We start from the raw sequence: 57,671 nt of genomic DNA, 5'->3' as shown, positions 1-57,671 counted from the left end.
GTAGGCGGAAAGAATGAAACATGAGTCAAACCTCGTAAATTGAGTGCTGCACATATTGGTACTGGAATTGACGTGTGAAGTCAACCTTAAGTACAAGGGTATTTCTGTGAAGTCAGAAGGGCGATGTGCTGTGATTTTTCGGCTGCGCAGAGCAATGACATTAATTAGCAACAGAATAAGTGAATCCATCCACTTAAAAAATCGTTTAGAAAATAGAATTTATTTTAAATGGTTGATAATTAAAATTTTAAGTTGCTAATGTGCATTGCTGATAAAACAAGATTAGGCTTGTTGTTAAGAAGAATATGATGTGATCGGGCCGTTTTATAGATAATCACGCCAGAAAGTAATTACCACAAAAGATTGTGGACTGAGTGGTCAGGCAATATGAAAATCATATTTCTTAGAACACGCTGCAAATAATCTATAAACCAGCATTTTCCTCTGTGGTTATGACGAAGCATTAGTTTAATCCTCGCAGGCAATAATCACGCATCAGTGCCTTTATTGCCGGATCGGGCGCGACGTGGCGTCCTGGCGTTTGCAGGGCGGGTTGTCTGCGGTTATGGTAATCGACCTACTCTCATATAATTAACTCAAGTAGATTCCCTGTACCTGGAAGGTGGACAGAACGCCGCCTTCTGAGCATAAACATAAGGTTTTGATCTTAATTGGCGATCGGGGGCCGGATATCAGTGGCGTGCGGGAAACGCGAACGTCAGTGGATTCAGTCCCTCAAGCCTGGAGGCAGAAAATGGAGATGTTGTCAGGAGCCGAAATGGTCGTCCGTTCGTTAATCGATCAGGGCGTTAAGCAGGTATTCGGTTATCCGGGCGGAGCGGTGCTCGATATTTACGATGCGCTGCAAACGGTCGGTGGTATTGACCACGTATTGGTCCGTCATGAACAAGGCGCGGTGCATATGGCCGATGGCCTTGCGCGTGCGACCGGTGAAGTGGGCGTGGTGTTAGTGACTTCCGGTCCGGGCGCCACCAACGCGATTACCGGTATTGCAACCGCCTATATGGATTCGATCCCAATGGTAATTCTGTCGGGTCAGGTGCCTTCGTCACTGATTGGTTACGATGCGTTCCAGGAGTGCGACATGGTCGGCATCTCCCGCCCGGTGGTGAAGCACAGCTTCCTGGTGAAAAACGCCGAAGAGATCCCAACCGTGTTGAAAAAGGCCTTCTGGCTGGCAGCAAGCGGTCGCCCGGGGCCGGTGGTGATCGATCTGCCAAAAGATATCCTGAATCCCGCCAACAAGCTGCCGTACGTCTGGCCGGAAACAGTGAGCATGCGCTCATACAATCCGACCATTCAGGGCCACAAAGGACAGATTAAGCGCGCGCTGCAAACATTACTGGCAGCACACAAGCCGGTGATTTACGCCGGCGGCGGCGCGATTATGTCGGGCTGCGAAGCCGAGCTGCTGCAGCTGGCAGAGCAACTGAATATTCCGGTAACGACCTCGCTGATGGGCTTGGGCGTGTTCCCTGGCACACATCGTCAGTGCGTCGGCATGCTGGGTATGCACGGCACTTACGAAGCCAACATGACCATGCACAATGCCGATTTGATTTTCGGTATTGGCGTGCGCTTCGACGACCGCACCACCAACAATCTGGCGAAGTACTGCCCGAACGCCACCATCATGCATATCGATGTCGATCCGACGTCGATCTCCAAAACGGTCAGCGCCGACATTCCAATCGTTGGCGATGCGAAGCAGACGCTGGCACAGATGTTAGAGCTGCTGGCGCAAAGCGATGCGAAGCAGGAACTTGATAGCCTGCGCGACTGGTGGCAGACCATTGAAGGCTGGCGCGGTCGCAAGTGCCTGGAATTCGATCGTACCAGCGACAAAATCAAACCGCAGGCAGTCATCGAGACCATCTGTCGTTTGACCAAAGGCGAAGCTTACGTGACGTCTGACGTTGGTCAGCATCAGATGTTTGCCGCACTTTACTACCAGTTCGACAAGCCGCGTCGCTGGATCAACTCCGGCGGCTTAGGCACCATGGGCTTCGGCTTGCCTGCAGCGTTAGGTGTGAAGATGGCGCTGCCGGATGAGACGGTTATCTGCGTGACCGGCGATGGCAGTATCCAGATGAACATTCAGGAGCTGTCGACCGCACTGCAGTACGATTTACCGGTGCTGGTATTAAACCTCAACAACGGCTTCCTCGGCATGGTTAAGCAGTGGCAGGACATGATTTACTCGGGCCGCCACTCGCAGTCCTACATGCAATCGCTGCCTGACTTCGTGCGTCTGGCCGAAGCGTATGGGCATGTGGGCATTTCCATTGCGCATCCGGCGGAGCTGGAAGAGAAGCTGCAGCTGGCACTGGATACGCTGGCGAAAGGACGTCTGGTGTTTGTCGATGTAAACATTGACGGCAGCGAGCACGTTTACCCGATGCAAATTCGTGGTGGTTCGATGGATGAGATGTGGCTGAGCAAAACGGAGAGGACTTAATTATGCGTCGTATTTTATCGGTTCTGCTGGAAAACGAATCCGGTGCATTGTCCCGCGTAGTGGGGCTGTTCTCTCAACGTGGCTATAACATCGAAAGCCTGACTGTGGCACCGACCGATGATCCCACTTTGTCACGCATGACCATTCAAACGGTCGGCGACGCGAAAGTGCTGGAGCAGATCGAGAAGCAGCTGCACAAGCTGGTGGACGTGCTACGTGTCAGCGAGCTGGGTCAGGGCGCTTACGTTGAGCGTGAGATTATGCTGGTGAAAATCCAGGCCAGCGGTTACGGCCGTGAAGAAGTGAAGCGCAGCGCGGAAATTTTCCGTGGGCAGATTATCGATGTCACGCCAACGCTTTACACGGTTCAGCTGGCAGGCACCAGCGATAAACTCGATGCGTTTCTTAACACCGTGCGTGACGTGGCAGAAATTGTCGAAGTGGCGCGCTCAGGAATTGTGGGTGTGTCGCGCGGCGATCGCGTGATGCGTTAATCACCCAAAGTAACGATTTCATCTGATTCTAACCCGGCGAAATGCCGGGTTTTTTTATTTTATGCGCTTAACCAGGATGCGAGAGAAAAGCGGTTGCTCGGCGTAGTGTTCTGCGGTTAGATGTTACAAATGTTTTACCCATAGCTACTCTGCGGATATTTTCGTCAGCGCTGGCTTATCAGAATTAAGGTGTCACCGTGAAACTGGATGAAATTGCGCGCCTGGCAGGCGTGTCGCGCACCACGGCCAGCTATGTAATTAATGGCAAAGCGCGGCAGTATCGTGTCAGCGAAAAAACCGTCGAAAAAGTGATGGCGGTGGTGCGTGAACACAACTATCACCCCAATGCCGTCGCGGCTGGGCTGCGCGCCGGGCGCACACGTTCAATTGGCCTGGTGATCCCCGATCTGGAAAACACCAGTTACACGCGCATTGCGAATTATCTGGAGCGTCAGGCGCGTCAGCGCGGCTATCAGCTGCTGATTGCCTGCTCAGAGGATCAGCCAGACAACGAAATGCGCTGCATCGAGCATCTGTTGCAGCGCCAGGTTGATGCCATCATTGTTTCAACTTCACTGCCACCAGAGCATCCGTTCTATCAGCGTTGGATCAACGATCCGCTACCGATTATCGCGCTGGACCGTGCGCTGGATCGTGAACACTTTACCAGCGTAGTGGGTGCCGATCAGGATGATGCGCAGGCGCTGGCGGCTGAATTGCGTCAGCTACCGGTGAAAAATGTGCTGTTCCTCGGCGCGCTGCCTGAGTTGTCGGTCAGCTTCCTGCGTGAGTTAGGTTTCCGCGATGCGTGGAAAGATGATGAGCGGCCAATTGATTACATCTACTGCAACAGTTTCGATCGGGCCGCCGCTGCGGCGCTGTTTGAGAAGTACCTCGAAGATCATCCGATGCCGGAGGCACTTTTCACCACATCGTTTGGGCTGCTGCAGGGCGTAATGGACATTACGCTGAAGCGTGATGGTCGCCTGCCGACGGATTTAGCGATCGCCACCTTTGGCGACCATGAATTGCTGGATTTCCTCGAGTGCCCGGTGCTGGCGGTGGGGCAACGTCACCGCGACGTGGCTGAGCGCGTGCTGGAACTGGTGTTAGCCTCGCTAGATGAACCACGTAAACCCAAGCCGGGTTTAACCCGTATTCGTCGCAATTTATTCCGCCGCGGACAATTAAGTCGCCGCTTTAAATGAAATGCTGGGCAGTTCGCTGCCCAGCATTTATTAATCCTGTCGATATTTTGAAACCTTAGGGCGTAAATAAGCGTAAATAATCGCCACTCCAGCTAACAATTTAACCTTGCTGACTTTTCTTAATTGTTTACATGTTCACCAGTGAGGCGTGGCAGAGCTGGCGCGATGATGCTGGGCTTCCTTTCAGAAATCCCCTAAAATGCCGCCGCTGTCGCAGATTGCGGGGCAATTATATTTTTGCGCCGGAGCGCTTTATTTTTCGCCATTTATCCTCGTGCAGAAATTTTTATTCAATTATTCATCAGGTTAATTTTTTATTTTACGAATCCATGTCGATTAATTCCCTCATTGATTAATTTCACCCGATGTAAATAGTGATATTCACTTGCCGTTGCGGCTTGACAAGGATTTCATCGGCTCCGTAAACTCGTTTCGTGGTAAAAAGTGGGATAAAGTGGTGAAAACGGGTGATTGAGGGGTAAGGCTGGCATGTTCCGTGGAGCAACGTTAGTCAATCTCGACAGCAAAGGACGATTAGCAGTACCAACGCGCTATCGAGAATTGCTTGTCGCAGAGTCTCAGGGGCAAATGGTATGCACCATTGACCTCCACCAGCCATGCCTGCTGCTTTATACCCTGCCCGAATGGGAAATCATTGAGAAAAAGCTGTCTCGCTTATCCAGCATGAATCCTGCCGAGCGTCGCGTACAGCGACTGCTGTTGGGACATGCCAGTGAATGCCAGATGGATAATGCGGGTCGTTTGTTGTTGGCGAACACGTTACGTCAACATGCCGGCCTGACCAAAGAAGTGATGCTGGTTGGACAGTTCAATAAGTTTGAGCTGTGGGATGAACAGACCTGGTATCAACAAGTTAAGGATGATATTGACACAGAACAGTCGGCTCAGGAGCCTTTATCTGAGCGGTTGCAGGACTTGTCGCTATAGCTATGCAGGAAAATTTCAAACACACCACAGTGCTGCTGGATGAGGCGGTAAACGGCCTCAATATCAGGGAAGACGGCATTTATATTGATGGCACTTTTGGTCGCGGCGGTCACTCGCGCTTAATCCTTTCGCAGCTTGGTGAGAAAGGGCAACTGATAGCGATTGATCGCGATCCGCAAGCGATAGCCGCAGCCGCTGAGATAAACGATCCGCGCTTCTCGATCGTCCACGGGCCGTTTTCGGCTTTGGCAGAATACGTTGAAGAGCGCGGGCTGACCGGCAAGATCGATGGCGTTCTGCTCGATCTGGGCGTTTCTTCTCCGCAACTGGATGATGCCGAACGTGGCTTCTCCTTTATGCGTGATGGGCCACTGGATATGCGTATGGATCCAACACGCGGGCAATCGGCCGCCGAATGGCTGATGAGCGCAGAGGAGGCGGATATCGCTTTCGTGATCAAGACCTACGGTGAAGAGCGTTTCGGTAAACGGATTGCGCGCGCCATCGTAGAGCGTAACCGCGACCAGCCGATGACACGCACCAAAGAGCTGGCGACGGTGATTGCCGCCGCCATGCCCGTCAAAGACAAATTTAAGCACCCGGCAACGCGTACTTTCCAGGCGATTCGTATCTGGATCAACAGTGAGCTGGAAGAGATCGATACCGCGCTGAAAGGGGCCTTGTCGGTGCTCGCGCCAGGCGGCAGGTTGTCGATCATCAGCTTCCACTCACTGGAAGATCGCTTAGTGAAGCGTTTTATGCGCGATCAGAGCCGCGGTCCGCAGGTGCCAGCAGGCATTCCGATGACGGAGTCGCAGCTTAAAGCCTTAGGCGGCCGTGAGCTGAAAACGCTGGGCAAATTGATTCCTGGCGAAGCCGAAGTGAACGAAAACCCACGTGCGCGCAGTTCGGTATTGCGTATCGCGGAGCGAACGGCCTCATGATTGGCAACGAGCGCCACAGCTTACCCGGTGTCATTGGTGGGGACTTGTTGCGATTTGGCAAGATCCCGCTGTTGCTGTTGATCGCGGTGCTGGTGTCCTCGGTAATGGTCGTGACCACCACGCATAAGACGCGCCTGTTAACGGCGCAGCGTGAACAGCTGGTGCTGGAGCGTGATGCGCTCGATATCGAATGGCGCAACCTGATTCTTGAAGAGAACGCACTGGGCGATCACAGCCGCGTAGAGCGGATAGCAACCGATAAACTGCAAATGCAGCATGTTGATCCTTCGCAGGAAAATATTGTGGTGCAGAAATAAGGAATCGCAGAACTCAATGAGTGGCGCAGGCAAAACGCTGAAGTTTAAAAAACAAGAAGATAAGGCCAGCTTTGTAAGCTGGCGCTTTGCGTTACTGTGCGGGTGCATTTTACTGGCGCTGGGCGGACTGCTGTCGCGCGTAGCGTGGCTGCAGGTGATCAACCCTGACAAGCTGGTGAAAGAGGGCGATTTGCGTTCGCTGCGCGTGCAATCGGTGCCAACCGCGCGCGGTATGATCAGCGATCGTGCCGGTCGTCCGCTGGCGGTGAGCGTGCCGGTGAATGCGATCTGGGCCGATCCGAAAGAGCTGACCGAACACGGCGGCGTCTCGCTGGATAGTCGCTGGAAAGCGCTGTCGGATGCGTTATCGATTCCGCTCGATCAGCTTGCTGCACGTATCAATGCCAACCCGAAAGGGCGCTTTGTCTATCTGGCGCGTCAGGTGAATCCAGCGATTGGCGAGTATGTGAAAAAGCTTAAGCTGCCGGGCATCTATCTGCGTGAAGAGTCGCGCCGCTACTATCCGGCGGGCCAGGTGACCGCGCACCTGATTGGTTTCACCAACATTGATGGCCAGGGCATTGAAGGCATCGAAAAAAGCTTCGATAAATGGCTGACCGGCGCACCGGGTGAACGTACGGTGCGTAAAGACCGCAACGGCCGCGTTATTGAAGATATCTCCTCGGTAGATAGCCGCGCCGCGCACAACCTGACGCTAAGCATTGATGAACGTCTGCAGGCGCTGGTGTACCGCGAACTGAATAATGCCGTGGCGTTCAACAAAGCCGAATCAGGCACCGCGGTGCTGGTGGATGTAAACACCGGCGAAGTGCTGGCGATGGCGAACAGCCCCGCTTACAACCCGAATAATCTCAGCAACACGCCGAAAGACGTGATGCGTAATCGCGCTATTACCGACATCTTCGAGCCAGGTTCCACCGTGAAACCGATGGTGGTGATGACGGCTTTGCAGCGCGGTGTGGTGAAAGAGAACAGCGTACTGAATACCGTGCCGTACCGCGTCAATGGTCATGAGATCAAAGACGTGGCGCGCTACAACGAATTGACCCTTACCGGGGTTTTACAGAAGTCGAGTAACGTCGGGGTTTCACGTTTGGCGTTAGCGATGCCCTCCTCAGCACTTGTAGATACTTACGCGCGCTTTGGACTGGGTAAACCGACCAATTTGGGGCTGGTCGGGGAAAGTAGTGGCTTATACCCTCAAAAACAACGGTGGTCTGACATAGAGAGGGCCACCTTCTCTTTCGGCTACGGGCTAATGGTAACGCCGTTACAGTTAGCGCGAGTCTACGCAACCATTGGCAGCTACGGCATCAATCGCCCGCTGTCGATCACCAAAGTTGACCCGCCAGTGGCGGGTGAACGCGTTTTCCAGGAAGACCTGGTGAAAACGGTGATGCACATGATGGAAAGCGTTGCGTTGCCTGGCGGTGGTGGGGTTAAAGCCGCCATCAAGGGCTATCGCATTGCCATCAAAACCGGTACCGCCAAGAAAGTTGGACCGGATGGACGTTACGTCAACAAATACATTGCTTATACCGCAGGCGTTGCGCCTGCCAGCCGTCCTCGTTTTGCGCTGGTGGTGGTGATCAACGATCCCCAGGCCGGTAAATATTATGGTGGTGCGGTTTCAGCACCGGTGTTTGGCGCCATCATGGGCGGCGTATTGCGTACCATGAATATCGAACCTGATGCGCTGCCAACAGTTGATAAGAACGAGTTGGTGAAGAATAGAAGTGAGGAATCAAGTGACAGATCGTAACCTGCGCGACTTACTGGCCCCGTGGGTGCCGGGTGCGCCGGCGCGTCCACTCCGTGACATGACACTAGATAGCCGCGCGGCGGCTTCTGGCGATCTGTTTATCGCCGTGGCGGGTCATCATGCTGATGGACGTCGTTTTATTCCGCAGGCTATTGCACAAGGCGTAGCGGCAGTGATTGCCGAAGCCGAAGGCGAAGCCAGCGATGGAGATATCCGCGAGATGCATGGCGTCCCGGTTATCTATCTGGCGCAGTTGCAGCAGCGTCTCTCTGCACTGGCCGGACGCTTTTATCAGCAGCCTGCAAGCAAACTGAAATTGATTGGTGTTACTGGCACTAACGGCAAAACCACCACCACGCAACTGATGGCGCAGTGGGCCAATCTGCTCGGTGAAACCGGCGCAGTGATGGGCACGGTAGGCAATGGCCTTTACGGTCAACTGGTGGCAACTGAAAACACCACCGGTTCTGCGGTGGATGTGCAGCATGTGCTGAATGATTTAGTCGGGCAGGGCGCAACCCTGACGGCAATGGAAGTCTCCTCACACGGCTTGGTGCAGCATCGCGTTGCCGCCTTGCCGTTTGCGGCCGCGGTATTTACTAACCTGAGCCGCGATCACCTCGATTATCACGGTGATATGCAGAGTTATGAATCCGCTAAATGGTTACTGTTCTCTGAGCATCAGGTCGCTGAAGCCATCATCAATGCGGATGATGAAGTGGGGCGTCGCTGGCTGGCGAAATTGCCGGATGCGGTAGCGGTCACCATGGAAGACAATCTGCAATCGGGCTGTCATGGCCGCTGGCTGAAAGCCACGGCGGTGGATTATCACGACGGCGGTGCGCATATTCAGTTCAGCTCCAGCTGGGGCAACGGCGAGTTTGATAGCCGGCTGATGGGCGCTTTCAACGTGAGCAACCTGTTGCTGGCGCTGGGTACGCTGCTGGCGCTGGATTACCCGCTTGATGCGCTGGTTGCCACTGCACCGCAGCTGCAGCCGGTGTGTGGTCGCATGGAAGTATTCACTGCACCAGACAAACCTACGGTGGTTGTCGATTACGCTCACACGCCGGATGCGCTGGAAAAAGCGCTGGAAGCGGCGCGTCTGCACTGTAAAGGCCAGCTGTGGTGCGTGTTTGGCTGCGGTGGCGATCGTGACAAAGGCAAACGTCCGCTGATGGGCGCGATTGCTGAGCAATTCTCCGACATCGTCGTGATTACCGACGATAATCCGCGCAGCGAAGAGCCGATGGCGATTGTGAATGACATTCTCACCGGCTTACTCGATCCGGGCCGCGCACGCGTGGTTTCCGGTCGTGCGCAGGCGGTCACCAATGCCGTGATGCAAGCTGGCGCCGATGACATCGTGTTGGTGGCCGGAAAAGGCCACGAAGATTATCAAATCATTGGCAACCGCCGTTTGGATTACTCCGATCGCGACACCGTCGCCCGTTTGTTGGGGGTGATGGCATGATTCCCGTTTCTCTCAATACGCTGGCCGAAATCAGCGGCGGTCAACTGCACGGCGCGGATTTAACCCTTGCCGATGTCACCACCGATACCCGAAAGGTCACCGCCGGCAGCCTGTTTGTGGCGCTGGTGGGTGAACGTTTTGATGCTCACGATTTTGCTAACGATGCCATTGCCAACGGTGCGCAGGCGCTGCTGGTCAGTAAGCTGCTGCCGGTTTCTGTCCCGCAGGTGGTTGTGGCTGATACGCGGATTGCTTTTGGGCAACTCGCCGCGTGGGTACGCCAACAGGCGAATGCTCGCGTGGTTGCGTTGACCGGTTCATCTGGCAAAACCTCGGTCAAAGAGATGACCGCCGCGATTTTGCGTCAGTGTGGCGAAACGCTTTACACGGCTGGCAACCTGAACAACGACTTCGGCGTACCAATGACACTGCTGCGTCTCACCAAAGAGCATGCTTACGCGGTGATCGAATTAGGTGCCAACCATCAGGGTGAAATTGCCTACACCACCGATCTGGTGCGTCCGGAAACTGCGCTGGTGAATAACCTTGCTGCTGCCCATCTGGAAGGCTTTGGCTCGCTGGCGGGTGTGGCGAAAGCCAAAGGCGAAATTTTTGGCGGCTTGCCGGTACACGGTACCGCGATCGTCAACGCTGACAGCAACGATCTGGCCAACTGGCAATCACAGTTTGCAGATAAAACCTTGTGGCGCTTCTCGCCGCAGCCGATGGCTGATGCAGAGTTCCGCGCCAGCGAAATCGTGCTGCGAGCCGATGCCACGCTGTTCACGCTGCATACGCCACGCGGTGATATCGCCGTGGAGCTGCCGCTGCCGGGCCGTCATAACATCTCGAATGCGTTAGCCGCGGCAGCGTTGGCATTGTCAGTAGATGCGCCGCTGTCGGCGATTCAAGCTGGCCTTAAAACCTTGCAGGCTGTTCCTGGTCGACTGTTCCCGATTCGCCTGGCGGCCAATCAACTGCTGCTGGATGACAGCTACAACGCCAATGTCGGTTCGATGACTGCCGCCGCACAGGTGTTAGGCGATATGCCGGGCTACCGCGTGATGGTAGTGGGCGATATGGCTGAATTGGGTGATGAAGCCGAATTGTGTCATCGCCAGGTCGGTGATGCGGCCAAAGCGGCAGGTATCGATCGCGTGCTGAGCATTGGGACTCTGAGCCAGCTGATTGGCGAAAACAGCGGTAAAGGCGAGCATTTCGCCACAAAAACCGCGCTAACTGAACGTTTACGCACATTGCTGTCCGAACATCAGGACATCACTATTTTGGTTAAAGGTTCACGTAGTGCCGCCATGGAGCAGGTAGTACAGAGCTTACAGGAGAAAGGAACATGCTAGTCTGGCTGGCCGAACATCTGGTCGCATTTTATTCCGGCTTTAACGTCTTCTCGTATCTGACGTTTCGCGCCATTGTCAGCCTGCTGACCGCCTTGTTCATTTCTCTGTGGATGGGCCCGCGCCTGATTGCCTGGCTGCAGAAGCTGCAGATCGGTCAGGTGGTGCGTAACGACGGTCCAGAGTCACACTTCAGCAAACGCGGCACGCCAACCATGGGCGGCGTGATGATCCTCACCTCAATCACCATTTCGGTGCTGATGTGGGCCTATCCGTCTAATCCATATGTCTGGTGCGTACTGGTGGTGCTGGTCGGTTTTGGCATCATCGGCTTTGTGGATGACTATCGTAAGGTGGTGCGCAAAGACACCAAAGGCCTGATCGCGCGCTGGAAATATTTCTGGATGTCAGTAATTTCGCTGGCGGTTGCGTTCGCGCTGTTTATCGCCGGTAAAGATACGCCTGCAACGCAGCTGGTGGTGCCGTTCTTTAAAGACGTGATGCCGCAGCTGGGCCTGTTCTACGTGGTGCTGGCCTACTTCGTGATTGTTGGTACCGGCAACGCGGTTAACTTAACGGATGGTCTTGATGGCTTAGCCATTATGCCAACGGTGTTCGTGGCAGCAGGCTTTGCGCTGGTGGCGTGGGCGACCGGTAACGTCAAGTTTGCCGAATATCTGCACATTCCTTATTTACGGCACGCGGGCGAATTAGTGATTGTCTGCACCGCGATTGTCGGAGCTGGACTCGGATTTTTGTGGTTCAACACCTATCCAGCGCAAGTGTTCATGGGCGATGTCGGCTCATTGGCGCTGGGTGGCGCGCTCGGCACCATCGCCGTGCTGCTGCGTCAGGAATTCTTGCTGTTAATCATGGGCGGCGTGTTTGTGGTCGAAACGCTGTCGGTGATTCTGCAGGTGGGATCGTTCAAGCTGCGCGGTCAACGTATTTTCCGCATGGCGCCGATTCACCATCACTATGAATTGAAAGGCTGGCCGGAGCCGCGCGTCATTGTGCGCTTCTGGATTATTTCGCTGATGCTGGTGCTGATTGGCCTGGCAACGCTGAAGGTACGTTAATCATGGCTGACTATCGGGGCAGAAAAGTCGTCATCATTGGATTAGGCATTACTGGCCTCTCCTGTGTTGATTTCTTCCTCGCGCAAGGCGTAACGCCACGCGTGATGGATACCCGTGTCTCGCCGCCGGGGCTGGACAAACTGCCAGCTTCGGTGGAGCGCTATGTTGGCGGTATTAATAGTGATTGGCTGCTGGCCTCCGATCTGATTATCGCCAGCCCCGGGATCGCGCTGGCGCATCCTGCATTAAGCGAAGCAGCCGATGCCGGGATTGAAATCATCGGCGATATTGAGCTGTTCTGCCGTGAAGCGCAGGCACCGATTGTGGCAATCACCGGTTCGAACGGCAAAAGCACTGTCACGACGCTGGTGGGCGAAATGGCGCGCGCAGCAGGTTGGCAGGTGGGCGTGGGCGGCAACATCGGTTTGCCAGCGCTGACGCTGTTGAAATCGCCAGCACAGCTTTATGTGCTCGAACTCTCCAGCTTTCAGCTGGAAACCACCCACAGCTTAAAAGCGGCGGCGGCGACAATCCTCAATCTTACCGAGGATCACATGGATCGCTATCCGCTCGGCATGCAGCAGTATCGTGCCGCCAAGCTGCGCATTTACGAAAACGCCAGCGTCTGCGTGGTGAATGCTGACGATGGCATGACCATGCCGGTGCGCGGTGTTGATCAGCGCTGCGTAAGCTTCGGCATCAACCTCGGCGATTATCATCTTAATCAGCAGCAGGGCAGCACCTGGCTGCGGGCGAAGGGCGAGAAAGTCCTGAACACCGATGAGATGACGCTGGTCGGCCAACACAATTACACCAACGCGCTGGCAGCGCTAGCATTGGCCGACGCGGTGAATATTCCACGCGCTTCCAGCCTGAAAGCATTAACCACATTTACCGGCCTGGCGCACCGCTTCCAGCTGGTGCATGAAGCCCACGGTGTGCGCTGGATTAACGATTCCAAAGCCACCAATGTTGGCAGCACCGAAGCGGCGCTGAATGGCTTGCAGGTGAAAGGTACCTTGTGGCTGCTGCTGGGCGGCGACGGCAAGTCGGCTGATTTCAGCCCGCTGGCGCGCTATCTGCAGGGCGACAACGTGAAGCTGTTCTGTTTTGGTCGAGATGGTGATGCGTTAGCGGCATTGCGTCCGGAGATCGCCACGCGCACTGAAACCATGCAGCAGGCGATGACGCAGATTGCCGCCCAGGTTAAAGCCGGCGATATAGTGCTGTTATCACCGGCCTGCGCCAGCCTTGACCAGTTCCGTAATTTTGAACAGCGCGGCGATCAGTTCGCGCAACTGGCGAAGGAGTTGAGCTGATGCGCATTCCTGGAGCCGGTATCGCCAACTATCTGTCGTTGCGCCTGCGTGAATGGGTGATGGGCGCGCGCGACAATGATGATGCGCCGGTGGTGCTGTACGATCGCACGTTGCTGTGGCTGACCTTTGGGCTGGCGCTGATCGGTTTTGTGATGGTGACGTCGGCGTCGATGCCGGTCGGTCAACGTCTGAATGAAGATCCGTTCTACTTTGCCAAGCGTGATGCATTCTATATCGCTTTGGCGTTTGGTATGGCGCTGGTGACCTTGCGCATCCCGATGGATTTCTGGCAGCGCTACAGCAACGTGATGCTGATGGTTTCCGTGGTGATGCTGCTCATCGTCCTGGTCGTCGGTAGCTCGGTGAACGGTGCATCGCGCTGGATTGCCCTTGGCCCGCTGCGTATTCAGCCGGCCGAGCTTTCGAAGTTGACGCTGTTCTGCTATCTCGCCAGCTATCTGGTGCGCAAAGTCGAAGAGGTGCGTAACAACTTCTGGGGTTTCTGTAAGCCGATGGGCGTGATGGTGGTGCTGGCCGTGCTACTGCTGGCGCAGCCGGATCTCGGTACCGTCGTTGTGCTGTTTGTTACCACGCTGGCGATGCTGTTCCTCGCCGGGGCGAAAATGTGGCAGTTCCTGGCGATCATCGGCTCCGGCATTTTCGCCGTGGTGCTGCTAATCATTGCCGAACCGTACCGTATGCGCCGTGTGACCTCCTTCTGGAACCCGTGGGAAGATCCCTTCGGCAGCGGCTACCAGCTGACGCAATCGTTGATGGCGTTTGGGCGCGGTGAGTTCTGGGGGCAGGGCTTAGGCAACTCGGTGCAGAAACTGGAATATCTGCCGGAAGCACATACTGACTTCATCTTCTCCATCATCGGTGAAGAGTTGGGTTATGTCGGTGTGGTTTTAGCGCTGTTGATGGTATTCTTCGTCGCTTTTCGCGCGATGTCGATTGGTCGCCGTGCTCTGGAGATCGATCAGCGCTTCTCAGGCTTCCTCGCTTGCTCAATTGGCGTGTGGTTTAGCTTCCAGGCGCTGGTTAACGTGGGTGCAGCTGCTGGCATGCTGCCGACGAAAGGTCTGACGCTGCCGCTGATCAGTTACGGTGGTTCGAGTCTGATCATCATGTCGACCGCCATCGTGTTTTTATTACGCATAGATTATGAAACGCGTCTGGCAAAAGCGCAGGCGTTTACCCGAGGTGCACGATGAGTGGCAAACGGTTGATGGTCATGGCAGGCGGTACTGGCGGACATGTGTTCCCGGGTCTGGCCGTTGCCCATCACCTGATGGAACAAGGCTGGCAGGTGCGCTGGCTGGGAACCGCTGACCGAATGGAAGCGGATTTGGTGCCGAAACACGGCATTGAAATTGATTTTATCCGCATCAGCGGTTTACGCGGTAAAGGTGTTAAAGCGCAGTTGCTGGCACCGGTACGCATCTTCAATGCATGGCGCCAGGCGCGTTGCATCATGAAGAGCTGGCAGCCGGATGTGGTGCTGGGAATGGGCGGCTACGTTTCGGGTCCTGGCGGCTTAGCGGCGTGGAGCTGCGGTATTCCGGTGGTGCTGCATGAGCAGAACGGCATTGCCGGACTGACCAACAAGTGGCTGGCGAAGATCGCCACCAAAGTGATGCAGGCGTTTCCGGGGGCGTTTCCAAATGCTGAAGTGGTTGGCAATCCGGTGCGTACCGACGTGTTAGCGCTGCCGTTACCGGCAGAGCGACTGAGCGCACGTTTCGGCCCGATTCGCATGCTGGTGGTTGGCGGCAGCCAGGGCGCGCGCATCCTTAACCAGACCGTGCCGCAAGTGGCCGCAGCGTTGGGCGAAGCCATTACGGTTTGGCATCAAACCGGTAAAGGCGGACTGGAAACCGTGCAGCAGGCTTACCGCGCAGCGGGTCAGCCGCAGCACAAAGTCACCGAGTTTATCGATGACATGGCCGAAGCTTACGCCTGGGCCGATGTCGTAGTGTGCCGTTCGGGCGCATTGACGGTAAGTGAAGTGGCGGCCGCAGGTTTACCGGCAATCTTCGTACCGTTTCAGCACAAAGATCGTCAGCAGTACTGGAATGCGTTGCCGCTGGAAAAAGCGGGCGCAGCCAAAATTTTCGAGCAGCCGCAGTTCACCGCGGCTGTGGTAGCGGACACGCTGCGTCACTGGGATCGCGCCACATTGTTGGCGATGGCAGAAAAAGCCCGTCAGGTCGCGATTCCCGATGCAACCGAGCGGGTTGCAAATGAAGTGGCGCGCGTCGCGAAGTAAATTAATCGGCCAGTTGATTTGGCCCGTACCTTCAGCAGGTACAAACGGGAAAAACAGGTAATTGAAACAGATGAATACACAACAATTGGCAAAACTGCGTTCTATTGTGCCCGAGATGCGTCGCGTCCGGCACATTCACTTTGTCGGCATCGGTGGTGCTGGCATGGGCGGTATTGCCGAGGTGTTGGCGAACGAAGGCTATCACATCAGCGGTTCTGATCTGGCGCCGAACGCGGTGACACAGCATCTGGCTGCGCTGGGTGCGACGATTTATTTCAACCATCGTCCGGAAAACGTCACCGATGCCAGCGTTGTCGTGGTGTCGACGGCCGTAGCGCAGGATAACCCTGAACTGGTTGCCGCCCGTGAGCAGCGTATTCCCGTGATTCGTCGTGCTGAGATGTTGGCTGAACTGATGCGTTTCCGTCACGGCATCGCCGTTGCGGGCACGCACGGTAAAACCACCACCACCGCGATGGTGACCAGCATTTACGCGGAAGGTGGACTGGATCCCACCTTCGTTAACGGTGGCTTGGTTAAAGCCGCAGGTACGCATGCGCGCCTGGGCAGCAGCCGTTATCTGATTGCTGAAGCAGATGAAAGTGATGCGTCCTTCCTGCATCTGCAACCGATGGTGGCAATTGTCACCAACATCGAAGCGGATCACATGGACACTTATCAGGGCGATTTCGAGAACCTGAAGCAGACGTTCATTAACTTCCTGCACAACCTGCCATTCTATGGACGCGCGGTAATGTGCGTGGATGATGCAGTGATTCGTGACCTGATCCCGCGCGTAGGCCGCCAGGTAACCACCTACGGCTTTAGCGATGACGCGGATGTGCGTATTGAGAATTACGAGCAGCGTGGCGCACAAGGCCACTTCACCATTATTCGTCAGGATAAGCCGGTGCTGAAAGTGACGCTGAATGCGCCGGGCCGTCATAACGCGCTGAACGCGGCCGCCGCGGTAGCTGTTGCCAGCGAAGAGGGGATTGAAGATAACGCGATTCTGGCCGCGCTGGAGAGCTTCCAGGGCACCGGACGCCGCTTTGACGTGCTGGGCGAGTTCGATACCGCCGCCGTCAATGGTAATCCAGGCAGTGCGATGCTGGTCGACGATTACGGCCACCATCCCACCGAAGTGGATGTCACCATCAAAGCCGCACGTGCGGGCTGGCCTGACAAGAAGCTAGTGATGGTGTTCCAGCCGCATCGCTACACGCGTACGCGTGACCTGTTTGATGATTTCGCGAATGTGCTGTCGCAGGTGGATGTGTTGCTGATGCTGGATGTCTATCCGGCGGGTGAAGCGGCGATTCCAGGCGCTGATAGCCGCTCGCTGTGCCGCGCGATTCGTAACCGTGGCAAAGTTGATCCGATTCTGGTCTCTGAGCATGACGCGCTGCCAGATGCGCTGGCACCGTTGCTGTCGGGCGACGATCTGGTGATCGTGCAGGGTGCAGGCAACATCGGCAAGATTGCCCGCAAGCTGGCCGAAAACGAATTACAGCCTGCCGTTAAGTCGGAGGCGCGCTATGACTGAGAAGGTTGCAGTATTGATGGGCGGCACCTCGGCCGAGCGTGATGTGTCGCTGATGTCCGGTGCGGCAGTGCTGGCCGGACTGCGTGAAATGGGCATTGATGCGCATGCAGTCGATACGCGTGATGTGTCGGTGCTTGACCTGAAACAGCAAGGCTTCGCTAAAGCGTTTATTGCTTTGCACGGTCGTGGTGGTGAAGACGGCACGCTGCAAGCGGTGCTGGAGTTTCTGCAACTGCCCTATACCGGCAGCGGTGTGATGGCTTCCGCCATCACCATGGATAAGCTGCGCAGCAAATTGCTGTGGCAGGGCAGGGGATTACCTTCAGGCAAATTTGTCTGGCTGACGCGTCAGCAGCATGAACAAGGTTTAAACGCGGATACCACCAAAGCCATTGAGGCGCTGGGTTTACCGCTGTTTGTCAAGCCAAGCTGCGAAGGTTCTAGCGTCGGTATCAGCCGCGTGAACCATGCGGATGCATTACCCGCGGCGCTTGAAGAAGCCTTTCGTCATGATGATGACGTGCTGATCGAAGCTTTTCTGAGCGGCGCGGAATACACCGTGGGCATCGTGGGTGAGCAAATTCTGCCTTCTATCAGAATTAAAACCGCCAGCGAGTTCTATGACTATGAAGCTAAATACATTTCTGACGATACTGAATACTTCTGCCCGAGCGGATTAAGCGCCGAGCAGGAAGCAGAATTGCAGACGTTGGTGTGGTCAGCCTGGCGCGCATTGGGTTGCAGCGGCTGGGGTCGCGTGGACGTGATGGCTGACGGTGAGGGCAACTTCCAGCTGCTGGAAGTGAATACTTCGCCCGGCATGACCAGCCACAGTTTAGTGCCTATGGCCGCGAAGCAAGCGGGATACAGCTTCCCGCAGCTGGTGGCGCGTATTCTGGAGCTGGCTGACTGATATGTCTCAGGCAGCGATACGAGTACGCAATCGCGAACCTCAGGAGCGGACACGCTCCGGGCGCAGCAACGGTGCGCGACTGTTTGGCATGGTGTTCCTGCTGATTGTGTTGGGCATTATGGTGGCGGGTGGCCTCGTGGTGCTGAAGTGGATGAATGACGCGTCACGCTTGCCGTTATCAAAGCTGGTGGTGACCGGGCAAACCCACTACACCACGCATGATGATATTCGTCAGGCCATTTTATCGCTTGGCGCGCCGGGAACCTTCATGTCGCAGAACGTGGATATCATCCAGCAGCAGATTGAGCGTTTACCCTGGATTAAGCAGGTCAGTGTGCGCAAGCAGTGGCCTGATGAGCTGAAGATAAATCTGGTGGAGTATGTTCCGGTTGCACGCTGGAATGACTCACATATGGTGGACGCCGCTGGCGTCTCCTTCAGCGTTCCGGCCAGTCACGTTGGCAAAGAAACGTTGCCGATGCTGTACGGTCCGGAAGGCAGTGAAAACGAGGTGTTAGCCGGCTATCACACCATGAGTGATGTATTAAAGGCTAACAAGTTTACCCTGAAGGTCGCGTCGATGACGGCGCGGCGCTCGTGGCAATTAGTGACCAGTGACGATGTGCGCATCGAACTAGGTCGAAGCGATACCATGAAGCGTCTGAACCGTTTTATTGAGCTTTATCCGGATTTGCAGCAGCAGGGCCAGAGTCAGAACCAGCGCATCACGTACGTTGATTTGCGCTACGATTCGGGCGCCGCAGTCGGTTGGGCCGCTGCACCGATAGAGCCACAGGACAGTAATCAGCAACAGAACCAGGCACAGGCTAAACCACAATGATCAAGGCAACGGACAGAAAACTGGTAGTAGGACTCGAAATTGGCACCGCGAAGGTGTCCGCCCTGGTTGGGGAAATTCTGCCCGATGGTATGGTCAATATTATTGGGGTGGGCAGTTGCCCGTCTCGCGGCATGGATAAAGGCGGCGTAAACGATCTGGAATCGGTGGTGAAATGCGTACAGCGCGCCATCGATCAGGCTGAATTGATGGCGGACTGCCAGATTTCCTCGGTCTACCTTGCTTTATCGGGCAAACATATCAGTTGCCAGAACGAAATCGGGATGGTTCCGATTTCGGAAGAGGAAGTGACTCAGGATGATGTAGAGAACGTGGTGCATACGGCGAAATCCGTTCGCGTACGTGATGAGCATCGTATTCTGCATGTTATCCCGCAGGAATACGCCATCGATTATCAGGAAGGCATTAAGAATCCAGTGGGACTTTCTGGCGTACGTATGCAGGCGAAAGTACATTTGATCACGTGCCACAACGATATGGCAAAAAATATTGTCAAAGCCGTTGAACGTTGCGGCCTGAAAGTTGACCAACTGATTTTTGCCGGGTTGGCATCCAGTTTCTCCGTACTGACGGAAGATGAACGTGAGCTGGGCGTCTGTGTTGTTGATATCGGTGGCGGTACAATGGATATCGCTGTCTATACTGGCGGTGCACTGCGTCACACTAAAGTGATCCCGTATGCCGGGAACGTGGTAACTAGCGATATCGCTTACGCTTTTGGTACACCGCCGACCGACGCAGAAGCGATTAAAGTGCGTCACGGTTGTGCATTGGGCTCGATTGTCGGCAAAGACGAAAATGTCGAAGTGCCGAGCGTAGGTGGACGTCCACCACGTAGCCTGCAGCGTCAAACGCTGGCTGAAGTCATCGAGCCGCGTTACACCGAACTGTTGAATCTGGTCAACGACGAGATTCTGCAATTACAGGAGCAGCTGCGCCAGCAAGGCGTGAAACACCATCTGGCGGCCGGTATCGTGCTGACCGGTGGTGCGGCGCAGATTGAAGGTTTGGCAGCCTGCGCACAGCGCGTGTTCCACACGCAAGTGCGCATCGGACAGCCGCTTAACATCACCGGCCTGACGGACTATGCGCAGGAGCCGTATTACTCTACGGCGGTTGGCCTGCTGCATTACGGCAAAGAGTCACACATGAACGGTGATGCAGAAACGGAAAAACGTGCTTCAGTGGGCAACTGGTTCAAGCGAATCAACAGCTGGCTGAAGAAAGAGTTTTAATTTTTGAAAAAGGAGATCATGCTGGCAATGTTTATGATCTCCAGGCGACAGGCACATAACGGAGAGAAATCATGTTTGAACCTATGGAATTAACCAATGACGCGGTGATTAAAGTCATCGGCGTCGGCGGTGGCGGTGGCAACGCCGTAGAGCACATGGTACGCGAGCGTATCGAAGGTGTGGAATTCTTCGCTGTGAACACCGACGCGCAAGCGTTGCGTAAGACAGCGGTCGGCCAGACGATCCAGATCGGGACCAATATCACCAAAGGTCTTGGGGCAGGTGCGAACCCAGAAGTGGGCCGTAACTCTGCAGAAGAGGATCGCGAAGCACTGCGTGCTGCGCTGGATGGTGCAGACATGGTGTTCATCGCAGCTGGCATGGGCGGCGGTACCGGTACTGGTGCAGCGCCAGTTGTGGCTGAAGTGGCAAAAGATTTGGGTATCCTGACCGTTGCGGTGGTGACTAAGCCGTTCAACTTTGAAGGCAAAAAGCGTATGGCTTTTGCTGAGCAAGGTATCGCTGAACTGTCTAAGCATGTCGATTCACTGATTACTATTCCAAACGACAAGCTGCTGAAAGTTCTGGGTCGCGGTATTTCTCTGTTGGATGCGTTCGGCGCAGCCAACGACGTATTGAAAGGCGCTGTACAGGGTATCGCTGAACTGATTACCCGTCCTGGCCTGATGAACGTTGACTTTGCGGACGTGCGTACCGTGATGTCAGAAATGGGTTACGCCATGATGGGTTCAGGCGTGGCATGTGGTGAAGATCGTGCGGAAGAAGCGGCAGAAATGGCTATCTCTTCTCCGCTGTTGGAAGACATCGATCTGTCTGGCGCGCGCGGCGTGCTGGTCAACATTACTGCGGGCTTCGACCTGCGTCTTGATGAGTTTGAAACCGTGGGTAACACCATCCGCGCCTTCGCTTCTGACAACGCAACCGTGGTTATCGGTACTTCTCTGGATCCAGAGATGAACGACGAACTGCGTGTGACCGTAGTTGCAACCGGCATCGGCATGGATAAGCGTCCGGAAATCACGCTGGTGACCAACAAGCCGGCCACTCAGCCAGTGATGGATCATCGCTACCAGCAGCACGGCATGGCGCCGCTGCCGCAGGAGCAGAAACCGGCTGCGAAAGTGGTGAATGACCAACCGGCGGCATCCAGCAAAGAACCCGATTACCTTGATATTCCAGCCTTCTTGCGTAAGCAGGCTGATTAAGAATATCCCGAGAATTGGGATTCTCCGCTCTTTGTGCTAAAGTATTCGCCCGCTGGTAATTTATACTGGCGGTCGGACAGGTAATATTGCGAGATAAAGCGATGATCAAACAAAGGACATTAAAACGTATTGTTCAGGCGACTGGTGTCGGTTTACATACCGGCAAGAAAGTCACACTGACGTTACGCCCTGCGTCGGCTAACACCGGGGTCATCTATCGTCGCACTGACTTGAATCCACCGGTAGATTTCCCGGCTGATGCAAAATATGTGCGCGACACCATGCTGAGTACTTGCCTGGTGAACGATGAAGGCGTGCGTATTTCAACCGTTGAACACCTGAACGCCGCATTGGCGGGCTTGGGCATCGACAACATTATTGTTGAAGTTGATGCACCGGAAATCCCGATCATGGATGGCAGTGCCGCGCCTTTTGTCTATTTGCTGATGGACGCTGGCATCGAAGAGCTAAGCAGCGCGAAGAAATTCGTACGCGTTAAGCAAACGGTGCGTGTGGAAGATGGCGATAAGTGGGCCGAGATCAAGCCGTATAACGGTTTCTCACTCGACTTTACTATCGACTTCAAACATCCAGCGATCGACTCAAGCTCGCAGCGTTACCAGCTCAACTTCTCGGCTGAGAACTTTGTTCGCCAAATCAGCCGTGCGCGCACCTTTGGCTTTATGCGTGAAATCGAATATCTGCAGTCTAAAGGCCTGTGCCTGGGCGGTAGTTTAGATTGTGCGATTGGCCTTGATGATTTCCGCGTATTAAACGAAGACGGTCTGCGCTTTGAAGACGAATTTGTTCGTCATAAAATGCTCGATGCGATCGGCGACCTGTTCATGTGCGGTCATAATGTTATTGGCGCGTTTACCGCCTTTAAATCGGGCCATGCGTTGAACAACAAGTTGCTACAAGCGGTTCTGGCTAAACAGGAAGCCTGGGAATGGGCGACCTTCGAAGATGAAGCTGAACTGCCACTGGCATTCAAAGCACCAAATTTAGTTCTGGCGTAAGTCAGACATAAAACGGCAGGTTTCGCTGACACCCTCTCCGGTCAGTTAAACCTGCCGTTTTTTATTGCCTCATTTTTATTCCTGCCAAGCCGATCTCAATTCGCTGTAGCAACTGGCGAAACCCTGTACAAAAAAACGTGAATTCCGCCGAAGCCCCTTTAATCACTGGTGTCGAAGCCCCACATAAGTGCTATCATCTGGCGCTCACATAAGCTGGGTAACGCAGATTTTTGCTACCGCTTTATTACTTTATTCAATGCATTGTGGACGGATTGTGATCGGGATTTTCTCACGCTGGCGACAATTAGGCAGACGCTATTTCTGGCCACATCTCCTGTTGGGGATGGTGGCGGCCAGTTTAGGTTTGCCTGCCTGTGCGCAAAGTTCTGAGCCGAAAGCAAATGATTCGCCGATCAGCAGCCTGTTTGTCGGCAATGTTGTCCACTTTGACCATCTGATTCGTCTGCAGGAAAGCGCGCGTCGACCGAATTTCAACGTCGATTACTGGCACCAGCATGCGATTCGCACCGTTATTCGCCACCTTTCCTTTAGTATGACGCCGCCCGCTCAGGCGGAAGCCGATCAAGCTGTGCCGCTGGCGGCACAAAAGCTGGCGTTGATAGGTTCGCTTCAGGCGTTGCTGACTTCTCCGGCGCAATCGCTGACTGTTGTTGAGCCGCAACAAAACCTGCGTCACAACGAACCACAAATCCTTTCCTCTGCTGATTGGCAGGCTGCTATTCATGGCATCCGCGCCGGGCCTTTCATTGCTTAACTGCTAACGTTTTTTCCACATCCTGAATCAGATTTTGCAGCCCGTGAAATCACGGCTGAATTGAGAAAAATTTATCATGTTAATCAAATTATTAACTAAAGTATTCGGCAGCAGCAATGATCGTACTCTGCGCCGTATGCGCAAAATCGTCGACGTCATCAATAAGATGGAGCCGGATTTCGTAAAGCTCTCTGACGATGAACTGAAAGCGAAAACTGACCTGTTCCGTGAGCGCCTGAAAAAAGGCGAAAGCCTTGAGAGCCTGATTCCTGAGGCCTTTGCCACCGTACGTGAAGCAAGTAAGCGCGTCTTCGGTATGCGTCACTTTGATGTGCAGCTGATTGGCGGCATGGTGCTCAACGAACGTTGCATCGCAGAGATGCGCACCGGTGAAGGTAAAACCCTGACCGCGACCCTGCCCGCTTACCTGAACGCGCTGAGCGGCAAAGGCGTGCACGTTGTTACCGTCAATGACTATCTGGCGCAGCGTGACGCCGAAAATAACCGTGCACTGTTTGAATTCCTTGGCCTGACCATCGGCATTAACCTGCCAAACATGCCAGCCGTGGCGAAGCGTGCAGCTTATGCCGCTGACATCACCTACGGCACCAACAACGAATACGGCTTCGACTACCTGCGCGACAACATGGCGTTCAGCCCGGAAGAGCGCGTGCAGCGTAAGCTGCATTACGCATTGGTGGATGAAGTCGACTCAATCCTGATCGATGAAGCTCGTACGCCACTGATCATCTCTGGTCCGGCGGAAGACAGCTCTGAGCTGTATACCAAAGTTAACAAGATCATCCCGCATCTGGTGCGTCAGGAAAAAGAAGACTCTGAAACCTTCCAGGGCGAAGGCGATTTCTGGGTCGATGAAAAAGCGCGCCAGGCACATATGAGCGAGCGCGGCCTGGTAAAAGTTGAAGAGCTGCTGGTTAGTCAAAACATCATGGTAGAAGGCGAGTCACTCTACTCACCGACCAACATCATGCTGATGCACCACGTTACTGCGGCGCTGCGTGCTCATGCACTCTTCACCCGCGATGTTGATTACATCGTTAAAGATGGCGAAGTGGTCATCGTTGATGAACACACCGGCCGTACCATGCAAGGTCGCCGCTGGTCAGATGGTCTGCATCAGGCGGTTGAAGCGAAAGAAGGCGTGGAAATCCAGAATGAAAACCAGACGCTGGCTTCCATTACCTTCCAGAACTACTTCCGTATCTACGAGAAACTGGCCGGTATGACCGGTACCGCAGATACCGAAGCATTCGAATTCAGCTCCATCTACAAGCTCGATACTATCGTGGTGCCAACCAACCGTCCGATGGTGCGTAAAGATATGGCCGATCTGGTCTACATGACCGAGAAAGAGAAGATTGACGCCATTATCGAAGACATCCGTGCCTGCACTGCTAAAGGGCAGCCGGTGTTAGTGGGTACAATTTCGATTGAGAAATCTGAAGTCGTTTCCAATGAACTGACGCGCGCGGGCATTAAACACAGCGTACTGAATGCCAAATTCCATGCCAGCGAAGCGGATATCGTTGCTCAGGCGGGTCAACCTGCAGCGGTTACTATCGCAACCAACATGGCCGGTCGTGGTACCGATATCGTGCTGGGCGGGAGCTGGCAGGCTGAACTCGCCGCAATGGACGAGCCAACCGAAGAGCAGATTCAGGCGATGAAAGAAGCGTGGAAACTGCGTCACGATGCGGTGCTGGCTGCAGGCGGTTTGCACATTATTGGTACTGAGCGTCACGAATCTCGCCGTATCGATAACCAGCTGCGTGGTCGTGCGGGTCGTCAGGGTGATGCCGGTTCTTCACGCTTCTACCTCTCGATGGAAGATGCATTAATGCGTATCTTCGCTTCAGATCGCGTATCGAACATGATGCGTAAACTGGGCATGAAGCCAGGCGAAGCAATCGAGCATCCATGGGTGACTAAAGCGATTGCCAACGCGCAGCGTAAAGTGGAAAGCCGCAACTTCGATATTCGTAAACAGCTGCTGGAATACGATGACGTTGCCAACGATCAGCGTCGCGCCATCTACAGCCAGCGTAACGAACTGCTGGATGTTTCTGATGTGTCTGAAACCATCAATAGCATCCGTGAAGATGTCTACAAAACTACCATTGATACCTACATTCCGCCGCAGTCACTGGAAGAGATGTGGGATGTTGCCGGCCTGGAAGAGCGTCTGCGTAACGACTTCGATCTCAACTTGCCTATTGCTGAGTGGTTGGATAAAGAGCCCGATCTTCACGAAGAGACGCTGCGCGAACGTATCATGACCCACGCCGCGGAAAGCTATGCTGCCAAAGAAGAAGTGGTTGGCGAAGAGATGATGCGCAACTTTGAGAAAGGCGTGATGCTGCAAACGCTGGATTCGTTGTGGAAAGAGCATCTGGCAGCGATGGATTACCTGCGTCAGGGCATCCACCTGCGCGGTTATGCCCAGAAAGATCCGAAGCAGGAATACAAGCGTGAATCCTTCTCTATGTTTGCGGCGATGCTTGAATCACTGAAGTACGAAGTGATTAGCACCCTGAGCAAAGTTCAGGTGCGCATGCCAGAAGAAGTGGAAGCGATGGAGCAGCAGCGTCGTGAAGAAGCTGAGCGTTTAGCGCAACAGCAGCAGCTGAGCCATGTTGATGATGCCACCGCAGCAGCCGAAGCGTTAGCCGCACAAGGCGGGGAGCGTAAAGTGGGCCGTAATGATCTCTGCCCATGTGGTTCCGGCAAAAAATACAAGCAGTGTCACGGCCGTCTGGCCTGATAAAAAAAGGAGCCTTCGGGCTCCTTTTTTTTTGCTGACGATTTAGCGTGTTATCGCCATGAGTTTCTCTTCGTTTAGGCGCACGCCATGATACGGCAGCGTGACCAGCAAACCATCCGGTAAGCCAGCTCGCTTCAACAGCGCCCGGCTTTGGAACAGTAGCTGATGGTAATTGTTATCGCTGATGCTCGGATAGCTCTCATTCCAAACGGTGGCAATAATCTGACGCTTCGAGGTAATCCGCAGCAACAGACAGGAGAAGAATCGTTTTTGCGCTTCATTCAACGAAATAACTTTGTGTTCAGGCCACCATGTTAAGGTGTTCTTTGCGCTGTCTAACGTCAGGATGTCATGAAATACCAGATGGCGTAGGGCATGTAATTGTTCCGGCGTAGTTTGCGCCAGAAACGTTGTTTCTTTGAATTCCATAGGTAGTCGGGTTTAACAGAAGAAAGTGCTGCGAGTATTCCCAACATTCCCGGTTGCGATCCTTACGACATGTCTTAATCACTGGCTTTTGTAGGGCGTGGGACGTCACTTTCCGCTCAACGGTTAACATCACTCGATGTCTGATTTACACTCAGCGCTCATTTTATTAAAAAAGCGGAATCCAGCTTATGAAACACCTGCAGGTTGCGGTGGGCATCATTCGCAATACAGAACGTCAAATCTTCCTTGCCCAGCGTGCGGCAAGCTCCTATATGGCGAATAAGTGGGAGTTTCCCGGCGGAAAAATTGAACAAGATGAATCTGCCGAGCAGGCGCTCAAGCGTGAGCTGATGGAAGAAACCGGTATTGAAGTCACGTCGGCAAGCGCGATTGGTCAGGCCGATCACAGTTATGAAGATCTGCGCGTTACGCTGCATTTCTTCCTGGTTGAAGGCTGGAACGGCGAACCTTATGGTCGTGAAGGTCAGCCACAGCGTTGGGTCGAACAGCAGGATTTGGTCGCGGATGAATTTCCGCCTGCGAACCATGAATTGATCAGCCGATTAGTGGCTGGCGAGATTTAAGTGAAGGGGCGCTAAGCCCCTTACTTTTTACTGCTGTTCTTCGCTCCAGTCATCGCTGTCCATCTGGTCACCGCTGTTGGGAATACGTTTCTCTTCTGCTGCCCATTCACCTAAATCAATCAGCTGGCAACGTTTGCTGCAGAATGGCCGCCACGGGCTCAACTCATCCCAAATCACATCGCGACGACAATTGGGGCAAGGTACGGTAATTATCTCTTCCGGCATAACTTCCTCTAACAACAAGCTAATTCAAAATTCAGTCGGGCTGGTACTTCTCCACGTTCGCTGTCTAATGGCAGGAAACGAATCGCATAACGGCTTTTGTGACCCGAGACTTGTGGGTACAGCGCGTCTTCCAGAGTTAATTGCAGGCGCAGTAAATCGGATCCTTCGGCGTTATCCTGATAAAAACCGTTGAGGCTGGTTTGATGACGAAATATGCCAGACTGACGCACCAAATCGAGGATCATCGTCAAACTATTACGCAGCGGATTCAGTGATGCCAGCCAGCCATTCACCTGAACATCTCGCACCGCTTGCTCCTGATGCAGCCAGATGTGCAGGCTGGGTAGATCGAAACTGCAGCAGCCGCCGGGAATGCTCAAACGCTGACGTACCAGAGCAACCAGGCGATCTTCACGTAACTGTTGGCCCATGCGCGGTGCCGCCATGAGTTCGCTTGAGCATTGCTTCAGCTGCTGACGCAGATCATTCACGCGCAGTTCATCAATGCCTGGCACATCCAGCCAGGCGCGTAATTTTTGTTGCTGGCGCTCCAGTTCTTTTAACAATTCAGTGCGCATATCTCCGCGCTCAAAAATATCCAGTAAATCGCTAAGAATACGGAAAACGCCGAGTGCTGATACCGAACCGTTAACCGGCACCGTTTCATGCAGCTGATCAATCAGATATTCGACGCGCAGCCAGGTGCGCATCTTCTCATTCAATGGGTGTTCAAACAGAACAATTGTGCTCATGATGTTAATCCTTTCCGGTTGCTGCCAGGCGTAGATAGCGCTGGTGAAGCTCAGCAACGCGCGGTAGCACCTGTTCAGGCGTACCACTGTTATCAATGATGTCATCCGCACAGGCCCGACGCTGTTCGCGACTAGCCTGTGCGGCAAGAATATTTTTCGCCTGACTTAGCGAAATACCATCTCGCTGTTGGGTGCGTTGCAACTGCGTGGCGGTATCCACATCCACGACCAACACGCGATCGGCCTGATGCTGTAAGCCGTTTTCGACCAACAGCGGCACCACCCAAAGCACATAAGGTGAGGTGGCCAATAATTTTAATTGTTGCGTGCGGGCGTTGATGAGTGGATGAAGCAGCTGATTGAGCCAGTTTTTCTCTTGTGGCTGTTGGAAAATAATTTCACGAAGCCGCGCACGATAGAGCGTGCCTTCTGCCGTCAAAATGGTATCTCCATGACGCTGAGCAATCGCCTTTAGGGCAGGCGTTCCGGGCTCAACAACTTCTCTGGCAATGACGTCAGCGTCAATAATATCAACGCCTAGCGCTGCGAAAGCGTTGGCAATAGTGGTTTTACCACTGCCAATGCCGCCGGTGAGCGCAACGGTATAAGGCATAGCGTTCTCGCAAAATTTATATCGTGAGCGGCGATTAACCACAGCAAGATGAGAGCATGATCACAATCAATTTTCTCAGCTAAATTTAAGGGATTGTAGCCTAAATAAAGTGAAATTCGCAGTCTTGTCGCGGAACGAATGGCGCGTATGATAACGACACTGGAGCCGTGAGCGCTACCCGAACCGCGGTTCGTCGTCACTAACCAGGATAATCAGCTATGCGCATTGAAGAAGATCTAAAACTGGGCTTTAAAGATGTTTTGATCCGCCCAAAACGTTCCACTTTGAAAAGCCGTTCCGAGGTTGAGCTGGAACGCACCTTCACCTTTAAACACTCAGGCTTGAACTGGAGTGGCATACCGATTATTGCCGCCAACATGGATACCGTCGGTACTTTCACGATGGCTGAAGCCCTGGCGAGTTTTAACGTACTGACCGCAGTGCATAAACATTACAGCGTGCAAGAGTGGCAGGCATTTGTACAACGCGTGCCAGCGGCGGTGCTGAGTCATGTGATGGTCTCATCTGGTACATCAGAATCAGATTTCACGAAGTTATCCGCCATTCTGGCGTTATCATCGCAGCTCAACTTTATCTGCATCGACGTTGCTAACGGCTACTCTGAGCACTTCGTTCAGTTCCTGCTGCGCGTGCGTGAAAGCTTCCCAGGTAAAACCATCTGCGCAGGCAACGTGGTTACCGGTGAAATGGTGGAAGAGCTGATTTTGTCTGGCGCAGATATCGTCAAAGTGGGTATTGGCCCCGGCTCAGTGTGCACTACACGCGTGAAGACCGGCGTTGGTTATCCTCAGCTTTCTGCCGTTATCGAGTGCGCAGATGCGGCACACGGTTTAGGCGGACAGATCGTCAGCGACGGCGGCTGCTCGGTTCCAGGTGACATTGCCAAAGCTTTCGGGGGCGGTGCAGATTTCACCATGCTCGGCGGCATGCTTGCGGCACATGACGAGTGTGAAGGAACCATCGTCGAAGAACAGGGTGAGAAATTTATGCTGTTCTACGGCATGAGCTCCGAATCGGCGATGAAACGCCACGTTGGCGGTGTTGCGCAATACCGTGCGGCGGAAGGCAAAACCGTGCGGTTGCCGGTGCGCGGCCCGGTTGAGGAGACGGTTAAAGATATCCTCGGCGGTTTACGTTCGGCCTGTACCTACGTCGGTGCTGAACGATTGAAAGAGCTGACGAAACGCACTACCTTTATCCGCGTCGCTGAACAAGAGAACCGCGTGTTCACTCGCTGATCTCTGCCAACGGGCGCGCATCGAGCGTGCCCGTCATCGAATGGCATCACCAAGACCAAATACCGGCAGATACATTGCAATCACTAAAGTGCCAACTATCCCGCCGATTACCACCATCATCATCGGTTCCAGCGATGCCGCCAGAGCATCAGCGCGCGCTAATGTTTGCGCCTCATGCCACTCCGCCAGCCGTGCCAGCATCACATCTAATGCACCCGCTTCTTCACCCACTCGGATGAGTTGGGCACAAAGAGGTGTAAACAGCAGATGCTGTTGCAGCGCCTGATGCAGCGGCGCACCCGCAGCAATGTGTTGCTGCAACTGAACGATGGCATCGCGCCACAATCGCGATACCAAGGTCACTTCAACCGCCTGCAGGCTTTGCAACAAGGTCAAACCGGATTGTTGTGTAAGTTGCAGGATGGCGTATATCTGGCTGAGCTGCCCGCCGCGCCACAGCGAAGATAACAGTGGCATGCGCAGTAACCATTGATGTACGCGCTTTTGCCACGGTACCGAACGTCGATAAGTCTGCTGCACAATCATCAGTAATACGGCACCTACCAGCGACAGCGGCAGCGCGGCCTTCTGCAGCAGTTCTGACAGCGACATCACTGCAGCAGTAAAAGCGGGCAGCGGCGCATCAAAACTGGCATAGACAGAGACAAATTCTGGCAAAACAAACAGCAGCATGCCAGCACTGACCGCGAGCGCTACCAGCAAGATAAACAGGGGATAGCGCAGCGCCTTCACCACTTTTTGCCGTAAGTATTGCTGCTTGCTTTGCTGCTGCGCCAGTTGGCGACAGCACTCGTCTAGTTGGCCGGTTAATTCACCCACTTGCATCAAAGCGGGAAACAGCGGGGGAAAGATTTGCGGCCACTCCTGCAAGGCTTGCGAGAAGGGCTCACCGGCGATGACGCGGCGCTGCAATCCTTTCAGTAATACCCGCCAACCGGCATGAGGATGGCCTTCTGCCAGCAGAATCAGACTTTCCGCCAGCGGCAAGCCGGCCTTTAGCAGCGTCGCCAGTTGCCGCACCAAATCGATTTTTTGCTGCCACTTCCAGTCGCGCGAACGCCAGCATTTTCCACGCTGCCAGTTTACCGGCAGCATGCCGCGATCGGAGAGTTGATTGAGCAACGCATCCTGGCTGGCATTTAGTGATTCGCCCTCCTGCAGCACGCCCATGGTATCAAGAGCCTGCCAGCGGAAATGATAGAGATTAGCCATCGCCCAGTCCCACCACGCGCTGCATCTCTTCAAAAGAAGTATCGCCGCGACTTACTGCTTCCAGCCCCGCAGCCAGCAATGTTTTCATTCCCTGTTCATTTGCCAGCGTTAACAGATGTTCCAGCGGCATATCTGCCGAGATAGCATTTTGCAATTTGCTGGTTAGCGGCAAGACTTCAAACAGCGCCAGCCGCCCGTAATAGCCGGAGAAGCAGTGATCACAGCCCGGCGCTCGCCAGGTTTGCAGTGTGCCCGGCCAGAGTTCGGCCGGCAGATGGGCGATGGCTTGTCCCGGCTGACGGCAATGCACGCACAAGCGTCTGACCAGACGCTGCGCCACCACCAACTGCAAAGCGGGGCCCAGCAGATAACCGGGAATATCCATCTGGCGCAGGCGCGTCAGGGTTTCAGCAGTCGAGTTAGTATGCAGTGTGGAAAGCACCAGATGGCCGGTCTGCGCTGCTTTGACGGCGATGCTGGCCGTTTCGGCATCACGGATTTCCCCCACCATAATCACATCGGGATCCTGGCGCAGTAGTGCGCGCAGCACACGATTGAAATCGAGCCCGCTACGCGGCTGGATCTGTGTTTGATTAATACCATCCAGCGGGATCTCAACCGGATCTTCCACGCTACAAACGTTCTTCTCTGGCACATTAAGCGCGCTTAACCCGCTATAGAGCGTGAAGGTTTTACCGCTGCCGGTCGGTCCGGTGACCAGAATCAAACCCTGCGGTTTCGCTAGCGCGTTTTTCAGTAAACGCAGCTGTGCTGCGGGCATGCCGAGTTTATCGAGGGTGATGGCGCTGTTTTCACTTTGTAGTAGCCGCACCACGGCTTTTTCGCCCTGGCTTACCGGTAGCGTTGAGAGACGAAACGCCGCCAGTTTGTCCTCTATTTCCAGCGTAAACTGTCCGTCCTGCGGCAGACGCCGTTCGGCGATATCCAATCCTCCGAGAATTTTCAGGCGCGCCAGAATCGCAGCGGGTTGTGCTTCAGAAGGCTGAGGTAGTTTGTGCAACACGCCATCGATGCGCAGACGCACCCGCAGTCCATGGCGCTGCGGTTCAAAATGCACATCTGAGGCGCGCCGCTGAATGGCCTGGCGCAAAATCTGATCGACCGCGTTAATCGCTGACTCAGCGCTGGCCTGTTCACGTGGTGCTGCAGCGACATCCGGCTCGTGCAGCAACTGCTCAAGCCGTGCCGCAGGCCAGCACTCGACCTCCACCTTGCACTGGCTGGCGAACTGTAGCGCTTCCAGCAGCAGCGGATCGGGTGTGTCGGCTACCGCTACGCGCAGTAGCGTGGCGTCATGGTGCAGAATCACCGCCTGATAACGGGCGCACAACGTGTGCAGCGCACTATTAGGTTTGTCCATCAGTTGGCATCCTTGTCGGCAAAGCGAAACTGCTCGAGGCAGCTATCGCGCAGGCTGCTGTTATCGCTGGTACAAGTGCGTTGCCAGCTCAACGTGCCATCCGTTGCGCTCCAAATCGGCAGCATTTCAACCGTTAATCCGCTGAGACTTTCCTGGCCGGTCAGGTTGATGGTTCCGTTGACCACGCTCAGCGTTGCCACATAGCGCGAACCTTTGGCCACCGGAATGCCGCGTTCTCCTGCCTGACACTGCGCCGGTCCGCCGCGCTCAATGGCACAGAGTTCTACTGCTGTTTTGTACGGCACCATGGTTTGCAGCATGTCGGTGAGCGCTGCGCGTTGCAGGTAGTTTTGATAAGCCGGTAAACCGATGGCGCTGAGAATGGCGACGATGCCAATCACAATCATTAATTCGATAAGGGTAAAACCGCGTTGTCTGTCCATAGTGAGGCTCCTTGTTGTGGAGCCGCTACGGTAGAAAAGGGCGAGGGAAAGCGGAAGTCATGGCTGCGCGAGGCTGGAAAGCATCGCGCAGAGAATCGTCAGATTTACAGCGGAGATAACAGCATTTTGGAAGCCAGCTCGCATATCTGCCGCACTAACACGCGGCAGAACGGGGCATTAAAGCTCGCGGAAACGCATCGACAGATCCAGCGCGCGCACATGTTTGGTCAGCGCGCCGACAGAGACATAATCAACGCCGGTCTGGGCAATTTGTGGCAGCGTGGTTTCGGTTACGTTGCCAGAGACTTCCAGCAGCGCGCGTTTGTGGGTTAGCGCAACCGCTGCATGCATCATCTCAAGGCTAAAGTTGTCGAGCATGATGATGTCCGCTCCGGCATCGATGGCATCCTGCAGTTCCGTCAGCGATTCAACTTCAACTTCTACCGGCACATCCGGCGACAGCCACAGCGCTTTTTCTACGGCGTTACGCACCGAGCCGCTGGCGATAATGTGGTTTTCTTTTATCAGGAAAGCATCCGAAAGGCCTAAACGGTGGTTATTACCGCCACCGCACAACACCGCATATTTCAGCGCGGTACGCAGGCCTGGCAAGGTCTTGCGTGTATCAAGCAACTGGGTTTCGCTGCCCGCCAGCAGGGCGACATAACGGCTAACCTCGGTGGCCACGCCAGAGAGCGTCTGCACGAAGTTGAGTGCGGTGCGTTCTGCGGTTAACAGCAGGCGCGCCGGGCCGGTAAGCTCGAACAGCAGCTGATCGGCAACCAGCGCTTGTCCATCTTCTACATGCCAGTTAAGAGTGACTTTATTACCGAGCTGGATAAAGACTTCCTCTACCCAGCGTTTACCACAAAAAACACCGGCTTCACGGGTGATGACTTTTGCCACCGCCTGCTTTTCTGCTGGCAGCAGCAACGCGGTGATATCGCGATCCGCATCCACTTCGCCACCTAAATCCTCCTGAAGCGCCCGGGCAACGGCTTCCGGGATATCCTGTTCTATACGTTTAATCAGTTCCTGACGGCGATGATCGGGATCGTAACGACGCGTTGCCATGGTTTTGCCCCTCCACAAGACGAATTTCGTGCGCTCACCTTAGCCTGATCTATCGACCATTGCCAGTTGCTGGCGGTGAAATGTTTAGTATCCTGAACTCGGCTGCGTCGGCGCATTAAGTCGCAAGTCTGCTGGATGAAACATGTTATTCTCAGCCTGATTTTGCTTAGGATTTAACAGCATGAAACTGGAAGAGGGCTGGATTACCAGCGCGCGTAAAGTACCTTCACCACACTTCAATCAGCGTCCAAATGATGAAGTGCCCTCGCTGTTGGTGATTCACAACATCAGTTTACCGCCCGGTGAGTTTGGCGGGCCGTGGATCGATCGCTTATTTACCGGCACGTTGCCTGCCGATGCGCATCCCTATTTTGCGGACATCGCCCATTTACGCGTGGCGGCGCACTGTTTAATTCGTCGCGACGGCGAGCTGGTGCAATACGTCTCTTTCGATCAGCGCGCCTGGCACGCCGGCGTGTCGCAGTTTGAAGGACGTGAAAGCTGCAACGATTTTTCCATGGGCATTGAACTGGAAGGCACTGATACGCTGCCCTATACCGATGCCCAGTACGCGACTTTGCAACAGGTGACTCAACTCCTGCTGCAGCACTATCCGTTGACGCCAGCGCGCATCACCGGCCATAGCGATATCGCACCAGAGCGGAAAACCGATCCCGGTTCCTCTTTTGACTGGTTGCGCTATAAAGAATCCATCAGGCAGGAGAATCCCTGAGACAGCAGGAGCGGGTATGACGTTGTTTAGCTTGTTATTAGTTTTAGGTTGGGAACGCCTGTTTAAGTTGGGTGAGCATTGGCAACTGGACCATCGGCTGGAGCCGCTGTTTCGTGGCCGCCAGCGTTTTTCCCTGCTGCGCACGCTGATGATGACAGTGATAGCGATGCTGATCGTCTGGCTGGTGGTGTGGAGCCTGAAAGGCATCTTGTTTGGCGTGGCGCAACTGCTGTTCTGGATTTTGGTGGGATTGCTGTGTATTGGCGCGGGTTCGGTGCGACTGCACTATCACAGCTATCTCAAAGCCGCGAGCCATGACGATGAAGCGGCGCATCAGGCGATGGCGGCTGAACTGACGCTGATTCACGGCGTGCCGGTTGAGTGCAGCGAGCGCGAGTTCCTGCGTGAACTGCAGAACGCGCTGATTTGGATTAACTTCCGCTTCTATCTTGCACCGCTGTTCTGGTTTGTGGTCGGTGGACCTTACGGCCCGGTGCTGCTGGTGGGTTATGCGTTTCTGCGCGCCTGGCAGAGCTGGCTGGCGAAGCATCAGACGCCGCTGGCGCGCTCGCAGTCTGGCGTTGATCGTCTGCTGCACGTTTTGGACTGGATCCCCGTGCGTTTGGCCGGCGTGGCTTACGCGCTGCTCGGCCACGGCGAACGTGCGCTGCCAGCGTGGTTTGCCGCGCTGGGCGATCTGCATCGCCCGCAATATCAGGTGCTGACCAGCCTGGCGCAGTTCTCGCTGGCGCGCGATCCGCACATGGATAAAGTCGAAACGCCACGTGTTGCAGTGGCGTTGGCGAAACGTATTTCTCTGGTGCTGGTGGTGGTGGTCGCGCTGTTGACGATTTACGGCACGCTGGTGTGATCGGCTGGCGGCACGCCAAAATCCGGTGTGCCGTCTTCACGCCAGTCGAAATATTTCAAGCGCGTATGGCGATTCGGATCCCACAGCGGATCGCCCTCAATTTCGGTGTAATTGCGCGCGTGATACACCAGCATCGCTCTTCCCGCTTCATCCACCGTAAAGCTGTTGTGTCCCGGTCCGTATTGCTGATTATCCCAGCTGGTGGCAAATACCGGCCGCGCGGATTTACGCCAGGCGTTGATGTTGAGCGGATCGGCTAACACATCAATGCTTAATATCCCCAGACAGTAATTTTCATCGGTCGCGCTGGCGGAATAGGTGACAAACAGCTGGTCGCCATGCTGAATCACCGCCGGTCCTTCGTTGACGCTGAATCCCGCGCACTCCCATTCATACTCCGGTCGGCTCAGCATCAGTGGGGCGCTTTTTAGCGTCCACGGATTGAGCAACTCGGCAAGATACAGGTTAGAGTTTCCGGGAATCGCCGGATCTTTTTGCGCCCACAGATACCAGTGTTTACCTTGATGGTGGAAGTAGGTGGCGTCCAGTGAGAAGGAGTCGATGGGCGTATGTACGCGGCGGCAGGGCTGCCAGTTACCGCTCAGCGGATCGGCATCATTACACACCAGCGCATACATGCGGTGCTGGAACAGGCCATCTTTTATCGCCCGCGTCGGTGCGGCAGCGAAATAGATCACCCATTGCCCGTTGATGTGATGCAGTTCTGGCGCCCAGATCAGCGCGCTAAACGGGCCGGTATCCGGTTTGTGCCACACCGTTACCGCTTCTGCCTCAATCAGGCCAGCCAGCGTTGAGGCATAGCGAATCTCCAGTCGGTCATATTTCGGCACCGAGGCGATAAAATAGTAGCCATCGGCATGGCGCAGAATAAAGGGATCGGCGCGTTGCGTAATAAAAGGATTGGGCCAGCTCATTTGATCTCTCCTGGTTGCGCGGTCGCAGAGGACGCGATAGGGGATTCGTGGTGTGAATGGGCACGGCGCAGCGCCAGATCGGCCTGAATCGTACGCATTAAGTTGCGATCCACTTTCATTAAACGCACCACGCCGGCAGTGATCAGATATCCCACGCCCGGAATGACCGTGAACAGCAGCATGATGCCGTTAATCGCGTTGGGGGCCTGCTGTTTTGCGCCGGCATCGTAGCCATAAATCGACAGCAGGAAACCGACCATCGCCCCCGCCACCGCCAGCCCCACTTTGAGGAAGAACAGGTTGCCGGAGAAGCTCATACCAGTGATGCGTTTGCCGGTTTTCCATTCGCCGTAATCATCCACGTCGGCCATCAGCGACCAGTGCAGCGGCGAGGGAATCTGGTGCAGGATATTCAGCAGGAAGTAGGCGATGACCACCGCGACGGTGGCGTGCGGATCAATCCAGTAGAAGCCGCACGAGAACAGCGCCAGCGCGATGTTGGTCCAGAAGAACACCTTGAGCTTGCACCAGCGATCGGTGAGGATTTTTGCCAGCGTGCTGCCGAACATCATGCCGATGACGCCAAGGCTGATAAACAGCGTGGCAAAGTGCGTTGATTGCCCCATCACCCAGGTGACGTAGTACATGGTGGCGGCCATGCGGATAAAACCGGGGCAGACGTTGCAGAAGGTCAGCAGCAGAATGCGCACCCACTGATCGTTTTTCCACACGTCGCGCAAATCTTGTTTCAAATCATCGTTGCTTGGCGTCGCGGGATGAATGCGTTCACGCACATTGGCAAAACAGAACAGGAACATCGCCAAACCGATCAGCGCTAGCACGCCCATGGCCATTTGGTAACCGCGCGCTTTGTTGTCGCCGCCAAACCATTCGGCCATCGGCAGCAGCGAAAGTGAGAGGATCAGCGTGGCAATGCCCACCATCACAAAGCGATAGGACTGACATGACACGCGCTCACCCGGATCGTTGGTGATCACACCGCCCAGCGAGCAGTAAGGAATGTTGATGGCGGTGTAAGTGAGTGACATCAGAAAGTAAGTGACAAACGCCCAGATAACCTTGTTGTCATAGCTCCACTCCGGCGTGGTGAACATCAGCACGCTAAACAGCACGTAAGGCACGGAAACCCACAGCAGCCACGGACGGAAGCGGCCCCAGCGACTTTGCGTACGATCGGCAATGGCGCCCATGATCGGATCGGTTACCGCATCAAGTACGCGTACCGACAGTAATAGTGTACCGACCAGCGCCGGGGCTAAACCAAACACATCAGTGTAGAAATAATTGAGGAACAGCATGATGGCACCGCCAATCATGTTGCATCCGGCATCGCCCATGCCATATCCCAGTTTCTCTCTGAACGAGAGGGCTGCTCCTTTCATTGATCGTCTCCAGCGATATGATGAGCAGGAATTATCTGTGCAAAATCAGTAATCTGCTGGGGAGCAAATGGTCGGGTAGATGGACAAAACGCGCGGGCGGGGAAAAGTGTGAGCCAGATCAGAAGTGCTGCCCGGCATCAGTGTGCCGGGCAGGGAACAACATTACGCTTTCTGTAGTTTGTTCTTGATGGTGTAACCGATAGCCAGAATCACCAGCCATACCGGAATCAACCATACCGATATCGCCATGCCTGGCGTCATCAGCATAATGACCAACACACCGGCGAGGAACACCAGGCAAATCCAGTTACCCAGCGGATAGAGCACCGCTTTGAAGCGCGTGGTGACACCTTGCTGATCTTTCTTTTTACGGAATTTCAGATGCGCGAGGCTGATCATCGCCCAGTTGATCACCAGTGCGGAAACCACCAGCGCCATCAGCAGGCCAAAGGCTTCGCCTGGCATCAGGTAGTTGATCAGTACACACAGCAGGGTCGCCACGGCTGAGACCAGAATGGTGGCGACCGGCACGCCGCGACTGTCCACTTTCAGCAATGCTTTCGGCGCGTTACCCTGTTGCGCCAGGCCGAACAGCATGCGGCTGTTGCAGTAAACGCAGCTGTTGTAGACCGACAGCGCCGCCGTCAGGATTACCACGTTCAGCGCGTTGGCCACAAAGGCATCGCCCAGCTCATGAAAAATCAGCACGAACGGGCTGGTATCCGCCGTCACGCGCGTCCACGGCAGCAGCGAAAGCAGCACCGCCAGTGAGCCAATATAGAAAATCAGAATACGCCACAACACCTGATTGGTGGCTTTCGGGATGCTCTCTTGTGGATTGTCGGCTTCTGCGGCAGTGATGCCCACCAGCTCCAGACCACCAAACGAGAACATAATGATTGCCATCATCATCACCAATCCGGTCATGCCGTGCGGCAGGAAGCCGCCCTGATCCCACAGGTTGCTGACGCTCGCCTGCGGGCCTCCGTTGCCGCTAAACAGCAACCAGCCACCGAACAGAATCATGCCGATGACCGCGACCACTTTGATAATCGCGAACCAGAACTCCATCTCACCGAACACTTTGACGTTGGTCAGGTTAATGGCGTTGATCAATACAAAGAAGATGGCGGCGGTGGCCCAGGTAGGAAAATCCGGCCACCAAAATTGTACGTACTTGCCCACAGCGGTGAGTTCGGCCATGGCAACCAGCACATACAGCACCCAATAGTTCCAGCCCGAGGCGAAACCGGCGAAGTTGCCCCAATATTTGTAGGCGAAGTGACTGAAGCTGCCGGCAACCGGCTCTTCAACCACCATCTCGCCGAGTTGGCGCATGATCAGAAAGGCAATAAAACCGGCAATCGCATATCCCAGAATCACGGCCGGACCGGCCGATTGAATCACTGATGCGCTACCCAGAAACAGGCCAGTACCTACGGCTCCGCCCAGCGCAATCAGCTGAATATGGCGATTCTTTAAGCCGCGGTGCAGCGTGTCGCCATGCTGTTGTTCCATACAAACCTCGTGATGTTGTTATTGTGCACCTGCAGTGCGCGCACTGTAAGGCTGTTTACCTTAATGTATTCTTTTCTTTACGGTATCTGGCGTGCTGTGTGCATGCATGAGCTACCACGGCGTTCAGAATAGTGATAAGCGCGTCAGTTTGCACCTGCTTTTGCTTTTTGTGCTGAGAGATGACTGAAAAAGCAGCAGCATCCTCTGCGCGCCCGTCGCAGTATTTTTGCCATGAAAAAAGGGTGAACACGAATAGGTTTCCCTTATGGTTGAACCGTTTTCTGGACGCTAACTCAGTGTAAGGTTAGGTAAAAGTGCAATTCATTAACATTTGCCGTGTGCGGGGGATTTCTCGCTTGATGCCGGTAGGTTAGCGCACCAGCGCTGCGATCATCCCCTGAAGTGTGACCGCACCCATATAGACACAAGGTGAATACTTTGTTACTTTACCGGCACCATTTTTCAATTGGTATTACCAATTTACTCCGGACGTTTGGCTGATAAGAAGGGAAGATGGCCTACAGTAAAATTCGCCAACCCAAGCTCTCCGATGCGATCGAGCAACAGCTGGAATCCCTCATTATGGAAGGGACGCTCCAGCCGGGTGAAAAACTGCTCCCCGAGCGTGAACTGGCGAAACAGTTTGATGTCTCACGTCCATCCCTGCGCGAAGCGATTCAGAGCCTGGAAGCCAAAGGCCTGCTGCTACGTCGTCAGGGCGGCGGCACCTTCGTCCAAAAAAATCTCTGGCAAAGCCTGAGCGACCCGCTGGTCGGTCTGCTTGCCGAACATCCAGAATCTCAGTTTGACCTGCTGGAAACCCGCCATGCGCTGGAAGGCGTGGCAGCCTATTACGCGGCACTGCGTGGCACCGATGAAGATCTGCAGCGCATCCGCGACTGCCATGTTCATATTCAGCAGGCACAGGACAGCGGCGATCTCGACGCCGAAGCGGATGCAGTGATGAAGTATCAGATCGCTGTCACAGAAGCCGCCCATAATGTGGTGTTGCTGCATCTGCTGCGTTCCATGGGCCCTATGCTGGAACAAAACGTCCGTCAGAATTTTGAATTGCTCTACGCTCGTCGGGAAATGCTGGCGAAAGTGAGCGGTCACCGCGCCAGTATCTACGAGGCGATTGTGGCTCGTGAGCCAGAACAAGCACGCGAGGCATCTCATCGTCACCTGGCGTTCATTGAGGAAATCTTGCTGGATAGAAGTCGGGAGCAGAGTCGTCGTGAACGCTCCCTGCGTCGTTTACAGCAACGTAAGGAATAACGCACGGCAACGAACGTGCGGAAAACACGACGGGCCTGTCTTCTTGTGCTGTGAACCAGAAGCAAAGCACAAGAAGACAGGCTCCTGATAATTTCAACGTATTAGACACAGATAAGGAATACACCCCATGTCAGAACGTTTACAGAATGACGTGGATCCGATCGAAACTCGTGATTGGCTACAAGCGATCGAATCGGTCATCCGTGAAGAAGGTGTTGAGCGCGCGCAGTATCTGATTGATCAGGTAATGAGTGCAGCACGCAAAGGTGGCGTGAAAGTTGCCGCAGGTTCCTCTGCAATCAGCAACTACATTAACTCTATTGCTGTTGAAGATGAGCCGGACTATCCGGGCAACACCTCTCTTGAACGTCGTATCCGTTCCGCAATTCGTTGGAACGCCATCATGTCGGTGCTGCGTGCGTCGAAGAAAGATCTGGAGTTGGGTGGCCATATGTCCTCCTTCCAGTCTTCCGCGACCATTTATGAAGTGTGCTTTAACCACTTCTTCCGCGCGCGTAGCGACAAAGACGGCGGCGATCTGGTTTTCTTCCAGGGTCACATTTCTCCAGGTATCTACGCCCGCGCCTTCCTTGAAGGTCGTCTGAGCGAAGACCAAATGAATAACTTCCGTCAGGAAGTGCAGGGCAAAGGTCTCTCTTCTTACCCGCACCCGAAACTGATGCCGGACTTCTGGCAGTTCCCAACCGTATCAATGGGCTTGGGTCCGTTGAACGCGATCTATCAGGCGAAATTCCTGAAGTATCTGGAACACCGCGGTCTGAAAGACACCTCAGCACAAACCGTTTACGCCTTCCTCGGTGATGGCGAGATGGATGAGCCGGAATCCAAAGGTGCGATCACCATCGCCACCCGCGAGAAGCTGGACAACCTGGTGTTCATCATCAACTGTAACCTGCAGCGTCTGGATGGCCCGGTCACCGGTAACGGTAAGATCATCAACGAGTTGGAAGGCATCTTTGCCGGTGCTGGCTGGAACGTGATCAAAGTGATTTGGGGCGGTCGTTGGGATGAACTGCTGCGTCAGGACACCAGCGGCAAGCTGATTCAGTTGATGAACGAAACCGTTGATGGCGATTACCAGACCTTCAAATCCCGTAACGGCGCATACGTGCGTGAGCACTTCTTCGGTAAATATCCGGAAACCGCAGCTCTGGTGAAAGACTGGTCAGACGAAGAGATCTTCGCGCTGAACCGCGGCGGCCACGATCCGAAGAAAGTCTACGCTGCACTGAAAAAAGCGCAGGAAACCAAAGGTCAGCCAACGCTGATTCTGGCCCATACCATCAAAGGTTATGGCATGGGTGACACTGCTGAAGGTAAAAACATCGCGCACCAGGTTAAGAAGATGAACATGGATGGCGTTCGCTACATCCGCGATCGCTTCAATGTGCCGGTGGCCGATGACAAAATCGAAGAGCTGCCATACGTCACCTTCGAAAAAGGTTCTGAAGAGTACAACTATCTGCACGGTCAGCGTGAGAAGTTGGGCGGCTACCTGCCAACGCGTCAGGCGGAGTTCAGCGAGAAGCTGGAAATGCCAACGCTGGAAGAGTTCCGTCCACTGCTGGAAGAGCAGAATAAAGAGATCTCCACCACCATCGCCTTCGTGCGTGCATTGAACGTGATGCTGAAGAACAAGTCGATCAAAGATCGTCTGGTTCCAATCCTTGCCGACGAAGCCCGTACCTTCGGTATGGAAGGTCTGTTCCGTCAGATTGGTATCTACAGCCCGAACGGTCAGCAGTACACCCCGCAGGACCGCGAGCAGGTTGCGTACTATAAAGAAGACGAGAAAGGCCAGATTCTGCAGGAAGGGATCAACGAGCTGGGCGCGGGTTCATCCTGGCTGGCGGCGGCGACCTCTTACAGCACCAACAACCTGCCGATGATTCCGTTCTATATCTATTACTCGATGTTCGGCTTCCAGCGCATCGGCGATCTGATGTGGCTGGCCGGCGATATGCAGGCACGCGGCTTCCTGGTGGGCGGTACTTCAGGTCGTACTACGCTGAACGGCGAAGGCTTGCAGCACGAAGATGGTCACAGCCACATTCAGTCGCTGACTATCCCGAACTGTATCTCTTACGATCCGTCTTACGCGTACGAAATCGCGGTCATCATGCAAGATGGCCTGGTGCGTATGTACGGCGAAGCGCAGGAAAACATCTACTACTACATCACCACGCTGAACGAAAACTACCACATGCCTGCGATGCCGCAGGGTGCGGAAGAGGGTATCCGTAAGGGTATCTACAAGCTGGAAACCGTAGAAGGTAGCAAAGGCAAAGTGCAGCTGCTGGGTTCAGGTTCAATTCTGCGTCACGTGCGTGAAGCCGCGCAGATCCTGGCGAAAGATTACGGCATCGCTTCTGACGTCTACAGCGTAACCTCGTTCACCGAGCTGGCGCGTGATGGTCAGGATTGTGAGCGCTGGAACATGCTGCACCCAACCGATGAGCCGCGCGTACCTTACATCGCGCAAGTGATGAACGAAGCACCGGCCGTCGCATCGACCGACTACATGAAGCTGTTCGCAGAACAGGTTCGCAGCTACGTGCCTTCCAGCGATTATCGCGTGTTGGGTACCGATGGCTTCGGTCGTTCTGACAGCCGTGAAAACCTGCGTCACCACTTCGAAGTGGATGCATCGTATGTGGTTGTGGCTGCGCTGGGTGAGCTGGCTAAACGCGGTGAAATCGATAAGAAAGTGGTGGCTGAAGCCATCACCAAATTCAATATCGACGCCGATAAAGTTAACCCGCGTCTGGCATAAGAGGTAAGAGAGTAATGGCTATCGAAATTAACGTACCGGACATCGGGGCAGACGAAGTTGAAGTCACCGAAATCCTGGTAAAGGTGGGCGACAAAGTTGAAGCTGAACAGTCGCTGATCACCGTGGAAGGCGATAAAGCCTCCATGGAAGTGCCTTCGCCGCAGGCGGGCGTGGTTAAAGAGATCAAAATCTCGACCGGCGACAAAGTCGAAACCGGCTCGCTGATTATGATTTTTGACGCAGAAGGTGCCGCAGAAGCGGCGCCAGCGCCAGCCGAAGAGAAGAAAGCGGAAGCCGCTCCTGCTCCAGCTGCTGCCGCTGCTGCGGTCAGCAAAGAAGTCAACGTACCGGACATCGGCGGCGACGAAGTTGAAGTCACTGAGATCCTGGTCAAAGTGGGCGACACCGTAACGGCTGAGCAGTCGTTGATCACTGTTGAAGGCGACAAAGCCTCAATGGAAGTCCCGGCACCGTTCGCGGGCGTGGTGAAAGAGATCAAAATCTCCACCGGCGACAAAGTGAACACCGGTTCACTGATCATGGTGTTCGAAGCAGAAGGCGCAGCGCCGGCGGCTGCTCCAGCAGCTAAACAGGAAGCGGCTCCAGCAGCAGCACCTGCGGCTTCTGGCGCTAAAGACGTCAACGTCCCAGACATTGGTGGCGACGAAGTTGAAGTCACCGAGATCCTGGTGAAAGTGGGCGACAAAGTCGCTGCTGAGCAATCCCTGATCGTGGTTGAAGGCGACAAAGCCTCAATGGAAGTGCCTGCACCGTTCGCCGGTACCGTGAAAGAGTTGAAAGTGGCGACTGGCGATAAAGTCAGCACCGGTAAACTGATCATGGTGTTCGAAGTGGAAGGCGCGGCACCGGCTGCGGCGCCTGCGGCTAAGCAGGAAGCGGCTCCAGCGGCAGAAGCCGCGAAACCGGCAGCGGCCCCAGCAGCAGCGAAAGCGGATGCGAAAGGCGAGTTCGCTGAGAACGATGCTTACGTACACGCGACGCCGGTGATTCGTCGCCTGGCGCGCGAGTTCGGTGTTAACCTGGCGAAAGTCAAAGGTACCGGCCGTAAAGGTCGCATCCTGAAAGAAGACGTGCAGACTTACGTCAAAGACGCGGTGAAACGCGCTGAAGCGGCTCCGGCTGCAGCAGCCAGCGGCGGAAGCCTGCCAGGTCTGTTGCCTTGGCCGAAAGTGGACTTCAGCAAGTTCGGCGAAATTGAAGAAGTGGAACTGGGTCGTATCCAGAAAATCTCGGGTGCCAACCTGAGCCGTAACTGGGTGGTGATCCCGCACGTTACGCACTTCGACAAAACCGATATCACCGATCTGGAAGCGTTCCGCAAACAGCAGAATGCCGAAGCAGAGAAACGCAAACTGGATGTAAAATTCACGCCAGTGGTGTTCATCATGAAAGCCGTTGCCGCTGCTCTTGAGCAGATGCCACGCTTCAACAGTTCACTGTCTGAAGATGCACAGAAACTGACGCTGAAGAAATACATCAACATCGGTGTGGCGGTTGATACGCCAAACGGTCTGGTGGTTCCGGTGTTCAAAGATGTGAACAAGAAAGGCATCACTGAACTGTCCCGCGAGCTGATGGCGATTTCGAAGAAAGCGCGTGATGGCAAGCTGACCGCCGGCGACATGCAGGGCGGTTGCTTCACCATCTCCAGCCTTGGCGGCCTGGGCACCACGCACTTCGCGCCAATCGTCAACGCGCCGGAAGTGGCTATCCTTGGTGTTTCCAAGTCAGCGATGGAGCCGGTGTGGAACGGTAAAGAGTTTGAGCCGCGTCTGATGATGCCGATCTCACTCTCCTTCGACCACCGCGTGATCGACGGTGCTGATGGTGCGCGCTTTATCACCATCATCAACAACACACTGTCCGACATTCGCCGTCTGGTGATGTGAAGTTAATCAAGGCCGGCGAAAGCCGGCCTTGTTGTAAGCATTCAATGTTGCCGCGGTTGGCAGTTTGTTAACAATTCTGTAAACTCTCGCGGTGAAATGTCCCGGCGGATATAGGGCATTAGAGCTTGGGAAAAGCTTTTTCCTGACTGCCGGTAATCAAACAAGAGGTCATGATGAGTACAGAGATTAAAACTCAAGTCGTGGTACTTGGGGCAGGTCCTGCAGGTTACTCTGCAGCCTTCCGTTGCGCTGATTTAGGTCTGGAAACCGTAATCGTTGAGCGTTACAGCACCCTCGGCGGTGTTTGTCTGAACGTAGGCTGTATCCCGTCAAAAGCGCTGCTGCACGTCGCCAAAGTGATCGACGAAGCAAAAGCCCTGGAAGAGCACGGTATCGTGTTTGGCCAGCCGCAAACTGACATCGACAAAATTCGTTCGTGGAAAGAGAAGGTGATCAACCAGCTCACTGGCGGCCTCGCGGGTATGGCGAAAGGTCGTAAAGTGAAAGTGGTGACTGGCCTCGGCAAATTCACCGGTGCTAACACGCTGGTGGTCGAAGGTGAAGGTGGCGCAACCACCATTAACTTCGATAACGCGATCATCGCGGCCGGTTCTCGTCCAATCGAACTGCCATTCATTCCGCACAATGATCCGCGCGTGTGGGACTCAACCGATGCGCTGGAACTGAAAGAAGTGCCGAAGCGTCTGCTGGTTATGGGCGGCGGCATCATCGGTCTGGAAATGGCCACCGTTTATAAAGCGCTGGGTTCAGAGATCGACGTGGTTGAGATGTTCGACCAGGTGATCCCGGCTGCTGATAAAGACGTAGTGAAAGTCTTTACCAAGCGTATCAGCAAGAAATTCAACCTGATGCTGGAAACCAAAGTGACCGCTGTTGAAGCGAAAGACGACGGTATCTACGTATCGATGGAAGGTAAAAAAGCGCCAGCTGACGCACAGCGTTATGATGCGGTGCTGGTGGCGATTGGTCGCGTACCGAACGGTAAAGGCCTTGATGCGGGTAAAGCAGGCGTGGAAGTGGACGATCGCGGCTTTATCCGTGTCGACAAGCAGATGCGCACCAACGTACCGCACATCTACGCTATCGGTGACATCGTGGGTCAGCCAATGCTGGCGCACAAAGGTGTGCACGAAGGCCACGTAGCGGCGGAAGTGATCTCGGGTCTGAAGCACTACTTCGACCCGAAAGTGATCCCATCCATTGCTTACACCGAGCCAGAAGTTGCCTGGGTGGGTCTGACCGAGAAAGAAGCCAAAGAGAAAGGCATCAGCTACGAAGTGTCCACCTTCCCGTGGGCAGCTTCAGGCCGTGCTATCGCGTCTGATTGTGCAGACGGCATGACTAAACTGATCTTCGACAAAGAGACTCACCGTGTTATCGGTGGTGCGATTGTCGGTACCAACGGCGGCGAGCTGCTGGGTGAAATCGGTCTGGCGATTGAAATGGGCTGTGATGCCGAAGATATCGCTCTGACCATTCACGCGCACCCAACGCTGCATGAGTCTGTCGGCCTGGCTGCCGAAGTGTTCGAAGGTAGCATCACTGACCTGCCGAACCCAAAAGCGAAAAAGAAATAAGTTTCCGCTTTGAATAAATTAACGGCTCCTTAAAGGAGCCGTTTTTTATTAGTGGTTCTATTTAAATAAAGAGATAAAAGGCGCGAGAGCTAACACATGCGCAATGCCGGAATAGCGGGAGCGAACTCCCGCTAGTGAAGTTTTACTGTTGTGCTTCGTAAGCCATAACAGCCGATAATTCAGCAGTGAATATCCGTAATCGTAATTAACAGAGTGAACTGCGATTAACCAGACACAATCCTAATAGAATGAGTCCGCTGATAATCAGCTTGCTGAATATAGACTTCATAGTCACGTTCCTCTTGATTTAGCACGAGCAAGCGACTACCCTGACATTGTCTAGGTGTTAGGGTGTTAAGTCGCTCACCCGTGTGGTTAATGAAAATTAATCTCACGGGTTCACTCTCCACAACCTACCCCAATCTTTTCAGCTTGAAGCAAGTTGCCTCAAGCGCCCGCAGGCAGCGTACGCCAAACTTTTTATATTTCACCTTAATTCTAAAATTATTTATGATTAATGGATTCATATATTATCTAACCATTTAAATAGATCGAGTAATGGATGTTTTTAATTATCTATTAATTTCTTTAAGCCAATCAATAAAATGCCTTAGCGGAGCAGAAAGATATTTACGGCTCGGATAGTAGAGCCAGAATCCTTCTTCTACCTGAGTGAAGTCCGCCAGTATTTCTACTAAGTCACCGCGAATTAAATCTTCCCGCACCGTACCTTGATGCAGAAAGGCAATGCCTACGCCCGCACGGGCTGCCTGTAATATCCGCTCATTGTTATCCAGCACCAGCGACCCTTTCACCGCCACTTCCTGTTTGCGGCCATCCTGCCAGAATTCCCAGCGATAACGTCGTCCACTGGGAAAGCGTCTTTCAATGCAGGGATATTGCAACAGTTCAGCAGGCTGATGCGGTACGCCATGCTGTGCAATAAAAGCCGGGCTTGCCACCGCCAGCGCCCGCATTGGTGCGCCAAATGGCACCGCCACCATATCCTGGGCCAGCACATCGCCGTAGCGTACGCCGGCATCAAATCCGGCCTCTACGATATCCAGCAGTGAATCGTTGCTGTCGATCTCCAGTGTGATCTCGGTATAGCGCAGCAAGAACGGCAAAATGAGCGTATCGAAGAACAGCGCTTCCGCCGAGCGCGGCATGCTAATGCGCAATACGCCGCGTGGATCGTTGCGCCAGTCGTTGAGCTCATCCACCGCTTGCGACAAATCGGCAAGCGCAGGCTGAATGCGCTGTAAAAAGCGTTCACCGGCTTCAGTCAGCGCCACTTTGCGCGTAGTGCGATTGAGCAGCCGCACCCCTAAACGCGCTTCGAAATGGCGCATCGCGTGGCTCAGGCTGGAAGGCGTGACGTTGCGCTCCTCCGCTGCTTTGCGAAAGCTCAGATGCTGCGCGATGGCAGCAAACATCTCCAGTTCCTGCATAGACGCACGGTATTTATTCATTGCTGAGTTTTACTCACTAAATCGGCAAGAATGCCTCAATTGTTGCCGTGATTGCTGAGGTTTATAACATTAACACCAACAGCGAAGAGGATTAAACAATGCAACAACGTCAATTAGGCAATCAGGGACTAGTGGTGTCGGCGCTGGGATTAGGCTGCATGGGCATGAGCTTCGCCTATGGGCAAAATGATGAGAAACAGGCGCTGAACACGCTGGCGCGGGCATTTGAGCTGGGGGTCGATTTTCTCGATAGCGCCGAAGTATATGGTCCATTCACCAACGAGAGCTTATTGGCAAAAGCAATAAAAGGGCGCAGCGATATCAAAGTCGCCACCAAGTTTGGTTTTCGCATTACCGATCAGGGCGAAGGCTGGCAGCGGATTACCGGGGTGAATAGCGATCCGGCGCATATTCGTCATGCGGTCGAAGGTTCCTTGCAGCGTCTTGGTGTGGAAACTATCGAACTGCTCTATCAGCATCGTCTCGATCCGGCGGTGCCAATCGAGGACGTGGTGGGCGTGATGGCCGATCTGGTGCGGGAAGGGAAGGTGAAATATCTCGGCTTGTCTGAGGTATCATCCGCCACCTTGCGGCGCGCGCATGCGGTGCATCCGATTTCGGCGCTGCAAAGTGAATATTCGCTGTGGTCACGCGATCCGGAGCAAGATGTCCTCGCCACATGTAGTGAACTGAACGTCGGTTTTGTGCCTTACAGCCCGCTAGGACGCGGCTTTCTGACCGGCAAATTCCCGGCTGCCGCCACCTTAGCGGAAGATGATTTCCGTCGTTCGCTACCGCGCTTTCAGCAGGGTGCGCAGGCTCATAACCAGAAGTTAGTAAATCAACTTACCGAGATGGCTACAAGTTATGACGCGACGGCTGCCCAGCTAGCGTTAGCGTGGGTGCTGGCAAAAGGCGAGTTTATTGTGCCGATTCCCGGTGCCAGCAAAATCGCCCATCTGGAACAGAACTGTGCCGCCGCCGATTTAGCATTACGTCATGCGGATGTCGCCACGCTGGACGAGTGGTTTAGCGAGAAAAATATTCTGGGCGAACGCTATAACCACATCGAATTTGTGCTGGTTGATCGTTAACACTCATCTCCGTACATGAGAACAAGCAGGCTTTAATAGCCTGCTTTTTTATGTGATCCCGCTCAATTTGCAGATGAAGCTGCTAAAAAACGCACGAATGTTGCTTTTTTGTAAACAGATTAACAATCAGGCGAAATGCTGCTATGCTGCCCCACGCGGAACCGGGCACCTCACCCTACTGTTCGACAGCATCAAGGGGTGCACCGGAAAGCTATACAATGAGAGCGAGGAGAACGTCGTGCTAGAAGAATACCGTAAGCACGTTGCCGAGCGTGCTGCCCAGGGAATCGTACCTAAGCCGTTAGATGCTTCCCAAATGGCCGCGCTGGTTGAACTGCTGAAAAACCCGCCAGCGGGTGAAGAAGAATTCCTGACCGACCTGTTGGTCAACCGTGTCCCACCAGGTGTTGATGAAGCGGCGTACGTAAAAGCCGGTTTCCTGGCAGCTGTCACTAAGGGCGAAGCCCACTCTCCTCTGGTTACTCGCGAAAAAGCCGTTGAGCTGCTGGGCACCATGCAGGGCGGTTATAACATCCATGCGCTGATTGAAGCGCTAGAAGATGAAGCCTTAGCGCCGATTGCTGCCGAAGCCCTGTCTCACACGCTGCTGATGTTCGATAACTTCTACGATGTCGAAGAGAAAGCCAAAGCGGGTAACCCACACGCGAAAAAAATTATCCAGTCCTGGGCCGATGCCGAATGGTTCCTGAAGCGTCCAAAACTGGCTGAAAAAATTACCACCACCGTGTTCAAAGTGACCGGCGAAACCAACACCGACGACCTCTCTCCGGCGCCGGATGCATGGTCACGTCCGGATATTCCACTGCACGCGCTGGCAATGCTGAAGAACGCCCGTGAAGGCATCGAACCCGACGATGCGGGTAACATTGGCCCGATCAAACAGATCGAAGCACTGCAGACCAAAGGCTTCCCGTTGACCTACGTCGGCGACGTTGTCGGTACCGGTTCTTCACGTAAATCCGCCACCAACTCGGTGCTGTGGTTTATGGGCGATGATATTCCTTACGTGCCAAACAAAAAGGGCGGCGGTCTGTGCCTCGGCGGTAAAATTGCTCCAATCTTCTTCAACACCATGGAAGATGCGGGCGCCTTGCCGATCGAGCTCGACGTTGATCGTCTGAACATGGGCGATGTCATCGACGTTTACCCGTACAAAGGCGAAGTGCGCAATCACGAAACCGACGAATTGTTAGCGACCTTTGAGCTGAAAACCGACGTGCTGCTGGACGAAGTCCGTGCTGGCGGTCGTATTCCGCTGATCATCGGTCGCGGCCTGACCACCAAAGCGCGCGAATCGCTGGGTCTGCCGCATAGCGATGTGTTCGTACAAGCCAAAGATGTGGCTGTTAGCACCCGCGGTTACTCGCTGGCGCAGAAAATGGTCGGCCGCGCGTGCGGCGTAGAGGGTGTCCGTCCGGGCGCATACTGCGAACCAAAAATGACCTCTGTCGGTTCTCAGGACACCACCGGTCCAATGACCCGTGATGAACTGAAAGACCTGGCGTGCCTCGGCTTCTCGGCTGACCTGGTGATGCAGTCATTCTGCCATACCGCCGCCTATCCGAAGCCGGTCGACGTGACCACGCACCATACGCTGCCAGACTTCATCATGAACCGTGGCGGCGTGTCGCTGCGTCCGGGCGATGGCGTTATCCATAGCTGGCTGAACCGTATGCTGCTGCCAGATACCGTTGGTACCGGCGGTGACTCACACACCCGTTTCCCAATCGGTATTTCCTTCCCGGCAGGTTCTGGTCTGGTGGCGTTTGCTGCTGCGACCGGTGTGATGCCGCTGGATATGCCGGAATCGGTGCTGGTGCGCTTCAAAGGCGAAATGCAGCCGGGTATCACCCTGCGCGATCTGGTACACGCCATTCCGCTGTATGCGATCAAAGCTGGCCTGCTGACCGTTGAGAAGAAAGGGAAGAAAAACATCTTCTCTGGCCGCGTGCTGGAAATCGAAGGTCTACCGAAACTGAAAGTTGAGCAGGCATTTGAACTGACTGATGCCTCGGCTGAGCGTTCTGCTGCCGGCTGTACCATCAAGCTGGATAAAGAGCCGATCATCGAGTATCTCAACTCGAACATCGTGCTGCTGAAGTGGATGATCTCGGAAGGCTACGGCGATCGTCGTACGCTGGAGCGCCGCATTGAAGGCATGCAGAAATGGCTGGCCGATCCGCAACTGCTGGAAGGCGATGCGGATGCTGAATACGCGGCGGTGATCGATATCGATCTGGCCGAGATCAAAGAGCCAATTCTGTGCGCACCGAACGATCCAGACGACGCGCGTTGGTTGTCTGACGTGCAGGGCGAGAAGATTGACGAAGTGTTCATCGGTTCGTGCATGACCAACATCGGTCACTTCCGCGCGGCCGGTAAGCTGCTGGATGCCCATAAAGGCCAGCTGCCAACCCGTCTGTGGGTTGCGCCGCCAACCAAAATGGACGCCGCACAGCTGACCGAGGAGGGCTATTACAGCGTCTTTGGTAAGAGCGGTGCGCGTATCGAAATTCCGGGCTGTTCACTGTGCATGGGTAACCAGGCGCGTGTGGCAGACGGCGCGACGGTGGTTTCCACCTCAACCCGTAACTTCCCGAACCGTCTGGGTACCGGTGCGAACGTCTTCCTGGCGTCAGCAGAGCTGGCGGCGGTCGCTTCGCTGCTTGGCAAGCTGCCAACGCCGGACGAGTATCAGCAGTTCATGCTGCAGGTTGATAAGACCGCGGCTGACACGTATCGCTACCTCAACTTTGATCAGCTGGGACAATACACTGACAAAGCCGACACAGTGATCTTCCAGACTGCCGTTTAATCGGTTATCGGGATGAACAAGGGGACGATGAAAATCGTCCCTTTTTTTATGCCCTTTTTTCCGCTGACATCTCCAGGCATAATGCGAGCGCGATCCCACTTTATTCAGCGTGCTGCGCACAAAATGCACTAACACTGTGCTGCACAGCGCGTCATCAGTATGAGGCAATCATGGAATATGAATTTCTGCGTGATTTGACCGGTCAGGTCAAAGTGCGTATGTCGATGGACCACGAAGCGGTGGGGCACTGGTTCAACGAAGAGGTCAAAGACAATCTGCCGTTGCTGGATGAGGTTGAGGCCGCCGCCCAACAGGTGAAAGGCACCATCAATCAGTGGCAGCGTGTCGGGCATGAATACACGCTGTGGCTGGATGATGAAGAGGTGATGATTCGTGCCAACCAGCTGGCGCTGGAAGATGACGGCATGGAAGAGGGCATGACTTATTACGACGAAGAGAGCCTCTCTTTCTGTGGCGTCGACGATTTTCTCGCAGTGATTGCCGCTTATCGGCTGTTTATTGCCGGTAAATAACTAAACAGTAAGGTCGCCATTGATGGCGACCCAGACGATTACCGCGCCGCGCCACTTGCCACGGAATGCGCATGCGTCACCTGTTCCTCATCGACGATAGGTTCAACTTTACCCATCAGGAACAGATAGTTAAGAATGCCAATTACCACCAGCACCGCCGAGAACACCAGCGCCCAGGTAAAGTGGCCGGTTGCGCCAACAATCGCGCCGGTAATGATCGGCCCCACCGCGCCGCCCATGTTTGAAACGGTATTCTGCAGCCCCGCCACAATCGACACGCTGTTTTGCGGTGCCACATCGCCCGGCAAGGCCCACACTTGTGATGCCGCCACGGTGGTGCCGGATTTGGCGATACACAGCAGCAGCACGGTCATAAACACCGAATCGGTGAACGGGGCAAATCCGATACACAGCGCCATCAGCAGGCCGATGGTGAGAAACAGTTTTCGTGTAGCGGTCAGCGACAGCACTTTGTTATGCACCATGCGATCCGATGCCCAACCCGCCAGCACTTCAATCACCATGCCACAGATCAGCGGCAGCGCAGCCACCATCCCCATTTTGAGGAAATCCATGCCTTTATCTTTCACCAGATAGGTCGGCAACCAGGTAATAAAGAAATAGGAGGTGTAGTTGATGGTGAAAAAGCCAATGCACATTGCCCAGATATTGCGGTAGCGCAGCAGCTTGTACCACTTCATCGGCCGCACGCTTTTGTCGCCGTGCTTTTGCGTCTGGCCATTACGGATGAAGCGCACTTCTTGCTGGCTTATCGACTTATGATCTTCCGGATTTTCAGCGTAGATAAAGTACCAGGCAATCACCCAGAACAAGCCCAGCGCACCTATTGCGAGGAAGGTCAGACGCCAGTCGAACAGGGCGATCATAAAGACGATCAGCGGCATGGCCACCGCACCACCAAATTTGGAGGCACTGTCGAACAGGCCAGAAACCGTGGCGCGTTCGCGATCCGGGAACCAGCGCGCGGTAATGCCCGCGTTGCTGGGATAGGCGGCGGCTTCACCGACGCCGAGCGCTAAACGCAGCGCCAGCAGCGATTTAAAGCCGGTCGCCAGTCCCATCGCCATGGTGGCGATCGACCACCAGCCGACGGCGATACCAAGCCCTTTTTTCTGGCCGAAGCGATCGGCAAACCAGCCCGCCGGGATCTGCAACAGCGCATAAGACCAGAAGAACGCCGCCATGATGAAGCCCATCATTTCAGGATTGATATCGAGCTCTTTGATCAGATGCGGAGCCGCTGCCGAGAGAACGGTGCGGTCAATGTAGTTAATGGCGATGGCCAGCCACATCAGGCCAGCAATCCACCAACGGATACGACTCGAGCGCGCAGAGTTAGTCATAGTAATTATCCACTCGAAAAAGGTTACAGAGAAAGGCGGCGTGTTATTCCAGCCCGTTCATCACGTTGATTGGGCGTTTGCCCTGTTGGATGCACTGCACAATTTGCGTCACGCAGCGTTCACCAATCGCGCTGATCGCACCATCGGTGTAACCGGCGATATGCGAAGTGGGAATGAAGTTGCTGAGCGTAAACAGCGGATGCTCGGTCAGCGGTTCCTGCACAAACACGTCAGCCGCTGCTCCGGCGATCACGTTATCCAGCAGCGCCTGATAAAGATCCTGCTCATTCACTACGCCGCCGCGTGAGGCATTAATCAGGAAGGCATTTTTCTTCATGCGTTTGAGGCGCGCGGCATCAAACAGATTCTGCGTTTTGTCGGTAAGCGGCATGTGCAGAGTGATGAAATCGCTGGTTTCGGTCAGCTGATCCAGCGTGACGAAGTCGATGCCGTGTTCAGTAGCAAACGGCTCATCAGGATAAAAATCAAACGCGATCACCCGCATGTTGAAACCTCTGGCGCGCAGCGCGACCTGCTTGCCAATATTGCCCAGCCCGATGATGCCCAGTGTTTTACCGTACACGTCGGTGGCAAAAATACGCGGCCAGCTGCCCGCTCGGGTTTCGATGGCGGCTTGGGTGATCTGACGCGCGCTGTTAAGGATCAAAGCAAAGGCGAAATCAGCGACAGCATGTTTATTGGCATCCGGCACGTTGGTGACGTAAATCCCGCGTGCACGCGTAGCATCCAGATTGATGTTGTCTACACCGACGCCGTGCTTACAGACGATTTTCAGCTGCGGTGCTAACGCCAGCAGCTCTTCATTGATGTCGGTAAAAGCCACGATCAGCGCCACGGTGTCAGCCAGATGCGGCTGGAGTGCGCTCAGCGGCGCATCGGCGGGCAGCGTAATCAGCTCAAAACCGTGCTGTTGCAGCGTGGTTATCGGCGTCGCGTCATATTTTGCAAACGACGGTGAGGTACAGATGACTTTCATAATTCTTCCCGATGTTGAAAATAAATACCGTTCCCGCGGATCGCATGCATCGTAGCGGCGCAATTTATTGCGCGAAAAATCGCGCCGCTACGGCTTGTGCGGCGATTGAAATCGGCTTCACGCTGCTATGGTGATGACTCTAATTACTGCAAATACTGATTCACAATCTGGCGGATCTTCTGCTCTTCTTCGGCAGAGAAACTCACCGCGTAGCGGCTGTCACCAACCTCAAAACCAAGCAGCGTCACCGCTTTTTTCACTGCAGCGGGAGAGAAGCCGACGCTATACAGATCGGTGCGCAGACCGGTCACATTCTCTTGCGCCAGGCGCGAACCTTCGATATCGCCAGCATGGAAGCGCGCCCAAATCGCGTTGATCTCTTTAGGCGCCACGTTAGCAAGGCCAGAAATGCAGGCCGAGCAGCCGTCGACAAAGCCCTGATGGATCAGCGAATCCGGGCCGTTCAGCACATCAAAACTGTTGATGCCTGCAGCCGCTTGCAGAAAGCCGCTCAGGCTCTCATAGCTGCCGGCGCTGTCTTTGATACCGATGATGTTTGGGTGTGCGGCCAGCGTGCGTACGGTTTCCGGTTGCAGCGTGTTGCCGGTGCGCGCCGGAATGTTGTAAAGGAACAGCGGCACGTCGATGGCGTCAGCCACCGCGCGATAGTGGGCAATCAGCTCTTCCTGCTTTAGCGGCACGAAATAGGGTGTGATGACCGAAACCGCATCCACGCCCAGCTTCGCCACTTGTTTCCCAAGGCGAATGGTTTCACGCGTGGAGATCTCGCCAATGTGCGCCACCACCGGTGCGCTGCCGTTCACTTCATCAACGCAGGTCTGCGTTACCGCCAGCTTCTCCTGTTCGTTCAGCACGAAGAATTCGCCGTTGGTGCCGCCGCAAAAGATACCGTTGCCGGCGCTTAACTGGCGTTGTACCTGCGCGCGCTGGGCGGCTGGGTTGAATGCGCCGTCGCGATCGAAGGTGGTGACGATGGCAGTTAATACGCCCTGAATTTTCTTACTCATGTTGTCCTCGATAATCCTTAGTGATTCAAAGCCGGCAACAGCGTCAGGTAGACGTTGCGTACGTCATCGGCGCCCACTTTCATCGGTACATTCTTCATCAGGCGCTGCACGTCGAGCGCGGCTTCCACCAGATACGGCAGATGATCCGGGCCGATACCCAGCTCTTCCAGGCTGGCGGGCAGCTTCAGGCGCTTCACCAGTGCGGCAAAATACGCCACCAGCGCGTGGGATTTGGCTTCGTCGTCCAGCGTGATATCGGCATCCGGCAGCAGATCGTAAACCTGAGCGAATTTGCTCACCGCCGCCGGTCGTACAAAGCGCATGCAGGGCGCGAGGAGAATGGCATTGGCGACGCCGTGCGGCAGGTGATATTTGCCGCCCAGCGGATAAGACATGGCATGTACCAGATGCGTACCGGCATGCGCAATCGATGCACCACCGTAATAAGACGCCCACAGCATATTCAGGCGCGCTTCGAGATTGTCGGGTTCGGCGATAGTGGTTTCGAGGCTGGCAAACAGCTTTTTCATGCCGATCAGCGCATAGTTATCGCTCACCGGGTTCGCCACGGTCGCGGTAAAGCACTCAATCAAATGGCACAGCGCATCGATACCGGTGGAAGAGGCGATGTGCGCTGGCATGCTGGTGGTGAGTTCTGGCACCAGCGCGACATAATCTGGCAGCATCACCGGCGTGATAATGCCGACTTTGGTCTCTTTCTCGGGGATCGCCAGAATCGCGTTGGGCGTGGCTTCCGAGCCAGTACCTGCGGTGGTCGGAATCAGCAGCGAAGTGGTGCGCGTGTGCGGCTTCTCACCAGCCAGTAACGCCTCCAGCGTCGGCGCATCTTCGACACATAGAATCGACAGCAGCTTAGCGACATCCAGTACGCTACCACCGCCGATGCCAATCACCAGATCCACATCGGTGCTCGGCAGCGCGGCGACAATGGCCGCCACATCGTGCTGGCTAGGCTCTGGCGGCACCGTGTTGACGATGCTCAGGCTGGCAATCTGCTGCGTGAGCTGGGCGATCAGCTTTTGTACCGCCGGAATGCCTTCAATATTCTTATCGGTCACCAGCAGCGCTTTGTCTTTACCTTGCAGTAAATAGCTGAGGTCATTAAGCGCCTGAAAGCCACTGATCACGGTGCTGTTGATATTCATCTCTTACCCTTACGTTTTTTGCGCGGAATGATTGATTTTGCTCAATCGGCGCGAGTTTCATCACTGCAGTGCCTAATTTTATAGGGCAAATTGATTTCGATTAATTTGATCTTGCTCACATATA

General features: G+C 54.6%; 49 protein-coding genes (1 of these 49 running past the window's edge). 32 read left to right on the top strand and 17 right to left on the bottom strand.

Translation table 11 applies throughout. The features are described from left to right. Positions 1–22, bottom strand: partial view of a leu operon leader peptide gene (gene leuL / locus Q3H59_RS24735; protein ID WP_099686952.1) — the 5' end (the start) only. Its footprint begins 62 nt before the window's first position; only the first 22 of its 84 coding nucleotides appear in the window; its start codon is at positions 20–22; the stop codon falls past the left edge of the window. Between the two features lie 732 nt (positions 23–754). Between leuL and ilvI the strand changes: the two genes are divergently transcribed. From ilvI to secA, 21 genes are all read left to right on the top strand, one after another. After that, on the top strand, positions 755–2,479 hold the full coding sequence (ilvI, locus tag Q3H59_RS16840; RefSeq protein WP_137385150.1) for an acetolactate synthase 3 large subunit: 1,725 nt from the start codon (positions 755–757) through the stop codon (positions 2,477–2,479). 2 nt (positions 2,480–2,481) lie between these two features. After that, entirely contained in the window at positions 2,482–2,973 is a 492-nt protein-coding gene (ilvN, locus tag Q3H59_RS16835; RefSeq protein WP_007885011.1) for an acetolactate synthase small subunit, read from the top strand. 197 nt (positions 2,974–3,170) lie between these two features. Then, complete coding sequence (gene cra, locus Q3H59_RS16830) at positions 3,171–4,181, top strand: catabolite repressor/activator (protein ID WP_309835946.1); 1,011 nt, start codon at positions 3,171–3,173, stop codon at positions 4,179–4,181. A 489-nt stretch (positions 4,182–4,670) separates the two neighbouring features. Next, the gene (mraZ, locus tag Q3H59_RS16825; protein ID WP_007885013.1) at positions 4,671–5,129 is read left to right on the top strand and encodes a division/cell wall cluster transcriptional repressor MraZ; all 459 of its coding nucleotides are present in this window, start codon (positions 4,671–4,673) and stop codon (positions 5,127–5,129) included. Positions 5,130–5,131: 2 nt separating this feature from the next. Continuing rightward, positions 5,132–6,073: a 16S rRNA (cytosine(1402)-N(4))-methyltransferase RsmH gene (rsmH, locus tag Q3H59_RS16820; protein WP_101762120.1), complete on the top strand. Its 942-nt coding sequence runs from the start codon at positions 5,132–5,134 to the stop codon at positions 6,071–6,073. Then, on the top strand, positions 6,070–6,390 hold the full coding sequence (ftsL, locus tag Q3H59_RS16815; protein ID WP_101762119.1) for a cell division protein FtsL: 321 nt from the start codon (positions 6,070–6,072) through the stop codon (positions 6,388–6,390). Before rsmH ends, ftsL begins: the two co-directional genes overlap by 4 nt. A gap of 16 nt (positions 6,391–6,406) precedes the next feature. Beyond that, on the top strand, positions 6,407–8,173 hold the full coding sequence (locus Q3H59_RS16810) for a peptidoglycan glycosyltransferase FtsI (RefSeq protein WP_309835939.1): 1,767 nt from the start codon (positions 6,407–6,409) through the stop codon (positions 8,171–8,173). Further along, positions 8,160–9,647, top strand: coding sequence for a UDP-N-acetylmuramoyl-L-alanyl-D-glutamate--2,6-diaminopimelate ligase (gene murE / locus Q3H59_RS16805; protein ID WP_137385152.1), 1,488 nt, complete (start codon positions 8,160–8,162; stop codon positions 9,645–9,647). The genes Q3H59_RS16810 and murE overlap by 14 nt, the downstream gene beginning before the upstream one ends. Continuing rightward, complete coding sequence (murF, locus tag Q3H59_RS16800; protein WP_309835937.1) at positions 9,644–11,005, top strand: UDP-N-acetylmuramoyl-tripeptide--D-alanyl-D-alanine ligase; 1,362 nt, start codon at positions 9,644–9,646, stop codon at positions 11,003–11,005. The genes murE and murF overlap by 4 nt, the downstream gene beginning before the upstream one ends. Then, complete coding sequence (gene mraY / locus Q3H59_RS16795; protein ID WP_007888613.1) at positions 10,999–12,081, top strand: phospho-N-acetylmuramoyl-pentapeptide-transferase; 1,083 nt, start codon at positions 10,999–11,001, stop codon at positions 12,079–12,081. The genes murF and mraY overlap by 7 nt, the downstream gene beginning before the upstream one ends. Before the next feature lie 2 nt (positions 12,082–12,083). Then, positions 12,084–13,400: a UDP-N-acetylmuramoyl-L-alanine--D-glutamate ligase gene (gene murD, locus Q3H59_RS16790; protein WP_309835934.1), complete on the top strand. Its 1,317-nt coding sequence runs from the start codon at positions 12,084–12,086 to the stop codon at positions 13,398–13,400. Continuing rightward, on the top strand, positions 13,400–14,614 hold the full coding sequence (gene ftsW / locus Q3H59_RS16785; protein WP_222185265.1) for a cell division protein FtsW: 1,215 nt from the start codon (positions 13,400–13,402) through the stop codon (positions 14,612–14,614). Before murD ends, ftsW begins: the two co-directional genes overlap by 1 nt. Further along, positions 14,611–15,669 (top strand): undecaprenyldiphospho-muramoylpentapeptide beta-N-acetylglucosaminyltransferase, encoded by a 1,059-nt coding sequence (gene murG / locus Q3H59_RS16780; protein WP_309835929.1) that lies wholly within the window; start codon positions 14,611–14,613, stop codon positions 15,667–15,669. The genes ftsW and murG overlap by 4 nt, the downstream gene beginning before the upstream one ends. Positions 15,670–15,739: 70 nt before the next feature. Beyond that, complete coding sequence (murC, locus tag Q3H59_RS16775) at positions 15,740–17,215, top strand: UDP-N-acetylmuramate--L-alanine ligase (RefSeq protein ID WP_217549111.1); 1,476 nt, start codon at positions 15,740–15,742, stop codon at positions 17,213–17,215. Continuing rightward, positions 17,208–18,128, top strand: a complete 921-nt coding sequence (locus Q3H59_RS16770) for a D-alanine--D-alanine ligase (RefSeq protein ID WP_137385156.1) — start codon at positions 17,208–17,210, stop codon at positions 18,126–18,128. Before murC ends, Q3H59_RS16770 begins: the two co-directional genes overlap by 8 nt. 1 nt (position 18,129) lies before the next feature. Further along, positions 18,130–18,969, top strand: a complete 840-nt coding sequence (gene ftsQ / locus Q3H59_RS16765; RefSeq protein WP_101762111.1) for a cell division protein FtsQ — start codon at positions 18,130–18,132, stop codon at positions 18,967–18,969. Continuing rightward, complete coding sequence (ftsA, locus tag Q3H59_RS16760) at positions 18,966–20,222, top strand: cell division protein FtsA (RefSeq protein ID WP_007888634.1); 1,257 nt, start codon at positions 18,966–18,968, stop codon at positions 20,220–20,222. The genes ftsQ and ftsA overlap by 4 nt, the downstream gene beginning before the upstream one ends. 71 nt (positions 20,223–20,293) lie before the next feature. Continuing rightward, positions 20,294–21,448 carry a cell division protein FtsZ gene (ftsZ, locus tag Q3H59_RS16755; RefSeq protein ID WP_008108602.1) on the top strand — a complete coding sequence of 385 codons (1,155 nt, stop codon included), beginning with the start codon at positions 20,294–20,296 and terminating at the stop codon, positions 21,446–21,448. A gap of 101 nt (positions 21,449–21,549) precedes the next feature. Next, positions 21,550–22,467 (top strand): UDP-3-O-acyl-N-acetylglucosamine deacetylase, encoded by a 918-nt coding sequence (gene lpxC, locus Q3H59_RS16750; protein ID WP_097094933.1) that lies wholly within the window; start codon positions 21,550–21,552, stop codon positions 22,465–22,467. Positions 22,468–22,741: 274 nt separating this feature from the next. Continuing rightward, on the top strand, positions 22,742–23,242 hold the full coding sequence (secM, locus tag Q3H59_RS16745; RefSeq protein WP_338064763.1) for a secA translation cis-regulator SecM: 501 nt from the start codon (positions 22,742–22,744) through the stop codon (positions 23,240–23,242). Positions 23,243–23,318: 76 nt separating this feature from the next. Further along, on the top strand, positions 23,319–26,024 hold the full coding sequence (secA, locus tag Q3H59_RS16740; protein WP_101762109.1) for a preprotein translocase subunit SecA: 2,706 nt from the start codon (positions 23,319–23,321) through the stop codon (positions 26,022–26,024). A gap of 42 nt (positions 26,025–26,066) precedes the next feature. Here the strand turns inward: secA and Q3H59_RS16735 are convergent, their stop codons facing one another. Further along, positions 26,067–26,453 (bottom strand): response regulator, encoded by a 387-nt coding sequence (locus Q3H59_RS16735; RefSeq protein WP_101762108.1) that lies wholly within the window; start codon positions 26,451–26,453, stop codon positions 26,067–26,069. Positions 26,454–26,641: 188 nt separating this feature from the next. Here Q3H59_RS16735 and mutT point away from each other — a divergent pair, with 188 nt between their 5' ends. Beyond that, positions 26,642–27,037, top strand: a complete 396-nt coding sequence (mutT, locus tag Q3H59_RS16730; RefSeq protein ID WP_101762107.1) for an 8-oxo-dGTP diphosphatase MutT — start codon at positions 26,642–26,644, stop codon at positions 27,035–27,037. A 27-nt stretch (positions 27,038–27,064) separates the two neighbouring features. Here mutT and yacG read toward each other — a convergent pair whose 3' ends face one another. Genes yacG through coaE form a run of 3 tightly spaced genes read right to left on the bottom strand, consistent with a single transcriptional unit; the run spans position 27,065 to position 28,627 of the window. Then, positions 27,065–27,262, bottom strand: coding sequence for a DNA gyrase inhibitor YacG (gene yacG / locus Q3H59_RS16725; protein WP_277974522.1), 198 nt, complete (start codon positions 27,260–27,262; stop codon positions 27,065–27,067). An 8-nt stretch (positions 27,263–27,270) separates the two neighbouring features. After that, positions 27,271–28,014: a cell division protein ZapD gene (zapD, locus tag Q3H59_RS16720; RefSeq protein WP_101762106.1), complete on the bottom strand. Its 744-nt coding sequence runs from the start codon at positions 28,012–28,014 to the stop codon at positions 27,271–27,273. 4 nt (positions 28,015–28,018) lie between these two features. Beyond that, the gene (gene coaE / locus Q3H59_RS16715; protein ID WP_101762105.1) at positions 28,019–28,627 is read right to left on the bottom strand and encodes a dephospho-CoA kinase; all 609 of its coding nucleotides are present in this window, start codon (positions 28,625–28,627) and stop codon (positions 28,019–28,021) included. A 218-nt stretch (positions 28,628–28,845) separates the two neighbouring features. Here coaE and Q3H59_RS16710 point away from each other — a divergent pair, with 218 nt between their 5' ends. Further along, positions 28,846–29,886, top strand: coding sequence for a GMP reductase (locus tag Q3H59_RS16710; protein WP_110867529.1), 1,041 nt, complete (start codon positions 28,846–28,848; stop codon positions 29,884–29,886). 33 nt (positions 29,887–29,919) lie between these two features. Here Q3H59_RS16710 and hofC read toward each other — a convergent pair whose 3' ends face one another. The 4 genes from hofC to nadC form a co-directional block, all read right to left on the bottom strand. After that, positions 29,920–31,119, bottom strand: a complete 1,200-nt coding sequence (gene hofC, locus Q3H59_RS16705) for a protein transport protein HofC (RefSeq protein ID WP_277974523.1) — start codon at positions 31,117–31,119, stop codon at positions 29,920–29,922. Continuing rightward, the gene (gene gspE / locus Q3H59_RS16700) at positions 31,112–32,500 is read right to left on the bottom strand and encodes a type II secretion system protein GspE (RefSeq protein WP_309835920.1); all 1,389 of its coding nucleotides are present in this window, start codon (positions 32,498–32,500) and stop codon (positions 31,112–31,114) included. Before gspE ends, hofC begins: the two co-directional genes overlap by 8 nt. Next, complete coding sequence (gene ppdD, locus Q3H59_RS16695) at positions 32,500–32,943, bottom strand: prepilin peptidase-dependent pilin (RefSeq protein WP_101762101.1); 444 nt, start codon at positions 32,941–32,943, stop codon at positions 32,500–32,502. The genes gspE and ppdD overlap by 1 nt, the downstream gene beginning before the upstream one ends. A gap of 177 nt (positions 32,944–33,120) precedes the next feature. After that, positions 33,121–34,017: a carboxylating nicotinate-nucleotide diphosphorylase gene (gene nadC, locus Q3H59_RS16690; protein WP_192412385.1), complete on the bottom strand. Its 897-nt coding sequence runs from the start codon at positions 34,015–34,017 to the stop codon at positions 33,121–33,123. A gap of 181 nt (positions 34,018–34,198) precedes the next feature. Here nadC and ampD point away from each other — a divergent pair, with 181 nt between their 5' ends. Both ampD and ampE read left to right on the top strand, forming a co-directional pair. Beyond that, a complete protein-coding gene (ampD, locus tag Q3H59_RS16685; RefSeq protein WP_101762099.1) occupies positions 34,199–34,750 on the top strand; it encodes a 1,6-anhydro-N-acetylmuramyl-L-alanine amidase AmpD in 552 nt (183 codons plus the stop codon). 16 nt (positions 34,751–34,766) lie between these two features. Then, on the top strand, positions 34,767–35,621 hold the full coding sequence (gene ampE / locus Q3H59_RS16680; protein WP_192235712.1) for a beta-lactamase regulator AmpE: 855 nt from the start codon (positions 34,767–34,769) through the stop codon (positions 35,619–35,621). On the opposite strand, the gene Q3H59_RS16675 is transcribed toward ampE, so the two are convergent. The 3 genes from Q3H59_RS16675 to aroP form a co-directional block, all read right to left on the bottom strand. After that, complete coding sequence (locus tag Q3H59_RS16675; RefSeq protein ID WP_309835916.1) at positions 35,603–36,556, bottom strand: family 43 glycosylhydrolase; 954 nt, start codon at positions 36,554–36,556, stop codon at positions 35,603–35,605. The two genes, ampE and Q3H59_RS16675, sit on opposite strands and share 19 nt — an antisense overlap. Continuing rightward, a complete protein-coding gene (locus Q3H59_RS16670; RefSeq protein ID WP_277974527.1) occupies positions 36,553–37,959 on the bottom strand; it encodes a glycoside-pentoside-hexuronide (GPH):cation symporter in 1,407 nt (468 codons plus the stop codon). Before Q3H59_RS16670 ends, Q3H59_RS16675 begins: the two co-directional genes overlap by 4 nt. 162 nt (positions 37,960–38,121) lie before the next feature. Next, positions 38,122–39,477 (bottom strand): aromatic amino acid transporter AroP, encoded by a 1,356-nt coding sequence (gene aroP, locus Q3H59_RS16665; protein ID WP_110867537.1) that lies wholly within the window; start codon positions 39,475–39,477, stop codon positions 38,122–38,124. 513 nt (positions 39,478–39,990) lie between these two features. On the opposite strand from aroP, the gene pdhR reads away from it, so the two are divergent. From pdhR to lpdA, 4 genes are all read left to right on the top strand, one after another. Next, the gene (gene pdhR / locus Q3H59_RS16660; protein ID WP_008108566.1) at positions 39,991–40,755 is read left to right on the top strand and encodes a pyruvate dehydrogenase complex transcriptional repressor PdhR; all 765 of its coding nucleotides are present in this window, start codon (positions 39,991–39,993) and stop codon (positions 40,753–40,755) included. Positions 40,756–40,882: 127 nt separating this feature from the next. Beyond that, positions 40,883–43,549, top strand: coding sequence for a pyruvate dehydrogenase (acetyl-transferring), homodimeric type (aceE, locus tag Q3H59_RS16655; RefSeq protein WP_101762093.1), 2,667 nt, complete (start codon positions 40,883–40,885; stop codon positions 43,547–43,549). 14 nt (positions 43,550–43,563) lie between these two features. After that, the gene (gene aceF / locus Q3H59_RS16650) at positions 43,564–45,459 is read left to right on the top strand and encodes a pyruvate dehydrogenase complex dihydrolipoyllysine-residue acetyltransferase (RefSeq protein ID WP_309835912.1); all 1,896 of its coding nucleotides are present in this window, start codon (positions 43,564–43,566) and stop codon (positions 45,457–45,459) included. A gap of 173 nt (positions 45,460–45,632) precedes the next feature. Further along, a complete protein-coding gene (gene lpdA / locus Q3H59_RS16645) occupies positions 45,633–47,057 on the top strand; it encodes a dihydrolipoyl dehydrogenase (protein ID WP_008108560.1) in 1,425 nt (474 codons plus the stop codon). A 572-nt stretch (positions 47,058–47,629) separates the two neighbouring features. Here the strand turns inward: lpdA and Q3H59_RS16640 are convergent. Beyond that, positions 47,630–48,529: a LysR family transcriptional regulator gene (locus tag Q3H59_RS16640; protein WP_309835910.1), complete on the bottom strand. Its 900-nt coding sequence runs from the start codon at positions 48,527–48,529 to the stop codon at positions 47,630–47,632. A gap of 98 nt (positions 48,530–48,627) precedes the next feature. On the opposite strand from Q3H59_RS16640, the gene Q3H59_RS16635 reads away from it, so the two are divergent. The 3 genes from Q3H59_RS16635 to yacL all read left to right on the top strand — a co-directional run bounded on the left by Q3H59_RS16635 (position 48,628) and on the right by yacL (position 52,992). Next, complete coding sequence (locus Q3H59_RS16635; protein ID WP_309835908.1) at positions 48,628–49,623, top strand: aldo/keto reductase; 996 nt, start codon at positions 48,628–48,630, stop codon at positions 49,621–49,623. Between the two features lie 238 nt (positions 49,624–49,861). Beyond that, the gene (gene acnB, locus Q3H59_RS16630) at positions 49,862–52,459 is read left to right on the top strand and encodes a bifunctional aconitate hydratase 2/2-methylisocitrate dehydratase (protein ID WP_309835906.1); all 2,598 of its coding nucleotides are present in this window, start codon (positions 49,862–49,864) and stop codon (positions 52,457–52,459) included. A 170-nt stretch (positions 52,460–52,629) separates the two neighbouring features. After that, positions 52,630–52,992 carry a protein YacL gene (yacL, locus tag Q3H59_RS16625; protein ID WP_101762088.1) on the top strand — a complete coding sequence of 121 codons (363 nt, stop codon included), beginning with the start codon at positions 52,630–52,632 and terminating at the stop codon, positions 52,990–52,992. A gap of 38 nt (positions 52,993–53,030) precedes the next feature. On the opposite strand, the gene Q3H59_RS16620 is transcribed toward yacL, so the two are convergent. From Q3H59_RS16620 to Q3H59_RS16605, 4 genes are all read right to left on the bottom strand, one after another. After that, the gene (locus tag Q3H59_RS16620; RefSeq protein WP_101762087.1) at positions 53,031–54,356 is read right to left on the bottom strand and encodes an MFS transporter; all 1,326 of its coding nucleotides are present in this window, start codon (positions 54,354–54,356) and stop codon (positions 53,031–53,033) included. A 43-nt stretch (positions 54,357–54,399) separates the two neighbouring features. Then, positions 54,400–55,353, bottom strand: coding sequence for a phosphoglycerate dehydrogenase (locus tag Q3H59_RS16615; protein WP_309835903.1), 954 nt, complete (start codon positions 55,351–55,353; stop codon positions 54,400–54,402). Between the two features lie 143 nt (positions 55,354–55,496). Then, positions 55,497–56,381, bottom strand: coding sequence for a dihydrodipicolinate synthase family protein (locus tag Q3H59_RS16610; protein WP_309835901.1), 885 nt, complete (start codon positions 56,379–56,381; stop codon positions 55,497–55,499). Between the two features lie 17 nt (positions 56,382–56,398). Next, positions 56,399–57,547, bottom strand: a complete 1,149-nt coding sequence (locus Q3H59_RS16605; protein ID WP_309835898.1) for an iron-containing alcohol dehydrogenase — start codon at positions 57,545–57,547, stop codon at positions 56,399–56,401. Positions 57,548–57,671: the final 124 nt, after the last annotated feature.

The organism is Pantoea sp. SORGH_AS_0659 (genome assembly GCF_031453915.1).
GTDB lineage: Bacteria > Pseudomonadota > Gammaproteobacteria > Enterobacterales > Enterobacteriaceae > Pantoea > Pantoea leporis.
Note: the sequence above shows the minus strand (reverse complement) of the source record. Positions and strands in the feature narration are given on the sequence as shown.

What these genes read in the sequence shown, in the direction of transcription:
- ilvI (WP_137385150.1), top strand. Translation starts at nt 755, where the DNA reads ATGGAGATGTTGTCAGGAGCCGAAATGGTCGTCCGTTCGTTAATCGAT.
- ilvN (WP_007885011.1), top strand. Translation starts at nt 2,482, where the DNA reads ATGCGTCGTATTTTATCGGTTCTGCTGGAAAACGAATCCGGTGCATTG.
- mraZ (WP_007885013.1), top strand. Translation starts at nt 4,671, where the DNA reads ATGTTCCGTGGAGCAACGTTAGTCAATCTCGACAGCAAAGGACGATTA.
- rsmH (WP_101762120.1), top strand. Translation starts at nt 5,132, where the DNA reads ATGCAGGAAAATTTCAAACACACCACAGTGCTGCTGGATGAGGCGGTA.
- ftsL (WP_101762119.1), top strand. Translation starts at nt 6,070, where the DNA reads ATGATTGGCAACGAGCGCCACAGCTTACCCGGTGTCATTGGTGGGGAC.
- Q3H59_RS16810 (WP_309835939.1), top strand. Translation starts at nt 6,407, where the DNA reads ATGAGTGGCGCAGGCAAAACGCTGAAGTTTAAAAAACAAGAAGATAAG.
- murF (WP_309835937.1), top strand. Translation starts at nt 9,644, where the DNA reads ATGATTCCCGTTTCTCTCAATACGCTGGCCGAAATCAGCGGCGGTCAA.
- mraY (WP_007888613.1), top strand. Translation starts at nt 10,999, where the DNA reads ATGCTAGTCTGGCTGGCCGAACATCTGGTCGCATTTTATTCCGGCTTT.
- murD (WP_309835934.1), top strand. Translation starts at nt 12,084, where the DNA reads ATGGCTGACTATCGGGGCAGAAAAGTCGTCATCATTGGATTAGGCATT.
- ftsW (WP_222185265.1), top strand. Translation starts at nt 13,400, where the DNA reads ATGCGCATTCCTGGAGCCGGTATCGCCAACTATCTGTCGTTGCGCCTG.
- murG (WP_309835929.1), top strand. Translation starts at nt 14,611, where the DNA reads ATGAGTGGCAAACGGTTGATGGTCATGGCAGGCGGTACTGGCGGACAT.
- murC (WP_217549111.1), top strand. Translation starts at nt 15,740, where the DNA reads ATGAATACACAACAATTGGCAAAACTGCGTTCTATTGTGCCCGAGATG.
- Q3H59_RS16770 (WP_137385156.1), top strand. Translation starts at nt 17,208, where the DNA reads ATGACTGAGAAGGTTGCAGTATTGATGGGCGGCACCTCGGCCGAGCGT.
- ftsQ (WP_101762111.1), top strand. Translation starts at nt 18,130, where the DNA reads ATGTCTCAGGCAGCGATACGAGTACGCAATCGCGAACCTCAGGAGCGG.
- ftsA (WP_007888634.1), top strand. Translation starts at nt 18,966, where the DNA reads ATGATCAAGGCAACGGACAGAAAACTGGTAGTAGGACTCGAAATTGGC.
- ftsZ (WP_008108602.1), top strand. Translation starts at nt 20,294, where the DNA reads ATGTTTGAACCTATGGAATTAACCAATGACGCGGTGATTAAAGTCATC.
- lpxC (WP_097094933.1), top strand. Translation starts at nt 21,550, where the DNA reads ATGATCAAACAAAGGACATTAAAACGTATTGTTCAGGCGACTGGTGTC.
- secA (WP_101762109.1), top strand. Translation starts at nt 23,319, where the DNA reads ATGTTAATCAAATTATTAACTAAAGTATTCGGCAGCAGCAATGATCGT.
- Q3H59_RS16735 (WP_101762108.1), bottom strand. Translation starts at nt 26,453, where the DNA reads ATGGAATTCAAAGAAACAACGTTTCTGGCGCAAACTACGCCGGAACAA.
- mutT (WP_101762107.1), top strand. Translation starts at nt 26,642, where the DNA reads ATGAAACACCTGCAGGTTGCGGTGGGCATCATTCGCAATACAGAACGT.
- yacG (WP_277974522.1), bottom strand. Translation starts at nt 27,262, where the DNA reads ATGCCGGAAGAGATAATTACCGTACCTTGCCCCAATTGTCGTCGCGAT.
- zapD (WP_101762106.1), bottom strand. Translation starts at nt 28,014, where the DNA reads ATGAGCACAATTGTTCTGTTTGAACACCCATTGAATGAGAAGATGCGC.
- coaE (WP_101762105.1), bottom strand. Translation starts at nt 28,627, where the DNA reads ATGCCTTATACCGTTGCGCTCACCGGCGGCATTGGCAGTGGTAAAACC.
- Q3H59_RS16710 (WP_110867529.1), top strand. Translation starts at nt 28,846, where the DNA reads ATGCGCATTGAAGAAGATCTAAAACTGGGCTTTAAAGATGTTTTGATC.
- hofC (WP_277974523.1), bottom strand. Translation starts at nt 31,119, where the DNA reads ATGGCTAATCTCTATCATTTCCGCTGGCAGGCTCTTGATACCATGGGC.
- gspE (WP_309835920.1), bottom strand. Translation starts at nt 32,500, where the DNA reads ATGGACAAACCTAATAGTGCGCTGCACACGTTGTGCGCCCGTTATCAG.
- ppdD (WP_101762101.1), bottom strand. Translation starts at nt 32,943, where the DNA reads ATGGACAGACAACGCGGTTTTACCCTTATCGAATTAATGATTGTGATT.
- nadC (WP_192412385.1), bottom strand. Translation starts at nt 34,017, where the DNA reads ATGGCAACGCGTCGTTACGATCCCGATCATCGCCGTCAGGAACTGATT.
- ampD (WP_101762099.1), top strand. Translation starts at nt 34,199, where the DNA reads ATGAAACTGGAAGAGGGCTGGATTACCAGCGCGCGTAAAGTACCTTCA.
- ampE (WP_192235712.1), top strand. Translation starts at nt 34,767, where the DNA reads ATGACGTTGTTTAGCTTGTTATTAGTTTTAGGTTGGGAACGCCTGTTT.
- Q3H59_RS16675 (WP_309835916.1), bottom strand. Translation starts at nt 36,556, where the DNA reads ATGAGCTGGCCCAATCCTTTTATTACGCAACGCGCCGATCCCTTTATT.
- Q3H59_RS16670 (WP_277974527.1), bottom strand. Translation starts at nt 37,959, where the DNA reads ATGAAAGGAGCAGCCCTCTCGTTCAGAGAGAAACTGGGATATGGCATG.
- aroP (WP_110867537.1), bottom strand. Translation starts at nt 39,477, where the DNA reads ATGGAACAACAGCATGGCGACACGCTGCACCGCGGCTTAAAGAATCGC.
- pdhR (WP_008108566.1), top strand. Translation starts at nt 39,991, where the DNA reads ATGGCCTACAGTAAAATTCGCCAACCCAAGCTCTCCGATGCGATCGAG.
- aceE (WP_101762093.1), top strand. Translation starts at nt 40,883, where the DNA reads ATGTCAGAACGTTTACAGAATGACGTGGATCCGATCGAAACTCGTGAT.
- aceF (WP_309835912.1), top strand. Translation starts at nt 43,564, where the DNA reads ATGGCTATCGAAATTAACGTACCGGACATCGGGGCAGACGAAGTTGAA.
- lpdA (WP_008108560.1), top strand. Translation starts at nt 45,633, where the DNA reads ATGAGTACAGAGATTAAAACTCAAGTCGTGGTACTTGGGGCAGGTCCT.
- Q3H59_RS16640 (WP_309835910.1), bottom strand. Translation starts at nt 48,529, where the DNA reads ATGAATAAATACCGTGCGTCTATGCAGGAACTGGAGATGTTTGCTGCC.
- Q3H59_RS16635 (WP_309835908.1), top strand. Translation starts at nt 48,628, where the DNA reads ATGCAACAACGTCAATTAGGCAATCAGGGACTAGTGGTGTCGGCGCTG.
- yacL (WP_101762088.1), top strand. Translation starts at nt 52,630, where the DNA reads ATGGAATATGAATTTCTGCGTGATTTGACCGGTCAGGTCAAAGTGCGT.
- Q3H59_RS16620 (WP_101762087.1), bottom strand. Translation starts at nt 54,356, where the DNA reads ATGACTAACTCTGCGCGCTCGAGTCGTATCCGTTGGTGGATTGCTGGC.
- Q3H59_RS16615 (WP_309835903.1), bottom strand. Translation starts at nt 55,353, where the DNA reads ATGAAAGTCATCTGTACCTCACCGTCGTTTGCAAAATATGACGCGACG.
- Q3H59_RS16610 (WP_309835901.1), bottom strand. Translation starts at nt 56,381, where the DNA reads ATGAGTAAGAAAATTCAGGGCGTATTAACTGCCATCGTCACCACCTTC.
- Q3H59_RS16605 (WP_309835898.1), bottom strand. Translation starts at nt 57,547, where the DNA reads ATGAATATCAACAGCACCGTGATCAGTGGCTTTCAGGCGCTTAATGAC.